The organism is Chryseobacterium sp. GW821-FHT04C04 (genome assembly GCF_059420365.1).
Genome location: NZ_JBWKTO010000003.1, coordinates 562,764 through 620,434, shown reverse-complemented (window position 1 = coordinate 620,434; position 57,671 = coordinate 562,764). Strand labels below are relative to the sequence as shown.

Here is a 57,671-nt window from a genome sequence, read left to right as displayed (position 1 = left end):
AAGCAGGGAAAAAAGATGAGGCTCAGCAATTTTTCAGAAAATCCTTGTTTGAAAAGGTTTCTGATCCTCAGATCCGTGGTCTGGCTTATTATGAAATAGGGAAAAGCTATCTGGAAAAGAATGATTATATCGGAGCTGGAAGCTACTATGATTCTGCCCTGGCTGTAATGACTTATGAACCTTCAAGGATTTTATTAAAAGATCAGTCTGCCTACATTAAAAAGATATCCAAGAACTACTATCTGATCAAAAAGAATGACAGTATTCTTTCCCTGGCAAAGATGGATAACACTCAGAAAACGGACTATTTCACAAAATATATTGAAAAATTAAAGGTTAAAGAAGAAAGAGAAGAACAAGAAAGAAGGCGTGCAGAAAGAAGCAAAGGATTTGATACCGGAGACTATAGTGCCAACTCTATCTTCGCTAACAGTTCTAATGCTTTTGAGGATTTTGGAGTGACAACCAAAGGATTTTATTTCAGTAATACAGGAACCGTAAGCAAAGGAACATCTTCGTTTAAGCAAGTATGGGGAGACCGTGCTCTTGCTGATAACTGGCGTTTTTCCAAAAAAATGGCTTCTATTGAAGATATGAAGAATGAAGCGCTGGGGGTAACTTCAGCTCCTAATCCAAGACGTTTTGAACCTGCTTTTTATATTGAGCAGATTCCTACGGATCAAGGTAAGCTATCTCAGCTAAAAAAGGACAGAGATACCGCTTCTTTAGGTTTGGGAATCATGTATCAGAACTATTTTACCAATACTCCCCTAGCGACCAAAACACTGTATGATCTTGTGGATGTAAAGCCCGAAGAAAAAGTAATGCTGCAGGCATTGTATGAGATTTTTGCCATGAATTATGAGAAAAATCCACAGGCATCCGAAAAAGCAAAACAAATTCTATTAGCGGATTATCCATACACTTCTTATGCTGAATTTGCAAGAAATCCTAAAAACAAATCCTTCGTAAAATCAACGGAAGAAGTTGAGAATGAGTATAAAAAAGCATACGCTCTATTCGAATCGGAAAAATTTGCGGAAAGTAAGGATATCATCGATCAGACTATTCTGAAATTCCCGAAGGATGCACTTATTCCTAAATTATATCTGTTAAATGCATTCAATGCAGGAAAATCCAGCGGGAAAGAAGTAATGATTCTCCAACTGGAACAGATCGCTCTGAATTATTCTAAAACACAGGAAGGAATAAGGGCTAAAGAAATGCTGAATTACCTGAAAAGTGATCTCAGCTTCCAGGCTACGGATAACAAAGGAAATGCTGTACCTCAACAATCGGGAGGACCTCCTGTACAGCCTACTTCCAGTAACCAGGGTACGGGAATCCCACAAATGAATAACGGGAAAGTGCAGAAACTGGATAATATACAAACCCTGAATATGGATACTACTCCACAGGTATCAAATCCAGCCCAGCAAAAACCAAAAAAATCAAACGAAACCAAACCAGCGTCAAAGTCACCACCGAGACCTCAATAAAAATAAAAAAGCGAAGAGTATATCTTCGCTTTTTTTATGGGTTGACTTTTTTCTGATTATACAGAGTTTTAAGAATTCTTTTTCTTTACTCCATGGAAATCTTTGAGATAAAAAGGCTCAAAATAAGCCATATCTTCAAACGCTTTGCTTTCTATCTTTTCCAGGGTCTTCTTGATAAGATATTGGGAAGAAGGATACACATCCTCTTTAAAAACAGCATCAGGAAGATTCAGGATCTCTTTTGCTTTTTTAGCCCCATCCCCTACAAACAGAACTTTTTTATCTTTGAATTCTTCAAAAGAAGTCTCGTCTAAAATTTTAGCTTCTGTCTGAGATAATTCCCTTCCTGTATTGCCGTCATAAACGGCCGTATACACCTCCATTCTCCTCGCATCAATCAATGGCACCACAAAGTCATAGTTATCCCCTAAAAAAGGCTCTATCATGCTTTCAAGAGAATTGATAGCAATCAGAGGAACTTTGAGTCCGTAACAGAAACCTTTTGCAGATGCAGCACCAATCCTCAAACCGGTATAAGATCCGGGACCTTTTCCCAAAGAAACGGCTTCAATATCTTTAATTGAAATTCCTGCCCCTTCCAATGCCCATTCTACGTAGGTATGAAGACTTTCAGACTGTTTGTAGTTTTCAGAAACTTCTTCACACAGACATAGCAGCTTTTCGTTGTCTGATACGGCTACTGAACAGTTCTTGGAAGATGTTTCCAGATATAGAATTTTCATTTTTTTGTTTTAAGCTAAATGCAAAATTGCGAGAGCAAAATCGCTTTCAATTTTCTGCAAATTTAATCCATTATTTTGGACTATTTTCTATAAATCGTTCTCGGTTCTGCCTGAGCACTCGGGTAGATGGTCATATCTGAAACAGTAACGTGTTTCGGGGCATTCACACAGTAAGCAATGGCATCGGCAATATCTTCAGCTTTCAAAGCATCATACCCTGCATAAACAGTTGAAGCTTTCTCATTATCTCCTTTGAATCTTACCAGAGAGAAATCGGTTTCTACAGCTCCAGGCTGAATATTGGTTACTTTGATGCCAAACTCGGTAAGCTCTAGTCTCATTCCTTCCGAAATAACATCTACTGCTTTCTTCGTTGCACAGTACACTACCCCATTCGCATACGTCTGTCTTGCTGCCACAGAGCTGATGTTTACAATATGACCTAAATTTTTAGTTTTCATGTTTGGAATGATCATTTTAGAAACATAGAGAAGTCCTTTTACATTTCCGTCGATCATAGAATCCCAGTCATCTGTCTTACCAGATGAAAGAGGGTCTAGCCCATGGGCATTCCCAGCATTATTAATCAGAACATCAATATCTTTCCAGTTTTCAGGAAGAGAATTAACAGCGGTCTCCACTTCTTCAAGGTTCCTTACATCAAATAATAAACTAAATATTTCGGTATACTGAGATAACTCTGATTTTACAGCCTCCAACACTTCACTTCTTCTTCCACAAATAATAATTCTGTTTCCTTGTTTTGCAAGAAGTTCTGCAGTGGCTTTTCCTATACCGGAAGTCGCTCCGGTGATTAATATTGTCTTCATAAAATTGTTTTATTAATTCGCATCAAAGGCCTGAAAAGCATCTTTGATATGGTCAATAATTAAGTTCTTATTTTCATCGGGAAGAACGGAGATGATATCAAATCTGACTTCGTTCTCTTTATTAAATTCTTCCATGTAATGATTGGCTGCAGAAACAATTGATTTTATTTTTGTTTTGGTTACCGCTTCATGAGGCATCATAAAAGCATCCGTAGATCTCGCCTTCACCTCAGTAATGATAACCAGGTCATTTTTTTCAGCGATAATATCAATCTCAGCTTTCTGAAAACGAAAATTTCTGATAAGAATTTTATAGCCGTTTTTCTGAAGATAATCGGCAGCCAGGTCTTCCGCTATTTTTCCAAAATCATTATGTTCAGCCATATTGTATGTTTAAGAGTTTGGAGATAGGAGCGTGGTACTATTTTAAAATTCGATCTTTACCTTAGCTCCGACTTTCATTTTAACATTTCCTCCGATTAGAAGTGGTCTGTTGTCTTTAATATGTCCATTTGGAAACGCAAATACCACAGGAAATTTATATTTTGAAATTCTTTCAGAGATCAGTTTATAGGCAAAGTCATCAAAGCTTTCTTCATAGTTTTTATTTTCTTTTTCGTCTCCCATGTTGGTCATCCCGCCAACGATAAGTCCTTTGATCTTATTGAAGACTCCTGCCAGCTCGAGACTCATGATCATACGGTCAAGTGCATAGTAGTTTTCTCCGATATCTTCAATAAATAAGATTTTATCTTTAAAGTCGAAAGAATATTTAGTTCCCAGAAGGGCATAGATAAGGGCTAAATTTCCTCCAACCAATTCACCTTCAATATTCCCTTCTTTATTCAATTGATGAGATCCAAAGGTGTATTTTGGGGTTTTCCCTTTTAGAATATCAAAGATCAGGTTATAACTTTCGTCGGTAACTCCAAAACTTGATGTTTTGATGGTCTGTCCATGGATCGAAACAAAACCTTTTTTCAACAGATAACTTTGTATTACTGTATTATCAGAATAACCAATGTACCATTTTGGATTCTCTATAAAGTTTTTCAGCTTAAGATGCTGAATCAGATGCTGGCATCCATAGCCTCCTCTGGAAGCCCAAACCGCTTTAACTTCATGGTCATTTAAAGCCCAGTTGATATCTTTTATTCTTTCCTTTTCTGTTCCGGCATAATTATATCCGTTTGAAAATTTGGTGTAAAGATGTTCCCCGATAATGGGTTCAAAACCTTTACTTTTAATCATTTCTATTCCCTTTTCCAGTTGAGTGGCATCTACCGCTCCTGCAGGGGAAATAACAGCTATTTTGTCGCCTTTTTTAAGGGACTTTGGAAAGATCATTTTTTTCATTTTGTTTTTTGATATTTTACTTCTTTCTTCTCTGCTTCTTCAAGTTGTCTTTCAAACTGATTGAACTTTTTGAAACTTTGCAGGAAAATAAAGAAACTGAAGACAATAAGAATACAGCCCACAACTCTTCTGATCCTGTTGGCCAGCTTCTGTGTAAGCTTATCATGAAATTGTTTAGCAAGAAATATTTTGGCAAGATCTATAGAAAGGTAGGTTGCCAATACTATGCCTATGTATAAAATAAAACTGCTGGTGTCCGGATATTGATTCCTTACGGAAATTACCGTTACTAGCCAGAAAAGGATAACTCCAACATTTAAAAGATTAAAGAAAAAACCATTGAAAAATGTTTTAATATAATTTTGGCCAATAATCTTTTCTTCACCCGGCATATGCATTTTGGTTTTGGTTACCAGCATCACAATTCCATAAATAAAAATAAGAATAGAAGTGATTCTATAGAACCCGGGATGCTTATCTATTAAAGAGACAATATCTGTACTGGCATAATACGCCGCTACAATGCATAATAAATCTGCAGTAATAACGCCAAGATCCAGTGATAAGGCATGTTTGGGGCCCCTGGAAAAGCTGGTTTCAATTAACAGGAAAAATATAGGTCCTATAAAAACCAGGCTCAGCATAAATCCTAATATGACGGCAGATAGTACAAGTTCTAGCATTAAGTGGTATTTTAAAATGAAAAAAATTCATTCCGTTTTATACAAAGTTATACTTTATGATTTAATTATTCAATAAAGCTGTGATATATCAACTGGATTTTAATAAGAGCTTAATGTAAAGATTTATATAAAAAGACGATAGGATAGGGCGTTCAAAAGTTTTTCAGCCTAAAAAACAAAAGGCTGATTGTTCAGTAACAAATCAGCCTTTTTATAATTTTATCTACAGTCTGTTAAAGACCTGTTTTTATTCCACAATCTTGAAATCAAGCTGCTTTTGAATCAAATTCGCTTTCACTACTTTGATCTGAACCTGATCTCCCAACTGATATTTATTTCCATGTCTTACCCCATAAACAGCGTGAGTTTTGGCATCATACATATAAGAGTCATCTACCAGGTCTCTTAATTTGATCAGACCTTCAGCACCGTTTTCAGGAATTTCTACCCAGAATCCAAATTCAGCAACCCCTGAAATTACTCCCGTGAAAGTTTCTCCAAGATGTTTTTCCATGAATTTCACCTGCATATACTTGATAGAATCTCTTTCTGCATCTGCCGCCAGTCTTTCCATTGCACTGCAATGTTTAGCTTTTTCCTCCAGCTCAGGTTTGGCCGGAGATTTTCCTCCGTCCAGATAATGCTGAAGAAGACGGTGGGCAATTAAATCCGGGTAACGACGGATAGGAGAGGTGAAGTGGCTATAGTATTCAAAACCTAAACCATAGTGGCCAATTGGTTCTGTAGAATACACCGCTTTACTCATACTTCTCATCGCCAGTGTTTCGATCATATTTTCTTCTCCTTTCCCTTTCACGTCATGAAGAAGTTTATTCAAAGATTCTGCAACCTTCTTGGTGTTGGCAAGATCCATTTTATATCCGAAAGTCGCTACAAAGTCTCTTAATGACTCTAATTTTGCCGGATCCGGATCGTCGTGAACCCTATAAATAAATGTATTGTTTGTGATTTCTCTCTTTTTGGTCAGGGATACAAACTCAGATACTTTTTTATTGGCCAGAAGCATAAATTCTTCTATCAGGTGGTTAGAGTCCTTGCTTATTTTAAAATAAACGCCGATCGGCTGATTATTTTCATCCAGATTGAATCTTACTTCACTTCTGTCAAAAGTAATAGCCCCTCTTCTGATACGCTCATTACGCATGATCTTTGCAAGTCTGTCAAGAACATTGATTTCTTCAGCAAGATCTCCCTGTCCGCTTTCTATACGCTCCTGAGCTTCCTCATAGGTAAATCTTCTGTCTGAATGAATAACTGTTCTTCCAAACCATTCTTTCTGAATTTCTGCATTGTCATTTAATTCAAAAACGGCTGAAAAAGTATATTTATCTTCGTGTGGACGAAGGGAACAAACATCATTACTCAAAACTTCCGGAAGCATTGGTACCACTCTGTCTACAAGATATACCGAAGTCGCTCTCTTATAGGCTTCGTCATCAAGGATAGTCCCCGGAACTACATAATGGGATACATCTGCAATATGAACACCGATTTCCCAGTTTCCATTTTCCAGTTTTCTCATGGATAGCGCATCGTCAAAGTCCTTAGCATCCTTAGGGTCAATGGTAAATGTACAGATGTTACGCATATCCCATCGTTTTGCAACTTCTTCGTCAGTAATACTTCTGTCAATTTTATCTGCATCTGCTTCCACTTCCTGTGGAAATTCATAAGGCAAACCATATTCTGCAAGGATAGAGTGGATCTCCGTTTCATGTTCTCCCGGAGCACCCAATACCTGAATGATTTCACCTTCCGGATTTTTATCTCCGGGTCTCCATTCGGTCATTTTTACAATTACCTTATCTCCATCTTCAGCATTGTTGAACTTTGCTTTTGAAATAAAGATATCTGTGTTGATTGATTTTTTATCACAAACAACAAAGCCGAAATCCTTATGAGCCACCTTCTGAAATATCCCTACAAATTCAGTTCTGGTTCTTTCCAAAACTTCCAGAACAGAACCTTCCAGTTTCTTTCCTTTATAATGATAAGTTATAATAAGAACCTTATCTCCCTGCAGAGCATCCTTCACATTTTTAGCATGTACAAAGACATCATCTTCCAATCCTTCCACTTTTACGTAAGCATTTCCGCTTTGGTTGAAGTCAATAATTCCAGTTAGGGTTCCTGCTATTTTCAGGTTCACAATATACTTTCCTTTTTCCACTTCTTTGATCTTTTCAGATCCCTGAAGTTTGTGCAGCGCCTGGATTACAAGTTCCCTTTGTCTGGGATTTTTGTAATCTATACCGTCGGCGATCTGCTTATAATTATAAATTTTAGATGCGTTCGCATTCATAAAACGGAGAATCAATCTTCCGATCTCCATCATTTTTAAATCATTTTTATGACTTATATATTTTCTTTTTTTTGGCATTTTAATTTCCTTTTTAAATGTTTTGGTCTTAGTTCAAATAAAACCTTTTTCTAATCTTCCTTCTCTATTCCTTATAGAGGTTATTCAATTTCATCATTAGATTCTTTGTGCAAATCATCAGAACTTATCTTTCAGTTTATTTACAACGGGAGCTTTAGTTTTGTATAAATTTAATACAATTCTTGAGAAGAAAAGAGAAAAACCTTCTATTAAATATATTTCAAATATAAGAAAGGCTTTGGAGAATAATAGAGTGTAATTTCTATTGGACAGTGCAAATGTACGAATAAAAAATAAATAAGGCTTGTAATACGATTTACAAGCCTTAGTATATTTAGCAAACAGCAATTTTATCAACTCTGTTCTGGTGTCTTCCACCTTCGAAGTCTGTTGAAAGAAATTTATCTACAATTTCAAGAGCCAGTTCCTTTGATATAAATCTTGCCGGCATTGAAATCATGTTGGCATCATTATGCAGTCTTGCCAGTGTTGCGATCTCCGGCATCCAGCACAATGCGCATCTTATTTTCTGATGTTTGTTCGCAGTGATCTGAACCCCATTTCCGCTTCCGCAGATCAAAATTCCGAGCTCATTTTCTCCGTTTTCCACAGAGGTTGCAGCAGGGTGTACAAAGTCCGGATAATCCACACTGTTTGTGGAAAACGTTCCAAAATCCTGTACTTCAAAACGTTCTGAAAGGTAGTTCTTAACAATCTCCTTATATTCATAGCCTGCATGGTCCGCTGCAATCGCAATTTTTCTTTTCATAATACTCTTATTAAGCTTTATTAGATTCTATTTCCTTACAAAGGTAAGAATAATAACAATTCGTGTTAGTAAACCGTGAGTTAATTGTGAAAAGCTATGTTAATAACTGTGGAAAACTTTTATCAACTTTCTATTTTTAAAGATCAATTTATTTCGTAATAGAAAATCTTTCAGCAAATTTTCACCACAACTTTCCAGATGTTTTCTTCAGCTATCCCCAGATTTTTCCATAATAAAATAACTAATAATGGATTCTTTTCAAAGTTATCAACATTTGTTAATAAGTATGTGAAATAGCGGGTTTACAAGGATTTATATTGTGAGTTAAATATGAATTGAATACAAGTTGAGTGTTACCAACTTTTAAGCTAAAACTTATCCCCTAAACTAACAACATACAACAACAACTACAATATTCTTTTTCTATAAAGAGATAAAATTGTTGATTAGTGGGTGATTGGGTTTGGGGAAAGTTTTTGAAAACTTTTATTTTAATGAAAGTGTTGAAAAAGTTTAAAACCTTACATTTGTGAAACAGAAATTCAATAAGATTTATGAAATTATCGTTGCGAGATTTTCCGGAATGAACCCCGGGCTTTGACCACTGCAGTTTCATGAAACTTAGAAAAAAATAAATCTACTTATGAAAACAATCAATGATTTTAATTTTAAAGACAAGAAGGCTCTGGTAAGAGTGGATTTCAATGTTCCTCAGGATGATCAGATGAAGGTGACAGACAACACAAGAATTGTTGCTGTAAAACCAACAGTGGAAAAGATCCTTAATGATGGTGGTTCTGTCATTTTAATTACCCACCTTGGGAGACCTAAAGGGGAGGTTAAAGATGAATTTTCTCTTAAACATATTGTTGGCGAAGTTTCTAATGTTCTAGGACAGGAAGTGAAGTTCGTGGATGAATGTATTGGGGAAAAAGCAGAACAAGCTGCTGCTGAACTAAAGCCAGGGGAGATCTTATTATTAGAAAATGTACGTTTTCACAATGAAGAAGAAAAAGGAGATGCTGCTTTTGCTGAGAAGCTTTCAAAGTTAGGGGATGCTTATGTAAATGATGCATTCGGTACTGCACACAGAGCTCATGCTTCTACAGCAGTGATTGCTCAGTATTTTGAATCAACTAAATATTTCGGTTTACTGATGGCTAATGAGCTTCAGGCAATCGATAAAGTATTAAAGAGTGGAGAAAGACCTGTTACAGCTATCCTGGGAGGTTCTAAAGTTTCAACTAAAATCACCATTATAGAAAATATCCTTCCTGCAGTAGATAATCTGATCATTGGGGGAGGTATGGCATTCACATTTATTAAAGCTCTGGGAGGAAAAATCGGAAATTCTTTAGTAGAAGAGGATAAGCTTCCTTTAGCTCTTGAGATTTTAGGAAAAGCAAAAGAACATAAAGTAAAAGTATATCTTCCATCTGATGCAATCATCGCAGAAAGCTTCAGTAATGATGTGGAAAGAAAAGAGGTTGATATCTATGCAATCCCTGAAGGATGGATGGGACTTGATGCTGGTCATAAATCCAGGGATCAGTTCAATGATGTATTGTTAAATTCAAGAACGATTCTTTGGAATGGCCCGATTGGAGTTTTTGAAATGTCAAATTTTGCCGGCGGAACGATTGCTCTTGGTGAAAGTATTGCTGAAGCAACAAGATTAGGAGCTTTCTCTTTAGTTGGAGGAGGAGACAGTGTAGCATTTGTTAAGCAATTTGGATATGCTGATCAGGTAAGTTATGTTTCTACCGGTGGTGGAGCAATGCTTGAAAGTCTTGAAGGACTTGAGCTGCCAGGGGTAGCAGCAATCAACAATTAAGATAAAAATAAAATATCTATTTTATAAAGTCTGCTAATTATATTAGCAGACTTTTTTATTTCTGAAACAGGAAGGAAATCCTTTATTGATCGGAGTTTTCTAATGATTACAGATATAACCTGAGGTTATATTTAGCGTATACGTCTTTTAAGATAGATTTATTTTCTTCCTGGATTTAATAATAAAATTATTTGTTCGGATTATTTTTTTTACGTCAAGTTTTGACGTTGTCAGCGAATACATTTGCAGTATCAAATTAAAATATTATGATGTATACAAATGAGTTTTTCGCCGTTGGAAATGCTGCTCCCAATGACAATTTAGTGCAGCTGATTGATAGCTTTACAGGGGAAAGTGTTACTTTTCAAAAAGTAAGTACCTGGATTGATGAAACGATTCTCGTTATTAACGATCCCAAAGTTCTGGATGATGAGATTATTTACCGATCCAGGGGGAATGACTACTATGTAAATACCGTAGTTTTTTCTTCTAAAAGAGTCTATGTAACGACTTTTGGTGTAAAGTCTTCATATACTGCAGATCAAAGACCAGCTATTCAAAAAGCTTTTGATATTAGTTCCAAGCTTGGATTAAAATTGGTTTTTCCAAATGGTCATTTTCTTATAAATTCTTACAGTGATAGGCCTGAATTAGTTATTGCACACGCTAATATTTTAGAACTAAGATCTTATCTGGATATTGAATTTGAAGAATATAGCGTCATAAAAGTTGGTGATTTTTTTGATGATAAGCCATTTGTTCTGTTTTCCGGTTTTAATGATACTGATAGTGCAAAGTTTAAACCTTTATATAATATTACGATGAAGGGAAGGGGAGTCATTGATTTTAGTGGTGAATTGTCACAAATGAGAAGCTCATACATGCGTAGAATTGGCTTTGAAGGCGGTAATTGTACTAATGTTGATATCGATGGGATTTATTGGACTAATGGTGATCTAACTAATTGTATAAGTGTTGGTTGGTCTCAAAATGGCAGTAAAGCTACCATTCAAAACTGTATCTTCGAAGATTTGGTTAAGAGTAATGAAATTATTAATAATGACCACTCTACAATCTATGGAAATGTTAATTTTTTATCGGTGCATGATAATGTTTTCTCAGGTAATGAACAAACGAGATTAATTGGATGTGCATGCGAAATTCATGGTAGCAATTCTTCCTTTACCAATAATAAGGTATACAATTATACTAGAATGAATTTTGTGGCAGGAATTTACACTGAAAAGGGTAGTATTACAAATATTTCAATCTCAGATAATATTGCTGAAATTGTTAATTCAGGTGTATACTTGTGGCCGGATAAAAATTGTATAATCTCTAATGTATTTATTACTTCTAATAACATTAAGCATCTTCATGTACAAGGAAAAGGGATGTTGTATAATGGAGGACAGTGTTTATTTATTATTCAAGGTAAAGGCGGTAAATGTGAGAGAGTTACAGTGACGAATAACACCTCACATATTCTTTATACAGAGGGAGAATACTCCAGATATGCTGCAGGTATTTTAGCTTCCACAGAGTCGTTGGAAATCACTGATAATCACTTTGTAGGCCATTCTCTTGGTTTCTTATTTGATAAGGATCATGACGAAATTAATAGTCAATATGCAGAATATTCATTCATAAAGGTTTCCAGAAATCATTTTACAGCCATTTCGAAGCTAATAACAATGGTTGCTAAACGAGTGAATTATTGTTTAATGTCTGATAATGTTTCGGTTATAGCAGTATCTACGATGGAAGACGTAATCAGTATTACAAGTGATTTTATTCAGTCTACTACCATCAGAGATAATGTGTATATCTCTAATCAGCCTAAAGTGGAATTTACTCCTTCAGCTGTATTTCTAGCAGATCCATCGAATAAAGCTAAATATATTTTATCTAAGATAAATACTCCTGTACCTACTATTAATGGAATGACATCAGCTTTGATCAGCCCTCTACTTTCCAATAATCATAGAAGAGTAGGGGCAATGTATACGATTCAACCTACGTACCCTTTTCCTGAACTTTTTTTTAACGCACATACTTTTGGAACGACATCACCTTTAAGTGTAAGATTTAAAGTTGATAATATGACTCCTTTTACCTTTCCAGCAAATTCTGGCTTATTAAGTAACTTGATTGTTGATTTATAAATTAAAAAACCGGATTAATTCCGGTTTTTACTTCTTTTAAGGTGAAAAATTGACTTTCATAAATACTTGTTAAATCAACAAATTATTATTTTCGGACTATTAACACCTTTAAGTATGTTTTAGGGGAAATTAATTATAATTCTGAGAGAATTTGGTTTTTAAAACTCCATTTTTTTTATTGACCCAATTTTTGTAAAAATTTTTAAAAAAAGGAAGCTTTAAGAAATCAAAGAATAGAATTATTGATAATTAATTTTGTTGTTTGTGTATGAAATGGAGTAGGGGAGAAGTTTTAAAAATTAAGAAATACAATTTAAAATTTTCCAATACCCGTTGAAAGATTTTTAGAAAACTTAAAATGGATACAAACTAATTTCGATGAAATAAAAAAACTCAGGATTATTTCCTGAGTTTTTTAAATTTTATAGTGAAATTGCTGAAAACTGACCTTCATAAATGGGTCAAAAATCGATTTTCTATCTTTTTTCGATAATGTATATCAAACTTGAAAATTCGTTTGAAAAAAGCGCCTTTACGTTTGAAATTGTTCCGTGAATGACCGCTTTTGCCCAAAATAGGGATGATTTTTTGTATTTTTCGCTTAACATTGAGATGTAATACGAATCAAGTACAAGAGGTTTTATTTTTCTTAATTTCCAGTCTGGTTTTTTGGAAATTAAATTTTCCATTCCATTTTTAGAAAAATGGTAGATGTGTCTTGGGACATCATAAGCTGCCCAATATTCTTTATAATGTTTAGCATCATAAGAAGTAGGGTTGGGAACTGCAATAATAAGAATTCCTTTTTCCTTTAGTTTATTATGAAAAATGTTTAGCATTTCAGTCTGGTTTTCGATATGCTCAAAAACATGCCAGAGTGTAATTGCATCTAAACTTTTATCTTCAATTGTACTAATGTCGTCTAGTATTGCTGCTTTTGTTATTTTACTTTTTGCAGCTTTTCTTGCGTCGGCATCAGGTTCAAAACCGAAGGTTTCAAAATCATTTTCTATATACTTTACAAATTCTCCGGCTCCGCATCCGTAGTCCAAAACTTTTGATCCTTTTTTAATTCTATCTATAAGAATATTTTTTTTGTACTGCAGATTAAAAGACTGTAGAAATTTGTAAAGCTTTTCTTTCAGACTTCCGGAATCCTGATGGTGAGAAATATAATCTTCGCTTTCGTAATATCTGGAAATATTAGATGGAGTAGGGGTGGTTTTAAATACACCTTTTGTTTCTGTTTCTTGTATTTCAAATATTTCCTGTGAAAGAAAATGATCTTTTATTTTCATTGAAATCGGTATCTTTTTTATCTATTCAAAAAAATTAAGATATTCAGAGGTTATTATACACTCAAAATACCTTAATTCTTGTTTTATTTTTTAATGTTTCACGTGAAACATTTCTTTTTAACGTCCTAAATATACTAATAAAACGTTGATATCGGCTGGAGAAACCCCGCTTATCCTTCCTGCCTGGGCAATTGTCTTTGGACGTACATTAGACATCTTCTGTTTTGCTTCTGTAGAAAGGCTGGAAAGGTTAGTATAATCAAAATCTTCTGGGATTTTTATATTTTCCAGACGGTTTAACTTTGCTACATTTTCTTTTTCTTTCTCAATATAGCCTTTATACTTGATGTTGATCTCTGCCTGTTCTCTTACTTCATCATTATATTGGGAAGAAACTTCTTTAATGAAATCTATTTCATCCAATTTTTTCAATGTGATATTAGGTCTGGTCAATATTTGAGCAGCTCTATATGCCTGATCTACTGGATTGCTCTCAATAGATTCAAGGATAGGGTTGATAACACCTGGTTTTAAAGAAGTTTCTCGAAGAAAATCTTCAAGTAGTTGACTTTCAGATATTTTAGCTTCTACTTTTCTTAATCTGTCTTCTTTTGCCAATCCAAGTTGGTAAGCTTTTTCAGTTAACCTGATATCAGCATTATCTTGTCTCAATAGAAGTCTGTATTCGGCACGTGAAGTAAACATTCTGTAAGGTTCTTCAGTTCCTTTAGTGATCAGGTCGTCAATTAATACTCCGATATAAGCTTCATCTCTGTTTAGAATAAAGTCACCTTTTTCATGAACTTTGTTATGGGCATTGATACCGGCAATCAAACCTTGACCTGCTGCTTCTTCATATCCTGTTGTTCCATTGATCTGGCCTGCGAAATATAAATTATCAATTAATTTTGTTTCAAGAGTGTGCTTCAATTGGGTTGGAGGGAAGTAATCGTATTCAATTGCATAACCGGGACGGAATACTTTTACGTTTTCAAATCCTGGAATATGTTTCATCGCTTTGATCTGTACATCTTCCGGAAGTGAAGAGCTGAATCCGTTAACATAGATTTCTACAGTTTTCCATCCTTCCGGTTCTACGAAAAGTTGGTGTCTGTTTCTTTCTGCAAAACGATTAATCTTATCTTCAATACTTGGACAGTATCTTGGACCTAAACTTTGAATCGTACCATTAAACATTGGGCTTCTATCAAAACCTTCTCTTAAAATATCGTGTACCGTTTCATTGGTATATACAATATGACAGCTTAATTGTTTTGTCAATTTTGGAGTGTCAAGATAGCTGAACTTTTGTGGATTTTCATCTCCTTTCTGTTCTTCCATTTTTGAATAATCCAAACTTCTTCCATCTACTCTTGGTGGAGTACCGGTTTTCATTCTTCCTGCTTCGAAACCTAAAGTGACCAATTGTTCTGTAATTCCAAATGCTCTTGGTTCACCCATTCTTCCTCCGCCTAATTGTTTATCTCCAACGTGAATTAATCCATTCAGAAAAGTTCCGTTAGTAAGAACAACAGATTTTCCTTTGATCTCAATTCCTAAAGAAGTAACAACTCCGGTTACTTTATTATTTTCAACAATCAGTTGTTTCACCATATCCTGAAAGAAATCAAGATTGGGAGTATTCTCTAATGCTAAGCGCCATTCTTCGGCAAAAAGCATTCTATCATTTTGGGTTCTCGGAGACCACATCGCGGGACCTTTTGAAAGATTTAGCATTTTGAATTGAATAGCAGATTTGTCAGCTATAATTCCGGAATATCCTCCCATTGCATCAATCTCTCTTACGATCTGTCCTTTTGCGATTCCGCCCATTGCCGGGTTGCAACTCATCTGTCCGATGGTCTGCATATTCATTGTAACGAGTAGTGTTTTTGAACCAAGGTTGGCTGCTGCGGCAGCGGCTTCACAACCTGCGTGTCCGGCACCTACTACGATCACATCATATATTTCTGAAATCATTTTTATCTCGCTTGTTTTAAGCTTTTAATCTTATCTTTATAACCAATGTTTCACGTGAAACATTTTTGAAGAATGCACTCTAGGTAAGTTTATATTACTGCTAGAATTGAGTACTTTAGATAACGGACTTTAAGTGATTGTTTAATTTTAAATCTTTAAATCCCGATACTTGGCCAAGTACAAATCTTCCATTCTCCGCATCTCTTTTTCTTCCTCTTCTGTCTTATCTTTATAGCCTGTAAGGTGTAAAATACCGTGGGCTAAAACCCTTCTTAATTCTTCTTCATAATCTCGGGAAAGGGTAGAGGCGTTATCAGAAATGCGCTGCAAAGATACAAAAATCTCAGCGCTTATTGTCTTGCCTTTTACATAATCAAAAGTGATGATATCCGTATAATAATCATGCTGTAAATAGTCCTGATTGATCTTAAGAAGATATTCATCATCACAGAAAATATAATTGATTTCTCCTAGTTTTTTTCCTTCTGAAAGAATAAGATCTTCCAGCCATTTTTTGTAATCTGTACTTACCGACTCTGGTAAGTTTTCGTAAAAGAACTGTATCATTTTTTTAAAACCAGTGTCCTAAAATAACACTGAATATACCTTTTTGGTTGTTTTTTAGTGAGTGGCTGAAGTTTACTTTAATCTGCCCGAAAGGAGATTTGTAACCAGCTGTTAATCCCAGTGAGCTGTAATTTACTTTAACTGCATCTTCAAATTTGATATCGTTTGATAAGTTAGCAAAGCTGAAGTTTCCACTGATGAAATAGTTTTTATTGAATTTAAATTGAATATCGTTAGATGCTAATATCACATTATTTGTATAAAGCTGGGCAAAATAAAATCCTCCGAAGCTCTTGAAATTAATAAGATTTTGTTCAAAAATTCCCCCTAATCTGTATTGATAATAAGCAGGAAGATATTCACCAAGTGTAATTCCTCCAAATAGATTAAGACGGTAAGAGAATTGTTTGCCAAGAGGAATATTGATTCTGAGATCTGCCTTGATTTGAATAATCCTTTTGTCAACTTCAGATTTTAAAAGGTCTATAACTTTTCCTTCAGCGGCAAAATAAACCCCTTTGGTAGGGAATTCTTTGTCATCCTGTGTATCTGTTTTTATGAAGATATAAGGGTTCAGAAAACGACTGTAGCGTCTATTATCTCCATTGCTATTTTCTGCTTTAAAGTAATCATGGCTCATACCTCCTCCAATAGCAAATTTATCCTTCCAAATAGACTGGATATAAACCTCATTTCTGGTCCATTCCCATCTGTCTATAACATAATTGTCGACATTTTTCAGATCAAAGCTCATTCCTGAAGAATAAATACCGAATCCAGGAATATATCCGTTATCTATAAAATAGTTTAGGTAATACCGTAATCGGTCTCCTACAACGAAATCAAAAGAAAGATTAGAGTTTTTGAATAAAAGCCTTTTTGCAGAATAATTCAAAAGAAGCCCGGTTTTAAAAACTTCGTCATAATGTAATCCGAATTTTAAAAAATGACGGGTATCATCTTCGGTTACATAAAGCTTTAAATAGTTGGCATCATTTTCCTGAACGATATCATAATTGATAAAACTATAGTTGTTTGTAGCAACCAATTTATCAACCATTTTATTGATGCTACCGTAAGTCTGTAAAGAGGGGAGACGCAGTCCCATTTTTCCCAGCGTATAGTTTTTTCCGTATATCTTGCTTCCTTCAATAGAAATACTGTCGATCTTATATACATTGGAATAGATAGGGTTTATACGCTGTCTGAGGCGGTCAAATGGCCTCTTGGGTAATTGATCCAGTATCTGAGAATATTTCAGTCCTTCTACATATCCGCTGTCCAGAATTTTCTTCTTATCATCATAGCTTGTAGCAGACATCCCTTTCAGGTTGGGTTTGATATTGATATCTGTATATTTATACTGTTTTCGGGTATCTTTTTTTATTCCAAAATCGATTACCTGATTCAGGATGGATATAATGTTGTTTAAATCCTCTCTTTTTGACAGGTCCTGATTCAGGTCCACACCGATGACAATATCGATTCCTTTGTCTTTTAAAGGCTTTGAGGGGTAATTTACCGTCATTGCTCCATCAATATATATGCTGTCACCAATTTTAATAGGATCCATTAAAGAAGGAAAAGCAGAACTCGCCATAATAGACTGTACCAGATCTCCTTTTTCAAAAATCTGCATATTTCCACTCTCCAGATTGGTGGCAACGCAAAGGAAAGGAATTGGCATTTTGGAAAAATCTTCGATATTGGAAACGTTTTTAAAAAGTTCTTTCAGAAGATAAACATTTCTCTGGCCGGTACTGATAGAAGAGGGAAGTGTGATTTTTCCATTTTTGAGTGGAATGGATAAAAGGTATTTGTCTACGGATTTGTTGAAAAAGCTGGCTTCCTGTCGTGATTTCGGATCCATAATTAAGGAATAGAAATCTGTATCCATGACTATTTTTTCAATTTCTTTTCCGGAATAGCCTGCGGCATAGAGTCCTCCAACTATGGCTCCCATGCTCGTTCCCGAAATATAATCCACCTTTACTCCCAATGAATCTAATACTTTAAGAACTCCGACATGTGAAAAGCCTTTGGCACCACCACCGGCAAGGGAGAGTCCTATCTTTGGGTTTTTCGGAATCACCAAATCTTTTTTTACCTGAGAATGGATCAATAACAGTGGGAATATGAAAAGCAGAATCAGGAGTTTTTTCATAGTTAATTTTTTATATAAATCCGTTTCACCCGAGGGGAAATGGAGGTTAATACTTCATAGGTTATCGTTTTGCAGTATCCTGCGAATTCTTTTAAACTTGGTTTGGCATTGAAAACAGTTACCGTATCACCTTCTTTTACATTCGGAATATTGTCTACATTGATCATCATCATGTCCATACAGATATTTCCAACAATAGGAGCAAGCGTTTTGTTGACCCCTAAATTTCCTACCTGATTTCCGATCAGTCTTGGAATGCCGTCTGCATATCCTACAGGGATTGTTGCAATTCTTGTAGGGTGATCCGCTTTATATTTCCTGCTGTAACCAACAGATTCTCCGTTTTCAACCGTTGATATCTGTGAAATTACGGTTTTAAAACTTACCACAGATTGTAATTGTTTCTGTATTTCGTCATCGGGAGATTCTCCCAACATACCGATACCTATTCTTACCATATCATGCTGATGATCCGTATAACTCGTTATCCCGGATGAATTCAGGATGTGGCGGATAGGAGTATAGCCTATTTTTTCAGTTAGGTAGCTTGAATTTTTTTCAAAAACGGCAAGCTGTTTCAAAGTAAATTCTTTCTCTTCAGGCATATCAGAAGATGATAAATGGCTGAACATACTTTGTACTTTTAGATTTTTTTGACTTAAAGTCTCGCTTAACTGATCCAGCTCAAAATCTTTGAAACCAAGACGGTGCATTCCCGTTTCCAGTTTGATATGGATCGGGTATTTTTTATCATGTCCTGACTTTTGTACAGCTTCATAGAACAATTCCAACACTCTGAAACTATAAATTTCAGGTTCAAGATTGTATTCTATAATAGTATGATAGCTGTGCTGCTCAGGATTCATAACAATGATAGGGGTCGTGATTCCTTTTTTACGAAGTTCTACACCTTCATCAACGTAAGCTACTCCAAGGTAATCTATATGATGATGCTGAAGAAATTCTGAAATCTCATAACTTCCAAGTCCATAAGCATTGGCTTTTACCATTGCCATCATTTTGGTTCCTGGTTTCAGCAGAGATTTATGATAGTTGATATTATGAAGAATTGCATTAAGGTTTACTTCCAGTACCGTATCGTGTTTTCTAAGTTCAAGAATATCCTTAAGCCTTTCGATCTCAAATTTTCTGGCGCCTTTCAGCAAAATAATCTGATTTTCTAATTCAGTAAGATATTTACTTTCAATTAACTCTTTAGTGTCAATGAAAGTATATGTTTTGGCTTTAAATAATTCACTAAATAATGATATTTCATCGCCGATTAAAAATACGGAATCAAAATTTTGTTCATTCACCAATTCGGAGACTTCTTCATACAATTCCTGAGAATTGCTGTTTACTCCTACAATATCTGTTAAGACCAGAGATTTTTTAGGTTTATTATATTCATTCAAAAACTGTAGGGCAGTTTTCAGAGAATCGAGGTCAAGATTAAAAGAATCGTTGATGACAATATTGCTCTTATTTCCTTCAATCGCTTCAAGCCTCATTTCAACGGCTTTTAAAAGGTTGATTTTTTCAACGATCTTTTTATTTTCGATATGAAGTTCCTTAAGGACTGTAATAAGCGCCATAGCATTGGTTAATGTAGCTTCGTCTCTTTGGTGGGCAGGAAAACTGATTTCTTCCCCAAAATATTCGACAATGATGTTTTCATCCTTTGAAATATTGTTTTTGATGAAAACCTGATTCTCTTTTTTAAAACCGTAAGAAATTAGTTTTTTATCAGAATAGGAATTTTTAATCTTTTGATCCACCAAAGAATGGTCACCATTATAGATGATGACTTCAGAATCTTTAAAAAGTTTGATCTTTTCATCAATCAGTTCATCTTCGGAAGAAAAATTGGCAGCATGAGCCGTTCCTATATGGGTAAGCAATCCGATCTGAGGATGGAAAATATTTTCAAGTTTTTCCATTTCATGAGGTTTTGAAATTCCCACTTCAAAAATTCCAAGCTGATAAGAGCTGTTGATTTGAAGAAGAGAGAGGGGAAGACCAATCTGGGAATTGAAACTTTTAGGACTTTTTACAGTAGGGAATTCATTCCACAAACATTGATATAACCATTCTTTTAAAATAGTTTTACCATTACTACCGGTGATTCCGATAGATTGTATGTGAGAATTCTCGAAATGGTACTTTGCTAATTTTTGAAGAAAGTCTACAGAATTTTCAACAATGATCCAGGTTATATTTTCGAAACCGGGATAATGATGTTCAGAAATAATAATATTGATTCCTCTGTCTATTGCGGATTCTATAAACTTTTCACCAGAATTTTTGGAGGTATTGATAGCGATAAATGCAGTATTCTTGGTAGAATAAATAATCCTGCTGTCGTACGCTATATTTTTGATCAATAAATTTCCGTCTCCAATGATTTGTGCATTGGTGATCTCTGCAATGTGTTGTACTGTATAATTCATTGGTACCCTTTCTGCTTTATTTTTAAGGCGAAATGACAAAAAGGTAAAATAATAAAGAGGAAGAAAAAGTTTTTATAAGCCAACTTCTCCTTTTTGAAATTTCACAATGCTGCTTTTTCGCTTTTCATTTATATTAGTGAATATAATGTATGTTTTGGTGCATTCAGCCTTTGCTGTTTTGCAATTTATTTTCTTTTTAAAAGTACTTCGTCAATAAAAACGCGGCGGCTTACTGCTTCATAGCTTTCAGTTTCTCCCAGCTCAACCAGATTATCTCCCTGGGAAGTTCTCATAGAATAGTTGGCAAGATTACCTGTTCTCTTACAAATAGCATGCACTTTTGTAACATACTCGGCAGTGGCCATCAAATTGGGCATAGGCCCGAACGGACGGCCCAAAAAGTCCATATCCAATCCTGCAATGACCACTCTTACACCACTATTGGCAAGTTGGTTGGCAATATCAACAATACTTTCATCGAAAAACTGAGCTTCATCAATTCCTACTACATCACAATTGGAAGCTAACAGAAGAATTTCATTAGGGTTTTCTACTGCTGTACTACGGATTTTATTCTGATTATGAGAAACTACATCCTCTTCAGAATATCGTACATCCAATTTGGGTTTAAAAATTTCCACGTTCTGTCCTGCCATCTCTGCCCTTCGCAATCTGCGGATCAGTTCTTCGGTTTTACCGGAAAACATAGAGCCACAAATTACTTCCATCCAACCACTTTGTTTGGAATGATTAATTGTATTTTCTAAAAACATTTGTTAAATTAGCCGTATATTTTTAACATCAAAAGTAAGCAATTTTAATAAGAATCTTATTATGCAGAATATCCAAGATTTAAGGGGAAAAATTTTTTTTGAATCCATGAATATCATTGATAATCTGGACAAAATAAGTAATATAGATGAATTACTTTCCAAGCAAGATCTTGTAGATGAGCTTGCTAACAGAATTTCTTTTTTGAAATTGCTCGAAAAAAATATTGAATATTTCGTAGCAGATGATCCGGCTCATCAACACCCCTCTTTTGTATCAGGAGAAACAGAATATCATGATTCAGGGAATGAAGTGACGGAAGAGGAAGCTATTTTTAATAATGAGCTGAATGAAATTGATGAAAATGAAATTTTTTCAGACGGATCTGAAGAAGAGGAAGCCGTTTTCAATAACCAATTGAATGAAATTGTTGAAAATAAATTCCATGAAAATATGGTAAGCTTTGTAGAAGAAAATCACGAAGAAAAAGCACCTGGAAATGCTCAGGAACAGGCTTCTAATCATGATATTCTTGAGGAAGAAGCCGTATTCAATAATCAATTGAATGAAATTGACGAAAATGAGATTTCTGAAGAGCAGAGAGCTGTTCTGAAATTTGTAGACGAAGATAAAATTCTTGCGGATGCTACACCGGATTCTGATGAAGATCTCAATGAAGATTTGTTTTATGATGAAGTGACTGAGGAAGAAGTTATTTTCAATAATCAGCTGAATGAAATAGACGATACAGAAGAGGAAATCTCCGAATCAGATGCCAAAAAAGAAACAGATTCTGCTGTTGTAAATGATGCTAAAGTACCAGTAACAGAAATTATTCCTAGTATTTTTGATACTGAAACTTTAGAAGATGAAATGCTGATCGAGGAAAATGAAGAACAATTTGTTGCCTCAAACATTTCAATACAAGAAGGAGAGATGATTACAGAAACTTCCAATGTGGAAAATATTCTGAGTGAGATCAAAAATGATCATTCTGAAGAAAATACAAAGGAAGAAAGCATTCTTGCTGAAGTCTATGACAGAAGAAAAATTGTAGAAATTGACAAACCTGTTCCTGAAGAAACAGATAAACATCCTTCCGATGAAAGCTTCGAAAATTTAGAAGAATATCATCGGGAGAAAAAAATAAAATTAGCCAATATCAAAGGAATGAAGGCTGTTCAGTCACTTTTTGATGATGATCACCTGGAAAGAGAATTTCCTAAGGAAGAAGCTCCGGTTTCGGTTGTAAAAGAAGATACAGGAAGCATTCTGAAATCTAATATTCCTACGAACTTTATGGAAGCAGACAAGCAGAAACCTGAGTTTAAGCTTGATCTGAATGACAGAATTGCTTTCTCCAAAATGTTGTTTGAAGGAAGCCAGATCGATCTTAATGATGCCGTATTCCAGCTAAACCAATTCAAAACGATGGAAGAAGCCAAAGAATATTTGAGTGATCTGTACTACGAAAGAAAATGGAATAAAGTGGATGAATATGCCCAGAGACTTTGGATATTGGTGGAAAATAAATTCTTATAATTTTGAGCGGAATCCTATATTTTGTTCCCACACCCGTTGGGAACCTTGAAGATATGACATTCAGGGCAGTAAAAGTCCTGAAAGAAGTTGATTATATTTTATGTGAAGACACCAGAACTTCTGGAATACTTTTAAAACATTTTGAAATCTCCAAGCCTTTAAAATCTTATCATTTACACAATGAGCATCAGGCAACAGAGAAAGTAATCGGAGACCTTAAAAGCGGTCAGAATATCGCTATTATTACCGATGCCGGAACACCGGGTATTTCGGATCCGGGATACTTATTAGCAAAAGCAGGCGCAGATAATCAGATTGATATGATATGCCTTCCTGGAGCGACAGCCTTGATTCCGGCACTTGTGGTTTCAGGACTTCCCAATAATGAATTTTTATTCGCTGGATTTTTACCACAAAAAAAAGGAAGACAGACAAAGCTAAAACAGCTTGCTGAAGAGAAAAAGACGATAGTTCTTTACGAAAGCCCACACAAAATCAATACGACTCTGGAGCAGATCAAAGAATTCTTTGGAGAAGAAACCAAGGCAAGTTTGAGCCGTGAAATCTCCAAAAAATTTGAAGAAACTAAGCGAGGAACAATCAACGAGTTAATTGAATTTTCCAAAAGTAAAACCTTAAAGGGAGAAATCGTTCTTATAGTCAATAATTCTATTTAATTTTCCTTGAAGAAATTAGTTTTTGTACTGTGTTCTGTAGTTTGTACAGCACAGACTAACCAATATATGAAGGTTATCCTGTCAAAAAAGACAGGGAAGGGAGTCAATTCCTATTCGGACGGATATGGAATAATATATGACTCCGGGACCAATAAACAGGGAATTGTAGATTCTCTGGGGGCCATTACCTTTAAATCTCCTTATAAAGGGGGAATTCTGCATGTTTTTAAAAACAGATTTATCCTTTATTCTGAAGAAGGGAACAATAGAAAATCAGCTATTATTGATGAGAATGGAAAAGAACTGATCTCTTTGGATAATCAGGAGTTTAATACACCATGGTGGAGTAAGGAACGTATTATTTCTTCAAAACAAGACAAAGAAGCCGTTTATGATTACAATGGAAAGGAAATCATTCCTTATTCAGAAAAGATCCGTTTTTCAGGGAAGAACAGATTTTTTGTCTTAAAAGATAAAAAGTGGTTTTTATATGATCTTAACGGAAAGCAGGTCAGCAGCCGGGAATTTAAAGAATATTATAGTTTTGAAGAGGGTAGAGCATTGATTATCAATGATAATAATGAAAGTGAAATCATTGGAGATAATGGACAGACTTTACATCAATTTTCGAAACAGGTTGTGAACATCAATGCTTATCCCTATCTGATTACCAGGAATAAAAGTACAGGTAAGTATGGCTTAATCGATGTTGAGGAAAATACACTTGCAGAAGAAATCTTTAGTGATTTCACCCCGGAGTATTTTGGTGGAAAAGCATATATCTACCTCGAAAAGAAAGGAAAAACAACTGTTTTCAGTAAGAAAGACAGAAATTTGTATCCCCAGGCTTTTAAATATTTAAATCCTTTATTGAATAACTTCTTCAGTGTTTACAATGATAAAGTAAAAAAATCCGGTATTATTGATCTCCAGGGAAACATCATTTTCCCGCAGGAATATGATTTCATCAGATGTTTTACCATTTCCGGAAAAGATTTCATCTATATTAAAAAAGGCAATGAAGAACAATTTCTGGATAAAGACCTTAAGAATATTGTAGGAGATGGAGTACAAATTTTCGGTTTCTATCCTGAGAGTCTTATTCTTGGGAAACAAGATAAGTATTATACGTTTTCAGTGGTAGATCACTCGATGAAGGAGCTGAAAAACATCAGTCAGATAAAAAATGAGGATGTTGAGTATTTTAACCCTCTTAATCAATATTCAAAACCGTTGGTATGTAAAAATACAGCCGGCTTTTATGGCATTCTGGATGGTAAAGGAACGGAAACTGTACCCTTTGTTTACGAAGACATCATCACATTCGGGAATGCTGAAAACGAAATTGTGGTAAGAAAAGGAGGAAAATTCGGAGTTTCAAATTTCCAGAATGAGCTCCTAAAGGAAATTATTTATGATAAATATTTTTGGCAGAAAGAAGTTCTGAAACTGGATAAAGGTAAAAAAACAGACTTCATTTATTTCACCAGATTTAGAAATAATTCCGTTCAGTTTTAATAAAAGCTAAATAAACATTAAAAAAATCAGTATTTTAACAATTTAAATGGGTTGAATAACATTTTATAATATCTTTGCAAACCGTTTAATTCCGGAAAGGAATGTATAAGAACTAAAAGAGTCAGCTATCACTAGCTGAATGAGTTATAAAAGAAAATAATTATCAATAGATATGAAAATATTAGAAGGAAAAGTAGCAATAATTACCGGAGCTACAAGAGGAATCGGGAAAGGGATTGCTGAAATGTTTGCTCAACAAGGGGCAAAAGTAGCATTTACCTATGCCGGTTCTGTAGACAAAGCAAAAGAATTAGAAGCAGCTTTAAGTTCTGTAACCCAAATTAAGGGATATCAGTCCGACGCATCAGATTATGATGCTGCTCAGAAATTGGTAGAGGATGTAATGGCAGAGTTCGGGCAGATTGATATTTTGGTAAACAATGCAGGAATTACAAAAGATAACCTGTTATTGAGAATGTCCAAAGAAGATTGGGATAAAGTGATTAAGGTAAATTTAGATTCAGTTTTTAACCTTACAAAAGCGGTAATCAAGCCGATGATGAAGGCCAGATCAGGATCTATCATCAATATGACTTCTGTAGTAGGGGTGAAAGGAAATGCCGGACAAGCCAACTATGCAGCTTCTAAAGCTGGAGTTATTGGATTTACAAAATCTGTAGCATTGGAATTAGGTTCAAGAAATATCAGATGTAATGCAATTGCGCCTGGATTTATTGAAACAGAAATGACCGCTGTTCTGGATGAAAAAACAGTTCAGGGATGGAGAGAAGAGATTCCGATGAAAAGAGGAGGGCAGCCTGAAGATATCGCAAATGCATGTGTATTCTTTGGAAGCGAAATGTCAGGATATATCACCGGACAAACATTAAACGTTGACGGTGGAATGTTAACCTAGAAAATGAAAAAAGTACAGAATATAGTAGTATTCTTGTCGATTTTAATAGGCGTCGGTCTGGCATACATTAGTTGGTTTAATGTATATCAGACCGATGATTATTTCTGGTCCTATACAACCAGAAAAATAGGGTTGTTACAAAGTTTTATTCAGACTTATACAAGCTGGGGTGGTAGGTATTTCGGATATTCTATCAATATGTTTAACCCTGTTTTTTATGACAATAATAATCTTCTTCCCAAGATCTATCCTGTTTTCTTACTACTTTCCTTCATTGGAATTTCAGCATTAAACTTTAAAGAATATTTCAATTACTCCCCGAAAGAATCCATCAAAAAAGGACTTCTTCTGTTTTTCTTTTATACAATCCTTCTGGTAAGCCTTCCTGAGCATTACTTCTGGATTACAGGCTCCAATGTCTATTTCGTTCCTGTTGTTTTAGCAGGCATTTTACTCTATTTTTTAAAAAAAAGCGAGGATACACAGGAGAAAATATGGTTTTACCTTTCGGTTTTGCTTACTATCATTCTGATGGGGTCCAATGAAATTCTGGCATTGATTGTTGAAGGACTTTTGTTATTATCTTATTATCAGAAATGCAATAAGAAAAATCTGACTTTGGCACTGATAGGAAGTGTCTTTTTACTGATAAGCTTTTTGGCGCCTGGAAACTTCAACAGAATGGGAGAGACAGAAGGGGGAATTATAAAATGGCTGAAGAGAATTGCTCTTTTTGGGGCGAATACAATGTATGTTGCCGTTAAAGTTTTATTAGTGTTTCCTTTATTTATTAAAGTTTTTGAGAAAGAACTTAAAAATATCAGCACGAAAATAACATTTAAAAAGGCTGTACTATTTTGGTCAGTTTCTTTACTCCCGTTATTATTTACAAGCTATATTCTCAATTCTGTTGCAAGACAGTTTGAAAGTATCATCTTTTATTTTTTAATCAGTTTTGCAGTGTTGATGTTTTTTAAATTTGAAAAAATTAAAAAATTTTGGTGGGTTTCGCTCCTCATTATTTTTCTTCCTGAGTTAAAAATTTTCCCTGAAAAATATTCATATTTCAACGTTGATTTTAATGGAGAAAATATAGTGATGGAGATTATGACGACAGATCTTAAAGAATATGAAAAAGAGATGAATGAACGAGTAGATATCATCAGGAATTCTTCTAAAGACTCTGTTGTCGTTGATAAGATCAAAGAAGTTCCGAGGATTTTGTATATAGATGAAATGGCTTCAGAGCATGAACAGGAAACCTATGTGAATGATCAGCTTCAAAAGTATTTTAATAAAAAATATATAAGGACAAAAGAATAAAGGCTTTAGAATTATCTAAAGCCTTTATTTATTTTTATTCCTAGTCTTTAAAAATCTGATTTTCCTGTTCCTGAACCCTGATAAAAGTAGTTCTCTTAGAAAGTTCCTTCAGTTTGGATGCGCCTACATAAGTACAGGTAGAGCGTACTCCTCCCAAAATATCTTTTACGGTTTCCGAAACCGGACCTTTATAAGCTGCTTTTACTGTTTTTCCTTCGGAAGAACGATATTCTGCTACCCCTCCGGAATGTTTATCCATAGCTGTTTTGGAACTCATTCCATAGAAGAGACGATATTTTTTACCGTTTTCTTCAATCATTTCTCCACCACTTTCGTCGTGTCCGGCAAACATACCGCCAAGCATTACGAAATCTGCACCCCCACCGAAGGCTTTGGCAACATCTCCCGGGACTTTACAGCCACCGTCTGCGATGATATGTCCTCCTAAACCATGTGCAGCATCGGCACATTCAATAATGGCAGAAAGCTGAGGATAGCCAACCCCCGTTTTTACTCTGGTCGTACAAACTGATCCGGGGCCAATACCTACTTTTATAATATCTGCACCTACCAGAAGAAGTTCTTCTACCATTTCTCCCGTAACAACATTTCCGGCGATGATAATTTTATCGGGAAAATTGGCTCTTGCCTTCTTCACAAATCCAACGAAATGCTCAGAATAGCCATTGGCTACATCTATACAGAGAAACTCAATTTTTGGATGCTTTTCGAGGATCTGTCTTATTTTTTCTTCATCAGCCTTCCCTGTTCCTGTGCTTAAAGCGATATACTGATAAATAGTTTCAGGCTGGCTTTCCAGAAACTGGCTCCATTCTTCGGGAGTATAGTGTTTGTGAACCGCTGTAATAATTTTTTCCTTTGCCAGTTCTACAGCCATTTCAAAAGTTCCTACCGTATCCATATTGGCGGCAATTATTGGAACCCCTGTCCATTTTTTCTTAGTATGTTTAAAGGTAAATTCTCTTTGTAAATCAACTTCTGACCGGGATTTTAAAGTAGAACGTTTAGGGCGGAACATTACATCCTTGAACCCTAATTTTATGTCATATTCTATACGCATTTTGTAATTATTTGTCAGAATAAAGATAGTGAATAATCCAAAGCGGATACTTTTTGAATGGATGTATTTTGTCACGGATGAGATAAAAATACGGCATGAAAAATAGTATTTCATGCCGTGTTATTGTTAAAACTTCAACTTCTGATCTCTGCTGAAGTGAAGTTTTTTATACTGTTTAATAAGCAAATGACAAATAAGATTATTTCACCTCATTTACCTTTTCAAAAGTCATGACCTCTTCCAGTGTTTTCATATATTCATAGGCAGTCATGTCAAACTTTACAGGGACGATGGAAATATATCCGTTCGCCAATGCTGTTTCGTCAGCATCTTCAGAATCATCCATATTGTTGAAATAACCCGTCAGCCAGTAATATTTTTTACCATGCGGATTGATTCTTTCGTCGAAGCTTTCTTCCCATTTTGCGTTAGCTTGTTTGCATACTTTTATTCCTTTTATTTCTGCAGCAGGAAGTTTAGGAATATTGACATTCAGAACAACTCCTTTTGGCATTGGGTGTTCCAGTGTTCTTCTTACAATATTCTGAATAAATTCTTTTGCCTGGGTAAAATCTGCTTCCCAGCTGAAATCCAACAATGAGAATCCGATAGCAGGAATTCCCTCTACACCAGCTTCTACTGCTGCAGACATAGTTCCTGAATAGATCACATTGATTGAAGAATTTGCTCCGTGATTGATTCCTGAAACCACAATATCAGGTCTTCTTGTCAGAATCTTATCAAGAGCCATTTTTACGCAGTCTACAGGAGTTCCACTGCATGAAAAATCAGTCTGTGGACCATCAAGGGTAACTTCTTCGTAGCTTAGGGTAGAATTGATGGTAATAGCGTGGCCTTTTCCACTTTGGGGAGAGTTAGGGGCTACAACAACAACTTCTCCGATTTCATTCATAAAACTGATAAGATTTCTGATACCAGGAGCTGTAATTCCATCATCATTAGTAACCAGAATAAGCGGTCTTTCCATAAATTATCTTTAATATTTTTTTTATTCAAATAGAGTGAATTTGTTCATTTTCAGAATCGAACAAATAGAATTTCAACACATCAAATGTAGTCAAAAATAAGATGCGATAAAACAGCAGGGCTATTATTAGGTATTGGTAATTCAGATTTGAAATAGACCTATTTTAGCCAAAAAATGAGTCTGGAAAAAGAGAAGATGAAGAATCTAAGGTTCAGAAAGTGAACTGAAAATGAAGAAAAGTTAACAGGTTAATTTAATCCGCATTTTCAAAATCCACCTCAGTCCTTCACAGATGCTTTTTCAATTAATATATGACTCAACTGAAGAGAATCTGTGAAAGCCTATGGTGTTTTAATTAAAGTGGTTTTACAAAATAATAAACTAATCGAGAGGTTTTCTGCCTGTAATAATGTTATAAAGAATAACAACAATGGCAATGACCAATAAAATGTGAATTAAATAGCCTGTGCTGATACCCGGAACAATTCCCAGTATTCCCAAAAGCCAAACAACGATGCAGATGACTGCAACTAACCATAGTAGACTTCTCATGACTTTATATTTTAATGTTATTTGCTTAGTTTCCTGCATATTTTATGCCCTTATGTCTTAAAAGTGAATTTTGTGGTACGTGTTTTTAACTTTCAACGAAAAAACAAACTGTAAGAATATTTATGAAAAAAAAACAGATCGGGAGTTCGTTTGGGAATCAAAGAGCCTGATAATAGGAAATACCTGAGATTGCTTTTATTATTTGTGAACCTCTTTTAATAAAAATAATTAAAACTGGTCGATATTTGTAAATAAGGTATTAAATTTGATCGTTTGTAACAGTATCAAACTTGTTGCTACTAATTATTATACTTATTTTAAAAATTAATAAATTAAAGACAGTTTATGTGGAAAAATTTCAAACTGAATAAATTTTTACTTCTTATTCCATTAACCAGTCTAATGTTTTGTTTCAACTCGCCAAAGAATGACGATGAAAAGATGCAAACAATAATGGTGAGCGTAAAAAATACACTTTCTTATCTGCATTATAGCCCAAAATCTATCAATGATGCCTATTCTAAGGACGTTTATAAGCATTATTTCGAATTGGTAGACCCTGCAAAAAGATATTTTGTACAATCTGATATGGATGAATTCAGCAAGCATGAAACAAAGCTTGATGATTATATTGGACAAGGAGACCTGACATTCTACAAACTTACAATCGATAGACTGTATCAGAGAGTGGATGAGATCGATAAGATCACTCAGGACATCTTCAGCAAACCGATCAACCTTCAGGAAGATGAAGCGCTTACCCTTGAGCCAAAATTGAAGAAAGTACCTGCCAACAAGCAGGAACAGTATAATGAGTGGAAAAAATTCATCAAATACAATATCCTTCAGGAAGTTGAATCGATGAACAGCAAAGAAGAGGCTCAGAAAGAAAAGAAAGACTCTGTTCAGAAGTACAAGCTTAAAGACACGATCAAGTTTAAGGCCCTTACTCAGGATGAAAAGATCAAAAAAGCGACTGATGAAGTAAAAGATCTTGTAAAAGATACCTTTACCCGATTCAAAAAGAGAAAGAAAATGGATTGGTTTACAGTCTATATGAATGCTTATACAGAAGTATTCGATCCGCATACCAACTATTATTCTCCAAAAGATAAAGAAGACTTTGATACTCAGTTTACCGGAAAAGTAATCGGTATCGGAGCATTGATCCAGGAGAAAAAAGGAAACCTTTATCTCGGGGCTCTTACCATTGGTGCACCGGCATGGAAGTCTAAACAACTTTCCGAAGGAGATAAAATCTTAAAAGTAAGATCCAAACCGAAAGAAGATGCTGTAAATGTTGTAGGAATGCTTTCTGATGAAGCAGTAAGATTGATCAGAGGAGAGAAAGGAACACCGGTAACGCTTACTGTTCAGAAAAAAGATGGTACTACCAAGGATGTAACAATGATTCGTGAAGAAGTAGCTATTGAAGACACTTTTGCAAGAAGTATTGTTGTAAATAAGGCCAACGGTAAGAAATATGGTTTCATCAATCTTCCAAGTTTCAATGCTGATTTTGAAAATGCCAAAGGAAGAAATGCTTCTGATGACATCAAAAATGAAATCATTAAACTGAAAGAACAGAATATTGAAGGAATCATTCTTGACCTTAGAAATAACGGAGGTGGTTCTTTAACTGAAGTAGGGGATATTATGGGTCTTTTCATGGAAGCAGGACCTTATGTTCAGGTGAAAGACGGAAACGGGAAAATACAGACCCTTAAGAACAAAAATGAAACGCCTATCTGGACAGGACCTCTTGTCATCATGCAAAATGAACTTTCAGCTTCAGCTTCGGAAATCCTTGCAGGAGTAATGCAGGATTACGGAAGAGCAATGATTATAGGATCTCCGCAATCTTTCGGAAAAGGTACCGTTCAGACTTTTGTAGATCTAAACAGATTCCTGAATACGGAAGATGATTTCGGATCTTTAAAACTAACGATCCAGAAGTTCTACAGAATCACCGGAGAATCTACTCAGAGAAAAGGAATTGTTTCTGATATTCAGATGAAAGATTTCTTTACTTATGCTGAAGTAGGAGAGCGATATGACGATTATGCTTTAGCATGGGATAAAATTCCTTCTACAAAATTCCAGAAGCTGAACTACTTCAATATTCAGGCGCTGGAAAAAGCAAGTGCAGACAGAATGGCTAAAAACAGCAATTATCAATTGCTATTAGAGTCTGCTCAATGGAGAGAAAGATTGGATAAAGAAGAAAATATCACCTTGAATATAAACAAGTTCAATGAGCTGATGAAGAACAGAAAATCTCAGATTGAAAAGTTCAAGGCTTTGACTAAATTTGAGAACGGACTTCAATTTATGATGTATCCAAGTGAGATTGAAAGAGAGAAAAAAGACGAAGCTTTCAAGAAAAAATCTGAAATGTGGATCAAGAATCTGAAAAAAGATCTTTACCTGCAGGAAGCAATGAATATTGTATCAGATATGGGAGCTAAATCCTAAACATAAAAAAACCGCTAATGAAAATTAGCGGTTTTTTATTGAGTAAAAAGATTACTTAATTTCTACGCATCCCACTCTTCCTCCTGCATTTCCGGTAGGCTGAGTATGGAAGTCATCTGCTGCTGCGTGTACAATAAGACCTTTTCCGATGATATTTTTAGACTCATCTGTACAGCCCAGACACCATTTGTCTGTCTTGAAAGTCAATGTGGCAGTTCCGCTCTGATCGGCAACCAGGTTTCCTATATCTCCCATGTGGAAATGTTCAGCACCCCATTTACCATGATCATTCTTGGAAGGATTCCAGTGGCCTCCGGTAGAAGTTCCGTCTGCTGCAGAGCAGTCTCCTTTTTCATGAATGTGTACTGCGTGGATTCCAGGAGTAAGGTTGGTGATATCCAGTTTCATCGTTACCTCATTTCCGTTTTGGGTAAATTTCGCCGTTCCTCCTGTCTGGGTTCCGCTTTTGGCATTTACGGAGTACATTTTTGTTGTTCCGCATGAAACTGCTAAAAATGCAAATCCCGCCAATAGTGTTAATGTTTGTACTTTCATTTTTTAAATGATTTATAGTGATTTTACGATAAATTTATAAAAGATTTTCCAAAGCGCTTTATGATCCGGGTCTTTTTTAAAAAGATAGTGTAAATCATAACCTCAATCCGGGCGCTTTTAACCATAAATTTTTAAACTTAGACAGAATGGTTATCTTCTTTAAAAAGAGAGGAAAAAAAGCTTATTTTAGTCGTCAGAAAGCAATTTGTAAATCCGGTATCTCTGGCAGGAAAAAAGAAAATGATTATTCTGTATACATTCATCCGTGAAGAAAAACATGAGTCTCTTTTAGACCAGTATCTGCCTGCATTTTCTCAGGAAGCTAAACAGGATATTCTGAGATACAGCAGATGGCAGGATGCACAGCTTTCTTTACTGGGAAAGGTTCTTTTACAATATGGATTGAGGACTTATTATAATATCCCTGAAGCAGAAACGGGCATACTCCCCAACAAAAAACCGTACTTAAAAGACCAAAACCTTCATTTTAATATTTCGCATTCTAAAGATCTTGTGGCTTGTGCTATTGCAGAATATCCCTTGGGAATAGATGTAGAATTCAATAATCCCAGGACCAGCTATCTGGATTTTAGATTTCAAATGACAGCTAATGAGTTTCATGAAATAGATACTTCTGAAGATAAAACAGAAAGCTTCTTTACCTATTGGACCAGAAAAGAGGCTGTATTAAAAGCGCATGGAGCAGGGATGATACTTCCCCTGGATTCTTTTGAAATAGTTAATAACGAATGCGTCATTGAAGGTGAAAAATTCTTTACCAAAGAGATTTTTATTCATGAAGACTACCATAGTTATATTGCCTCTTCAGATCCGAATATTAAAAACGTAATTCCTTTTTTTAAACATTTTGAAGAGGATATTGTACACTAAAAAAAATGAAAAGTTTTCTTGACAATAGCAATAAAAGACAACAGAATTCCGGGGCAGAAAAATATCTTTGTTAACTAACAGTTTTGAATTGGAAGAGTATAAAAAACGAATTGTAAAGACAATTCAATATATTGATAATCATATTGATGCAGATTTGTCCCTGGAAAAGGTTTCAGAGATAAGTGCCTATTCACCGTTTCATTTCCACAGAATATTTAAGCAGATTACAGGAGAAACCCTCCAAAGTTACATTATCAGGAAGAAAATAGAGAAAAGCGCTCTTCATCTGGCGCTGTATAAACATATGGAGATCAAAGAGATCTATTGGAATCTTGGATTTTCAAACCACTCAGCCTTTTGCAAAACATTCAAAAAACATTACGGTCTGCCTCCTACAGAATTCCGTAAATCAGCTCCCAAAATATTTCACAAGATTTTACAAACACAAAGCAAGAACGGACAAATTGATACAGTTTTCAGCCAATACATTTGCAATATCGAAAACCTATTAAATTGGACGAACATGAATTTAAAAATCGAAATAAAAGAAATGCCGGAAATGAATCTGGCAGCAGTGATGAGCCTGGGAATTGCAAATGTGGAGCCTTCCTTCAATATTTTAATAGACTGGGCAAGCAAGAAAGCTCTTTTTCCAAGGGAAAATGTCAAGATGATTTCAGTGTATCATGACAGCTGCAAAATAACACCTCTGGATAAAGTAAGAATTCACGCTTGTATGCTTTTGGATGAAAAACTGACACAACAGGAGGGTGAAGTATTTGCCGAAACCATAGATGCCGGGCGATTTATTGTAGGAAGTGGCGAAGTTACCCTCGACGATTTTGAACAATGCTGGGTTTCTTTATTTTTATGGATGAATGAAAATAAATACAGCGTAAGAAGAACCCTTCCTTTTGAAATCTATCATTCCAACTTTAAAGAACATCCGGAAGGAAAAATGATCGTGGATTTTTGCATTCCAATCCATTAATTACCATTCGGTAACAAAAGTATGCCTTTCGGTCATAATTTTTTTCCAGAAAGGCATTTCTCATCCTATTTTTGACTCAGAAAATAATAACAATGAAAACAAAAGGACAAAATCTACTGCTTCTGATTTTCCTTATCATTTCCATAATGGGATATTCACAAGTGAAAATCTCAGGAAAAGTAGTCTTTAAAAATAAAGGAGTAAGTGAAGTAAATGTAACCCTGAAGGATACTTATGATGGTACTACCACCGATACTCAGGGAAACTTTTCTTTCGAGACCTCAGAAAAAGGATCTCACATATTAACCTTTACCCATCCGAAATATGAGAACGTAGAAAGAACAATCTCTATTGAGAACCAGGATATTTCTTTGAATGTAGATCTTAAAGAACAGATCAGTGAGATTGATGCGGTAGTCGTTTCTGCAGGTTCTATTGAAGCCAGTGATAAGAAAAGAGCGACTGCACTGCTTTCCCCAATTGATATTTATACCACCGCGGGTGCAGACGGACAGATTTCTTCAGCATTGACCTATCTTCCTGGGGTACAGAAAGTAGGAGGGACTGAAGGGTTGTTTATTCGTGGAGGTACAGGCACAGAATCTAAGATTTTTATGGATGGAAGCCTTATCAACAATTATTTTTCTAATTCTGTTCCGGGAATTGCAGGAAGGGATCAGTTCAATACTTCTCTTTTCAAAGGGAATATATTTTCAAGTGGCGGTTATTCCGCGTTGTACGGGCAGGCGCTTTCAGGTGCTTTGATGCTGGAAAGTGTTGATCTTCCGGATGAAAGTTCGTATAGCCTTGGAATATCACCTATTTTCCTGAGTGCCGGATTTCAGAAACTGGGAGACAATAAAAACTATTCCTACGGAGCTACAGCAGGCTATTCTCTTTTAAGCCTGATGCAGAAAGTCCTGAATTTTAATACCGATTTTGTGGAAGCACCACAAGGGCTTAATGGGGATATGAATTTTAGATTCAAAACAAAATCAGGAGGCTTTTTCAAATATTATGGGATGTTCAATTCCAATAAAATGGGCGTAAGATCAGAAAGTCTTGAACCCGGATATGATTTCAGCCTGGTAAAGCTTAATGGTAAAAATACGTTTCATAACCTGTCTTTTAAACAGAAATTTGGAAAATACCTTCTGAATATGGGTGGGTCTTATTCTTATAACAAATCAGATCTTCATTTTTCTACAGAAACGAATGAGGTAGAATCCAACAGAAGCCAGCTTCTTACCGATGGAAATTATTTGAATTTCAAAGCGGTCCTGGAAAGAAAGATCAACAAAATAAGTGCTGTGAGGGGAGGTTTTGAACTGAATAATACCGATGAAAACCTAAACTTTGAAACGGTACAGAAAAATTATAAAGATTTGATCTCTTCGGCTTTTGTAGAAACAGACCTTGGCTTTAGTAATGCTTTGTCTGCGAAAATCGGAGTAAGGGCAGAGCATTCATCTTTCTTAGGAAAGAGCAATATTGCCCCCCGTTTTGCTATCGCTTATCGTCTGGCAAAAGACTGGACAACTTCATTAGCTTATGGTCTTTTTTATCAGAATCCTGAAAGTAAATATATCAATGGTCCTGCAGATCTTGGTTTCCAGAAATCTCAGCATTATATTTTTCAGGTTCAAAGAGCATCAGAAGGCAGAACGTTACGTTTGGAAGCATTTTATAAAAAGTATGACCAGTTGATCAAAACATTTAATGTAACTCCGAACAAAGAACAGAATCAGCAGATTCAGACTGCTTTGAATAACAGTGGGTATGGCTATGCAAAAGGTGTGGAATTTTTCTGGAGAGACAACAAAAAAACGTTTGAAAATATCGACTATTGGATCAGCTATTCATTCCTGGATTCCAAAAGAGATTTTCTTAATTATCCGGTGAGCCTTCAGCCAAGTTTTGCTGCTGAACATACACTTTCTGCGGTTGCCAAAAGATTTATTCCGGAATGGAAACTTGGGGTAAATCTATCATATACGTATGCAAAAGGGCGTCCCTATTATGACATTGCTTCTACATTTGAAAATGGAACAGCAGTTAATTATACCCGAAACGAAGGTAGAATGAAAGATTACAATGCTTTGAACTTCAGTATCAATTACCTGCCTAATATTGGTAAGAAAAATGCGAAAGCTTTTCCTGTATTTGTATTGAGTGTAAGTAATATTTTAGGATCAAAGAATATATATGGCTATAACTTTTCTGCGGATGGATCCAGAAGTTCTGCAGTAGTTCCTCCGGTAAATACTTTTGTGTTCATAGGAGCATTTATAAGCTTTGGGGTGGATAAAACTGATGATGCCATCAATAATAATTTATAAAAAACATAACTTAGGACAAACAAACATAACTAACTTTTAAAATTTGATATCATGAAAAAATACCTTTTAAGCTTTGCTTTAGCTTTTATGAGCTTAACTGCTTTTGCACAGGCCGATTACGACAAAATAATGTCTGAGAAAATTGCGAAAATTGAAACCTGCAAAACAGCTGAAGATTTCCAAACACTGGCCAATGATTTCCAGAGAATAGGAAGTAAAGAGAGTTCCAAGTGGCTTCCGGCTTATTATGCAGCATTTTCTTATATTCAGAAAGGAAGAACATTGATGAGAGACGGAAAAATGCAGGAACTGGATGGTATTGCAGATCAGGCTGAGAAACATTTGTCAATGGCTCAGAATCTTGCAGGAGCAGATAATGCAGAAATTCACCTGTTGAGAAAAATGTCTTATTCTCTTAGAATGATGGTAAATCCTCAGCAGCGATATATGACAGACGGTGCAAGAGCAGCTGAAGAACTTAATGTTGCAGAGAAATTAGAGCCTGCGAATCCAAGAATCGCTCTTATCAAAGCAGAAGATATTTATTTTACTCCTGAACAGTACGGAGGAAGTAAAACCAAAGGATTGGAAATGTTCAAAGATGCTCAGGCAAAATTTAAAGCTTATAAAACAAAAACAGCTTTAGATCCCAATTGGGGAAAAGGGGAAGCAGATTATTTCATTAGCCTTCCGGCAGAAAAAGCGAAATAGGAATATTTCTACTTTTGATATACAAAATCAACCTTCATTCGTGGAGGTTTTTTTATACCATTCGGAGAAGAAAATAAGCCTCTCGGTAAGAATTAATTTTTGATACCTTTAATAAAAACTAATTTTGAGTCAAGAAAAAAGATCATGAAACGGAAAAATTTTATCATACTATTCTGGGTATCGCTTGCAGTCTCGATGTTTTTCTTTTTTGTTTTTACAGAAGAAAAGAATTTTGAAAACTTTTTTTATACCATACTTATCTCTTTTATTTATTCTTTTGTTTTGGGAGGAGGAAACGGAATGCTGAATAACTTTCTGAATAAAAGAATTCCATGGTCTGAAGCTACCACTAAAAGAGCGGTTATAAGTATTGTTTCTATTATTGTAGCCAATTTTGTACTCGTCTATTTTTGCAATTACGTCAATTTTGTACTCATTCAAAAAGCAGCGACTACAGAAGAGTTTTTCTGGGGAAAATATAATTTCCTCAACTGGTTTACGATCAATATTGCATTGTTGATATCAGCATTTCTTCATGCCAGAAGTTTCATGGAAGAACTGAAGAAGACTTCCCGGAAAGAAGTGGTAGAGCAGAAGCTTATCGCTAAGTCCGCAAATGCTCAGTTTGAAAGTTTAAAGAATCAGCTGGATCCTCATTTCCTTTTCAATTCTCTGAATGTCTTAAGTTCTCTGATTGATGAAAACCCACTACAGGCTCAGAAGTTTACCGCTTCAATGTCAAAGATTTACCGATATGTACTTGAACAAAAAGATAAAGAGCTGGTCACGGTGGAAGATGAAATAGAATTTGCCAAAACCTACTGCGAACTGTTAAAAACAAGGTTTGAAGACAGCGTAGGTTTTACGTTTGATGTTCCAAAGGAAGACTATCAGAAATATGTTGTTCCGCTGGCTTTGCAGCTGCTGTTGGAGAATTGTATCAAGCATAATTTTGCTACATCATCAAAACCTTTGATCATCAGAATTTTTTCAGACGGAAATATGCTTTGTATTGAGAACAACTTACAGGTAAGAGAACAGATTAAAGAAAGCTCAGGAATTGGTCTTTCTAATATTGTACAGCGTTATTCTCTGCTTACGGACCGGAATGTGTTTATAGAAAAATCTGAAAATTATTTTAAAGTAAAACTTCCAATTCTTTTAGCTAAGCCCCATATTTCCAGTTCAGAACCTGAAGATGAAGTTGCCGCTTACAAAAGGGCACAGAAGAGGGTGAAAGAAATCAAAGGATTTTATAAAAATCTGATTTCATACTGTACAGTCTGCTCGTTTTTAATCTTTATCAATCTTTTTACAAGCAGCAGAACACAATGGTTCTGGTTTCCGGTACTGGGATGGGGGATTGGGGTCGCTTCCCACGCCTTTCAGGTATTTGGAGTAGGAGAATCATGGCAGGAAAAGAAGATTCGTGAAATAATGAATAAACAAAAAAAATAAAACGATGGAAAGATTTGACGAAAATGATATTGAATATCAACGTGCCAGAAGACAGGTAGAACGGTTACGTGGATTTTACGGACATTTATTCGCTTATATCGCAGTGAATGCTATGATCGTTGTATACAACTGTATGAACCTGAAACCCGGTGAAAGTTATTTTCAGTTTAAAAATTTTTTTACAGCCACTTTCTGGGGAATCGGTCTCTTGGCGCATGCCGTTACGGTTTTTGTACCTCAGATTAACTTTATCAGAAAATGGGAAGATAAGAAGATTAAAGAGCTGATAGATAAACAGAAAAATCATTAGAAGCGAAATCGTAAAAGGCAATACTTATAAAGCTGTTTCGCAATTTAACCTTAAAAAAACTGAACATGAACACTTTATCAATACTATTTTACATTTCAATGGCTGCCTGGTTTCTCAGTGAATTTCTCTATAAAAATATACTAAAATCCGGACAAGAAGATCAGAAGAACAAAGATAAATCGACCTTGAATATTCTATGGCTGGCCATTCCTTTTTCTATAATGAGTTCGATATTCATATCTTATAACACTCATTTTACGATTACTACCGGAATCTGGATTCTTTATTTAGGAGAGTTCCTCATTCTTATCGGAATTATTTTCAGATTCATGATTATCAGATCTCTGGGAAAATATTTTACTGTAGATGTTACCATCAGACAGGATCATAAAATCAAAAAGGAAGGGTTTTATAAATACCTGAGACATCCTTCTTATGCCTTTTCCCTGCTAACCTCTATTGGCCTTGGTTTGTATTTGAACAACTGGCTGTCTTTAATCTTTGCTTTTGTACCTCCGTTTTTAGCCTTTGCCTACAGGATTAAGATCGAAGAACAGGCTTTGGTAGAAAAGTTCGGTGATGAATATCTTGAATACAGAAAAAGCACAAAGAAGCTGATCCCGTTTATCTATTAATTTCCAGTTTTTACGATTCGGATAACATAATCTACCATTCGGTAATATAAAATTGATTTGCCCCTTTTCCTGACCTACCTTTGATTCAAGAAAAAAACAAATTAACCTTTTAAAACAAAACATTATGGAAATTTTACCAAATAAAGAGACCATTGCTTACAGAAAAGCATCCAGAAGAGTAAAAGAATTAAAAGAGTTTTATGGAAATCTAACTTCTTATTGTATTGTTATTCCATTTCTGGCAATACTGAATCTTATAACTGCTCCCGGATACCTGTGGTTTTTATGGCCGGCGTTGGGCTGGGGAATAGGAATTGCGTTTCATGCAATAAATGTATTCGGAATTGGAAAAAGCTGGGAAGAAAGAAAGATAAAAGAACTGATGGAGAAAGAAGAAAAAGGGAAAATAAAAACATTATAAACTGAATAACTAAAAACCTATACAATCATGGATTACGAAGCTGCTGTTACAAGAACAAGAAGTATCAAAAGATTCTATAAAAGCCTTTTTATTTTTGCAGTTTTTGCAGTTCTTATCATTCCTGATGATATTTTTGGCGAAAAGATGATTAGTTTCCGATCGTTTGACAGATATACCATCCTTGGGATCTGGGGATTCATCATCCTTATAAAAGCATCAAAACTGTTCCTTTTTGATTCCGAATGGGAAAGGAATATGATCGAAAAAGAGCTTGAAAAAGAGAAAAAGCCGATAAAATATTAAAATCTGCCCACTTTTATCTAACTTTATTTTCTAAAATCTAAAAACCAAAATTAAAGATCGATGATCAAAACTGTCATTATAGAAGACGAGAAACCTGCTTCAAGGAAATTAGAAAGAATGCTGAGTAAGTTTACTGAAATTGAAGTGGTTACCAAAATAGAATCAGTAGAAGAAGGCGTTGCCTGGTTTTCTGAAAATGAACACCCGCAGCTGATCTTTTCTGATATCGTTCTGGGTGATGGATTGTCTTTCGATATCTTTGAGAAAGTTCCTACCAAAGGATTCATTATCTATACGACAGCTTTTGACCAGTACACGCTGAAAGCATTTAAGCTGAACAGCATTGATTATCTTTTAAAACCTATTCTTGATGAAGATCTTGAAGGAGCAGTAGAGAAATTTAAATCATTCATTCCTGCCAATGACACGAATGGCTCTCAGGATATCAAACAGCTGATCAGAAAAGAAAAATCTACCCTTTCCCGGGTTTTGGTTAAAATAGGGTACAACCTTAAAATTATACAGACACCGGAAATAAGCTGCTTTTTCAGTGAGAATAAAATTGTATATCTTCAGACTGAAGACCGTACATATCCGTCAGATTTTACTCTTGATGAATTGGAAGATGTTCTGGATGAAAAGAAATTTTTCCGCGTCAACAGACAGTTTATTATCAGCTCAGATTACATCAAAAACATCCATACTTCACCTTATTATAAAGTGGATATGGAGTTTCAGCCCGAAGAAGAAATTACAGTAAGCAGAGACCGCGTGAAAGATTTCAAAGACTGGTTAGTCAGCTGATAAAGTAGGAAGATCTTGTATTATCCATCCTCATCACTCAAAAAACAAACACCATGGATCTTATATTATTGATTTTTAAACTATTTCTGTCTCTTTTTTATAAATAGTAACTAAGAATTATAAAAATCGCTGGCAGATTTTATAAACTGATGAAAGGCTTCTGTAACCTCTTTTTTGTGCTTATGTGCCAAAGGAAATGGAACCATATGGGAATATTCATACGGAAAATCTTTAATTTCAACATCAACATTAATATTCCGGTAGCCTCCCTGTAAAGTATTTAAAGCTTCCATCGGAGGAGCAACACTATCTTTTTCTAAGACATATGCTTTTATCTGAGACTGGATTTCATGCATTCTTTCTTCCCTTTCCTTTTGAAAATAATTATAACGGAGCATCTTTTTGAACCAGCTTTCCTGAGGATGTAAACCTTCATTCTGATAATGTTTCAGACGGGTATCTGATTTGAAATCTGAGCTGAGAAGCTCGGTAAAGACTGACTGCATTTTAATCGTGGCCTGTGTGTCCATAATGTATTTGGATATCGGAAACATCCGGTCTATCGTCATTCCTCCACAAAAACAGAAAACTTTGGATTGGGTGAAATAATGACCGGGGTCAGCCATTTTGATGATCAGAGAAAGGAAAGACCCTATAGAATATCCAAATAAATCCAGATCTGCATCAGGAGAAATACTCCCGATTTTATTGTTTTTAATATCTTTTACCACCTCCGTAATATCCGAGTAAGTCTGAAGCCCGGACCAAAAAATTCTCTGAGGATGAGCTTCCAGCCTGGAACTTATCGCGGCATTCACATAAGAGTAATTCGTATTTTCCGGAAATTTTTTCTTTCTAAAACTTACTACCTCCATCATATCATGACGGTTACTCCAGATCGGTTCTGCACGGTCCATGTGAAAGGCTATGGGAAAGAGGATAATGGCTTTATGTGTTTTTTGTGCCAGTTCATAGGCCCAGGGTAAATATTTGTCCCATTTCTTCTCATTCAAACCATGGAAGAAAAAAATACATCCTTTCGCTGTTTCCACATCAGATCTCTTAAGGATATAATATTCAAATCTTTTATTGCATTCAATATCAAAATCGTTGATGTCTACAGCTGGGTGATCATGAAGATGGTGCTCTTTTTCATTGATTTTCAGTTGTTCATTATGTTGGCTGCAACGTTGATGTTCCGAACCATAAAGGAGCTCAGAAGCCTTGGACTCAAAAGAAATTGATTCAATGCTAACATTCAATTCCTTTATTTCAATCATCGCTTTTCCGGAATCAAAATGACTTTTCAAAACTTCATACAATTCATAATATTCCATAGCAAGATAATTGAGGATTCATAATTAGAACTTTCAATTTAGAGAAATATTGCTGTAATGTGTTGATTTTTAAAGGTTAAATATATTCAAGGCATAGAAGAAATAGCGTAATCCCCGGAGCAGTTTTGCTCCGGGGTGGTGTATATATGAATTGATCATGATGTTTCTTATTGTTATTTGTCCAGTGATACGACAGTTTGAAATCCGGTACAGCAATTTTCAAAATGCTATGGCCCTTTTTTAATTATTAATTATCTGTAATCTATCCTGTTAGATTCAGTGTCTTCAAGCTGTTTAATGATAGATTCAGGAATTTCGTCACTGTCGATCGGGAAGCTTATAGAATCAGAAATAAAGTTTTTTCTGTCTGCTTTTCGGAAGATTTCAAACAGGGCAATCGGCTCCTGATTGAAACTTATACAGGTGCTTATGAAGTGGATTTCGTGGAGTTTATAGTCTGGGTTCTTAAGTTTTTCTTTAATGTCTTTTATTCTTGAAATAAAATGTCTCTGACGGATAAAAGTATTGCTGTTCATGATGATAAAAACATAATCGGAATATGCCGTTACCTTCCCAAAATACTTATGCTGGTCGCCACCGCTTCTTTCAATAAAATATTCTCCGGTTGTTTCAGACTTATAAATTTCCATAGCAGAACGCCATATCCGGTCTTCTTTTGCCAGCAAAGGGTTGTCGGGCAGGTTTCTGTTGTAAGAATACCAGCAGCCCACTAAACGGTCTAAAAGAGCGGTATTCTGGTTTATATTATTCATATCAATTCTGAGATCATTGAAATTGAATGATTCCGTATTAGAATTAATGAAATCTATATAATTGGAATACCCCAAAACTTTGACAATCTGGCTTAGTTTGGCAAGATTGGGCCTGCTCAGAACCGCGTTTTCATTCTGCCTGAATTTTTTCAGTTTATTAATGATCAGGTGTTCATAAAGGTAATTGGTTCCCAGAAGATCAGGATCTTTTTTTATTCCTTTTTCTGAAAGATCATTGATAATGAGGTCATTCAGTTCGGAACAGACATAAGACCATTCAGTTTTCGTAACATCTTCCCAATGGTTTTTCTTTAAAAATTGCCGGCTTAAGAAATTCATGAGTTTCTCAAGATGCAGAATATCATCCTTTTTCATGGGCTTTATTTTATAAGACTAATTTAAGGTTTTTATCAGACTAAAAAATACTACTGCAAGACTTTTATATTTTAAAATCCAATGATATTTGAATACAAACAAAATAAACATCATGGAAATAGAAAACATTTTACAATCGGCTTGGTTGATACCAGCAGTTGTTATTATTGGAAGCTTCTTATTTTATAAATTCATTTTACGAGTATTCTTCGGCTTGGTCATTATTCCCGAAGATAAGATAGGACTGGTCACTAAGAAATTTGTATTAATTGGAAAACAGGAATTACCGGAGGGCAGAATTATAGCTACAAACGGGGAAGCTGGATTTCAGGCCCAGACCCTAGCTCCGGGGATCTACTTTTGGAAATGGATATGGCAGTATTCTATCCACTTTCAGCCTTTTACAATTATTCCAACGGGAAAAATCGGTTTAATTTTAGCGAGAGACGGAAAAGAGTTGGAAACAGGAAGAATTCTGGCAAGAAAAGTAGAATGCGATTCCTTTCAAGACGCAGAAGCTTTTCTGAAAACCGGAGGAAGAAAGGGAAGGCAGACCGCAGTCATTGCACCAGGATCATACCGGATAAATACGTTATTATTTGAAGTTTCATTAACGGATATGACGCAGATTCCAGATAACGCAGTCGGAGTTATTACTACTTTAGAAGGAAGACCTTTGGAAGAAGGCAAAATCGCTGGGAAAATAGTGGAAGAACATAATAAGTTTCAGGATGTAGATTCTTTTTTGAATAATGGAGGCTACAAAGGATTGCAGGAGCAGGTTATTTTAGCCGGCTCTTATTTTTTAAACCCTTGGTTTGTTATCCTGGAAATGGTAAAAATGACTGAAATTCCAATAGGTTCCGTAGGAGTTGTTATAAGTTATGTAGGAAGTGAAGGGAAAGATCTAAGCGGAATAGAATTTAAGCATGGAAATATTGTCGAAAAAGGCTGCAAGGGAGTCTGGGGGGAAGCACTAGGGCCGGGTAAATATCCTGTCAACCCATACATTATGAAGACAGAGCTGGTTCCTACGACAAACCTTGTATTGAACTGGGCCTCAGCAAGAAGTGAATCCCATCAGCTGGATAAAAATCTTTCAACAATCACGGTACGAAGTAAAGACGGCTTCCCGTTCAATCTTGATGTTTCCCAGATCATTCACATTCCATCCAATGAAGCTCCAAAAGTCATTGCCCGCTTCGGGAATATGATGAATCTGGTAGGGCAGGTTTTAGAACCTACCATTGGAAATTACTTCAGAAATTCTGCTCAGGACAGCGATGTCATTGCTTTCCTTGGAAGCCGAAAAGAACGCCAGCAATCGGCAAGAGAGCATATCAGCAATGTATTGGAGCAGTATAACGTTTCTGCAGTAGATACGCTGATTGGAGATATTGTTCCTCCTGAAACACTAATGAAAACTCTCACAGACAGAAAGATCGCTGAAGAACAAAAGACAACATTCGAGGTCCAGAAACTGGCACAGGAAACCCGCCAAAGCCTTGAAAAGGAAACCGCAGTTGCAGATATCCAAAAAGAAATAGTAACAGCGGATCAGGGAGTATTGATTGCAGAGCGTGTTGCCGCAGCAGCTGTGAAAAAAGCCAATGGGGAAGCAGAAAAAACAAGATTGCTTGCCAAAGCCAATGCCGAACAGATCTCTTTAATAGGGAATGCGGAAGCTGAAAAAATCCTAGCCATCGGTAAATCCAATGCGGAAGCCTATAAGCTGTCGGTAGACGCAATGGGAGAAGACAACTTTACCCAACTCAAAGTAATGGAATCTGTTGCCAATCAAAATGTTAAGATAATGCCAGATATTCTCATCGGAGGAGGAGACTCTGCAAACGGGGGAATTAGCGGCTTGCTGGGTCTAAAGCTTTTAGAGCAGATAGATGCCAAAAAGCCGGTGAAAAAAGTGGAAAAGAGAAACTTTGATGATACGACTCAGGATTAAGCATTAGATTCTCCTCAGTAATAAGTTTAATGATTTAAAACCCAACATAATCAAGCCTAAAAAAGAGATTTAAATATTTTAAAGACACCAATTAAATTATAAAGAGCAATACGTATATGGAGACATAAAGATTAAAAACGATCAATAAAAAAAACAATTAAATAATCACAAAATGAATACGAATAAATTAGTAACAGATCATGATTTATGGCAAAGAATCTCAGACTTTTCCATTGATAAAGCAGATGCTGCATTTCCGTTTTCAAAAAAACTGGCAAAAGAAGAACGCTGGAGTCTGGATTTCGCGAAGAAAGCGATAGAAGAATATAAAAAGTTTGTCTATCTCTGCTGTATCCTTCCTAATGGAGCTTCACCAAGCGAAACGGTGGATAAGGTATGGCATATGCACCTTATTTATACCCAGAATTATTGGGAAGAATTTTGTCCCCATATTTTAAAGAGATCACTTCACCATCATCCTTCTAAAGGAGGGACTGCGGAGAAAACAAAACATCAGAACTGGTTTGAAGATACGTTGGTACAGTATCGGAAGGTATTTCAACAGGAAGCACCTGAAGAGATCTGGAAAGAACTGAAGAAAAAATCCAAATTGCAGTCCTGGATAAAAAGAATGGCTTTTTTTGCTCCGATCTTTATTTTACTTCTGCTGTATTCCTGTACAGAAGGAACCGGGTTTACAGGATTGCTGATCACAGCTGTAGTATTTGCGATTATTTTTATCCTGGGAGCTATGACATCAATAATGGGAGATCAGGAGACTTCTGATCTTGGTAAAAAGGATAAGCAAAACCCTGATGGAGGAGGAAGTTGTAGCGGCAGCTCGGGTTGCAGTGGAGGTGGCAGCTGTGGAGGAGGTTGTGGTGGTGGATGTGGAGGCTGCGGGGGATAAAAAACGAATAATTATGAAAAAAATAATCATTCATTTAGTTCCGGTTGTGATAAGCTTTATATGGCTTTTTGCAACATGCCAGACCTTTAATCCTTTTACTCTTAAAGGACCAGATTTCCTGAAGTTTTATATCATCCTGCTTCTTGGATTTTATGCTTCTGTTTTTATGATAAATTCTCTGACAGAAACAATTCCGAAAACAACATTTTATTTTGCAGGTCTTATTTTTTTATTGGGAATTATAAAACTGATAAGAGGAATGCTATTAGGAAAGCCTGTCGGATTTCTGGTCATGATTTTAATAGGAGAATGTATTGTCACCGTGTTTTTTATGTTGACTCATGTCAATAAAAAGATCAAGTAAATAGGAATAAAAAATAAACCCGAAACAAAAATGTCCCGGGTTTTATAATGAGTTTTTGATATTAAATATCTTTCTTTTTTTCCTGTGTCGGTTGGTAACCATACTTACGAACCATAATTGAGATTAGAACTATCAAAATAAGGCTTATACCAATATTTGAATTTTCCGGATGTACAATGGCCTGATAAAGGTTATATCCAAAAACAGCGGATACGATTGAGATCAGGATATTGTTTGCATAGGCATACTGGTTTTTTGTTGTTGTTTTCATAGTACTTTTTTTATTGTTATTTACTCAGTAAGTATGACAACTTAAAAAACGTTACAGAAAATTTCAAAAAAATTATTTTCTTTTAAAAAGACAACCTTAGGCCGTGTAATCCCGCAAATTGAATTCCCAACCTTTTTATGCAATCACCCCGCTTCCGATCAGCTCATCATCGATATACCATGAAGCAAATTGTCCTTCAGCAATGGCAGACTGCAACTCATCAAATTCAATATAAAAAGCATTTTCAAACTGATAAATGGTTGCTTTCTGCAAAGATTGTCTGTATCTGAACCTGGCCAGTACCTCCATAGACTCTCCGTTTTGAAGCTTCATGTCTTCACGTACCCAATGCAGCTCAGAATTATCAATTTTCAGGGCTTTTTTGTGAAGTCCAGGGAAATGGCTTCCCTCTCCTACAAAAATGATGTTGTTTTCCATTTCTCTTGAGATGATAAAGCAGCTTTCTTTATGGCCGCCTATTCCAAGACCTCTACTTTGTCCGATCGTGAAAAATTGGGCTCCCTGATGTTTCCCGATTACTTTTCCGTCAGCTTTTTTATAATTGATTTTTCTAGATAAAAATTCAAGCTCCTCCTCTTTAGATGAAAATTCAGGTTTTTCTTCGGAAAACAGAGGTGAATCTTTGAAAATTTCTACAATTTCACCTTCATTGGGTTTCAGTTGCTGTTGAAGAAATTGAGGAAGGCTTACTTTTCCGATAAAGCATAGTCCTTGAGAATCTTTTTTATCAGCAGTTACCAATCCAATTTCTTTAGCGATTTCTCTTACCTGAGGTTTTGTCAATTCTCCAATTGGGAATAAAGCTTTTGAAAGCTGATCCTGGCTTAGCTGGCATAGAAAATAAGACTGATCTTTATTGTTGTCTTTCCCTGCCAGAAGGTGGAAAATTTCTTTCCCATTTTCATCAAAAGTAGAATTTACTCTTGCATAATGTCCTGTTGCCACCTTATCCGCGCCCAATGACATTGCGGTTTTCATAAAAACATCAAATTTTACTTCTCTGTTACACAATACATCCGGGTTTGGCGTTCTTCCCTTTTGATATTCAGCAAACATATAGTCAACGATACGTTCCTTGTACAGTTCACTCATGTCTATTACCTGAAACGGGATGCCCAGTTTTTGAGCGACCATAAGGGCATCATTACTGTCTTCGATCCACGGACATTCATCTTCTAATGTTACCGAAGCATCATTCCAGTTTCTCATAAACAAAGCCACTACTTCATGACCTTGTTGTTGTAGCAAATATGCTGTAACACTGGAATCTACACCTCCAGAGAGGCCTACTACTATTTTCATTGTATTTCAATTTTACGAAACTCTTAACGGGAGTTCTTAGTTTGATGCGGCAAAAATACAATTAAAAACATTCGTAAAAAAACCATAATTTTAAACATTGATAAAAACGATGTTAATCGTAACCACCACTATCATCCACCAGAATAAGTGGAGAAAGCAAAGAATATTACAAAAACAAAATATCTATATATGAAAAAGCTTATTATTTCTCTAATGCTGATGGGCTCAGGGTCCGTCTTTTCCCAGGTTTCTGTGGGTACACCAACACAGGAAGGCAGCAAATGGACTTTCGGTGGGGGAATTGGAGTGGGGTTCGGAAGCAATAGCGCTTTTAATTTGTCGGCTTCACCCAGAGTAGGATACAGGCTTACCAATGATCTTGAAGGTGGAGTAATAGGAACTGTTTCGTGGCAGACATCAGATTATTATAAATCTACCATGTTTGGAGTGGGACCATTTATGAATTACTATTTCGCCAGATCATTTTATGTGGGAGCAAACTATCAGCACTATTTTGTTGATTATAAGGATAAATATTTCGATTATAAATACAATACAGAAGAAAATGCCCTGTTTCTTGGAGGAGGGTATATGCAGAGGATCGGGAATAATTCTTTTATGCAGCTGGGGTTGATGTATAATGTACTTTGGAAACAAAATTCCAGTGTGTTTTCAAGCGGTCTGGTTCCTAATATCGGTTTTGTAGTGGGACTTTAATCTTATAATTTAATTAATAGGAGTGGGTTTTGATCTGTTCAGTACAATGTTCAAAATGCCATTGGCTTCAGCAAAAAATGTATAAAAACAAAAAGCCCAGGGAAATTTCCCTGGGCTTTTCTATGAAAATTAAATTATTTATTTAATTAAGATTGAGAAGACTTCTCTGCCGCTGATTTTTTCGTTTTCTGCGCTTTTCCAATCAGTCCGTCTTTTGCTTCATTCAGGTCAAGAACTACGGTTTCTCCTTCATTCAATTGCTTGTTTACCAGCATTTCTGCCAATAAGTCTTCAATATATTTCTGGATCGCACGTTTCAATGGTCTTGCCCCAAAATCTTTATCCCATCCTTTTTCAGAAATAAAGTCTTTAGCCTCTTCAGTAAGATCAACTTTATATCCTAATTTTTCAAGTCTGCCATAAAGCTTGTTCAGTTCAATATCAATGATTTTCTTGATATCATCCTGTACAAGAGAGTTGAAGATTACAATATCATCAATTCTGTTCAAGAATTCAGGAGCAAATGCTTTCTTAAGGGCACTTTCAATGGTGCTTCTCGCTCTGGTATCTGAACTGGTCTTTTTAGCTGAGGTTCCAAATCCTACACCATCTCCAAAATCTTTAAGATCTCTTGTTCCGATGTTTGAAGTTAGAATAATGATCGTATTTCTAAAATCAATTTTTCTTCCTAAGCTGTCTGTAACGTGTCCTTCATCAAGGATCTGCAACAGAATATTGAAGACGTCAGGGTGGGCTTTTTCAATCTCATCCAGAAGAACTACAGCATAAGGCTTTCTTCTTACCGCTTCTGTCAACTGGCCACCTTCTTCGTATCCTACATATCCCGGAGGCGCACCAACTAATCTTGAAACAGCAAATTTCTCCATGTATTCACTCATGTCAATTCTGATCAGAGATTCATCGGATTCAAAAAGCTCTCTCGCCATTACTTTAGCCAATTCTGTCTTACCAACCCCGGTTGTTCCAAGGAAAATAAATGTACCAATCGGGCGGTTCGGATCTTTAAGACCTGCTCTGTTTCTTTGAATAGCCTTAACGACTTTTTTCACAGCATCTTCCTGACCAATCACTTTTCCATTCAGCTTTTCGTCCATCTGGGCAAGTTTGTCAAGCTCGTTCTTACCAACTTTCGTTACCGGAACACCACTCATCATAGAAACCACTTCCGCTACATTTTCTTCCGTTACGGTTTCTTTTTTCTCTTTTACATCCTTATCCCATTTTTCCTGAGCAGAATTCAGTTCCATCTGAAGACGTTCCTCTTCATCTTTAAGCTTTCTGGCTTCAAGATAATCCTGGGCTTTTACAGCTTTCTGCTTCATTTCTTTGATATCCTCGATTTTCTTTTCAAAATCAATGATCTCTGTAGGAACTTTCATATTCTTAATATAAACACGAGATCCTGCTTCGTCCATCGCATCAATTGCTTTGTCCGGTAAGAAACGATCTGTAATATATCTTGATGTCAAATTGACACACGCCAAAATTGCTTCAGGAGTATAAATTACATTATGATGTTCCTCATATTTATCCTTGATTTGATTCAAAATCTGAATAGTTTCCTCAATATTGGTAGGTTCTACCATTACTTTTTGGAATCTTCTTTCTAAAGCACCATCCTTTTCAATATACTGGCGGTATTCGTCCAGGGTAGTTGCCCCGATGCATTGAATTTCGCCTCTTGCTAAAGCCGGCTTGAACATATTGGAAGCATCTAAACTTCCGGTAGAACTTCCTGCTCCTACAATCGTATGAAGTTCATCAATAAATAAAATGACATCTCTGTTTTTCTCCAGTTCCGTCATGATGGCCTTCATTCTTTCCTCAAACTGACCACGATATTTTGTTCCGGCCACTAAACTTGCCAGATCTAAAGTGATCACACGTTTTCCGTAAAGAACTCTGGATACTTTTTTCTGTTGAATTCTTAATGCTAATCCCTCCGCAATCGCAGATTTACCAACACCCGGCTCCCCGATAAGAAGCGGATTGTTTTTCTTTCTACGGGATAAGATCTGAGAAACTCGCTCAATTTCTTTTTCACGTCCGATTACTGGATCCAGTTTTCCGTCTCTGGCCAAAGAAGTAAGGTCTCTACCAAAGTTATCCAATGTAGGGGTTTTACTTTTTGCAGAACCTAAGTTTCCTGTAGGCTTTCTCATTTGCTCAAATTCTTCTCTTTCATCATCGTCATCATAAGCACTCATCTGTGGTGACTGCCCTGAATTTTTAAGCATCGTCTGGTATTCTCTTGAAACTCCTTCATAATCGATGTCGTAAGCTCCCAGAATATTTGAAGTAGGGTCCTCATATTTATAAAGAATACCTAAAAGCAGGTGAACGGTATTAATTTCATTGCTTTTATATTGTCGGCATTCTAACTCTGCACGTTTGATGGCATGATCCGCCATCTTGGTGAAAGAAATATTGGTAACCTCTTCAGAAATAGGATTAAGACTTGCTGTATTTAAAGTTTCAATTTTTCTTCTGATTTGTGTTAAATCCGCATTAAGGTTTTGAAGGATTTCTTTTGCAGAGTTTTCCGTTTTTATAATACCTAAAAGTAGATGTTCTGTATTAAGAAATTCACTTTTCAGCCGTTTAGCTTCGCTTTTGCTTTGTTTGAACACTTGGCTCAAACCTTGTGAAAACTTATAATCCATAATATATCTCATTAGAATAATGGCAACGTTGCCATTTATTCATTATCTAAATTACAAATATTTTACCAAAAATCAATTAATGACTTTATGGCAGTAAAAAATTTTATTATCTTATTGAAAATGATTAAGTTTGTTATCCTTAAAAATTTCTCATGAGCCCCGAATCTACTACTTATATCGGATATTCTGCCTCAGTTTTTATCGTACTGAGTTTCATACTGAAAGATGTAAGAAAAATTAGAATTGTCAACATGATTGGCTGTTTTTGTTTTGTCATTTATGGCTTTTTTAGTGGGCCGTTATGGCCGGTTATCATTCCAAACGGATTGATCTGCCTAATCCAGATCTATCATTTAATACTAGGCAAGAAAAAGGAATGAGGAAAAAAGTAATCACTTCAGCTTTTAGCAGCCTGTATACCGACCAGCGAATAGAAAAAGTGTGTAAAACCCTTTTTGATAACGGATATCCAATAGAACTTATAGGAAATGACTGGGAGGGAAATGAGAAAATGGAGCGCCCTTATCCTTTTTCCAGAATAAAATTGACATCAAAAAGTCTAAAGACTGCCTATTTTGAATTTAATTGGAAGCTGTATAAGGAGCTAAAGAAAAAAGCTGACAAAGATACGATCCTTCATGCCAATGACATAGATGCACTTCTGCCAAATTATCTCATTGCCAAAAAACTGAATATCCCTTTGGTCTTTGACAGTCATGAAATTTTTACAGAAATGCCATCGGTCCAAAACAGGTTTTCACAGAAATTCTGGAGAGTACTGGAAAGGAAACTGGTTCCTCAAATAGAATTCATGATGACAGAAAGCGAAAGCTACGCCGAATGGTTCCACGAAAAATACAACGTGAATCCTGTTGTAGTAAGAAATATTCCGAGAAAAATTCTTTCTGTGCCTGAGATTCCAAAAAATCAGCCTAAAATAATCCTGTATCAGGGAGCAATCAATCAGTCCCGGGGAATTGAAAAGATGATTGTGGCGATGCATCATATTAAAGATGCTGTTCTGAAAATCGCAGGGGATGGGCCGAAGAAGAAAACATATGAAGAATTGGTTACTCATGAAAAACTGCAAGACAAAGTCTTCTTTCTGGGTAAGCTGAAACCGGAAAATCTCAGAGAAATAACTAAAACTGCAGATGCGGGTTTCAGTCTTGAGGAAAATAATGGGGTAAGCTATTATTATTCTCTTCCTAATAAGGTTTGTGATTATATTCAATCCAGAGTACCGCTTGTAATGATTAATTTTCCTGAGATGCAGCGAATCAAAAATCAGTTTGATGTAGGGGAGATCATTACAGATCATCAGTCTGAAACTATTGTGAAGGCAATTAATTTGGTTCTGGAAAGAGGAAGACTGCATTATCAGAGTGAACTTAATAAAGCTGCAGACGTATTTTGCTGGGAAAATGAGGAATTGAAAATTCTGCAACTTTTTGAAAAAGCATCCCTTAAATAATTTTTACAAAATTGGTTATCTTTGCATAAAGAAATTTGATTTAAAATGACCATTAAAGAAAAACAGCAGGAAATAATCGATGAATTCGCATTTCTTGAGGATTGGGAGCAAAAGTATGAGTACATTATTGATCTTGGAAAAGAACTGAAAGGCTTACCGGAAGACAGGAAAACCGAAGACAATCTGATTAAAGGCTGTCAAAGTAAAGTTTGGATAGATGCTGAATATAAAGAAGGTAAACTTTTCTTTAATGCAGATTCTGATGGTATTTTACCAAAAGGAATCGTGTCTCTTTTAGTCAGTATTTACAGTGGCCATTCCACTCAGGAAATACTGGATTCTGATTTTGAATTTATTGCAGAAATAGGATTGCAGGAATTTCTTTCGCCATCGAGAGCGAATGGATTGATGGCAATGACCAAGCAAATCAAATTTTATGCTGTTGCTTATCAACTGAAATCATAACCGTGACTAGAATTTTAGCATATCGTTTTTCCGCATTCGGAGATGTTGCGATGACTGCGCCTGTTTTCAGAGAATTTCTGGAGCAGAACCCCGGTGTGGAAATTATTATGGTTTCAAGGAAGAACTTTGAAGCCTTATTTGCCGGAATTCCCAATGTTATCTTTAAAGGAATTGATCTGGATGACTACAAAGGTTTCTTCGGATTGCGAAAACTGAGCAATGAACTGATCCGGGAGTTTAATCCCGACTGTGTTGCCAATCTTCATGATGTAATCCGTACCAAAATTTTAGATAGAATATACAGAAGGAAAGGACTTAAAGTTTTCAAAATAGATAAAGGAAAAGAGGAGAAAGAACATCTTACAGATGTGTGGAATCTTGATAAAGTACAGCTGAAAAAAACAGTGGAACGCTATGCTGATGTATTTCGTAAAATGGGATTCAAAGTTGAGCTTTCACATTCATTAAAGCCTATTTCAGAGAATAAATCAGGGATTGGCTTTGCTCCTTTTGCCCAACATAGAGGGAAGATGCTTCCTTTAGACAAATCATATGAGCTGGTCAGGATTCTGGCAAAGAAACATACCATATATTTCTTTGGGGGTGGTAAAAAAGAAACGGAGACCCTTGACCAATGGGAAGCTGAAATTCCTAATACAAAAAACCTTTCCGGAAAGCTAAATCTTACTGAAGAACTCAACCAAATCGCTCAACTAGAGCTGATGATTTCTATGGATTCTGCCAATATGCACCTTGCAAGTCTTGTGGGAACCAGATGTGTTTCTATTTGGGGAGCCACCCATCCTTATGCCGGATTTTTAGGATTCGGGCAGAGTGAAGAAGATGTTGTTCAGGTAAAGGATCTTACCTGCAGACCATGTTCTGTTTTTGGGGACAAAGAATGTTACAGAGGCGACTGGGCCTGCCTGGAAGAGTTTAATATCCAGAAAGTCATAAATAGGGTTAATTTTTAAAAATAATTTTTACCATTTCTTCGGCTTTGGAATGATCTGAATGTCTTTTTTCCAGAACCTCTTTCCTGTTTCTGGCGGTATCATAGTTTTTTTCAGCTGAAGTGATGATTTGTTGGCGAATTTCGGCCATATTAGCACCATAAAGGCACAAACTCATCAGGGTAGGATCATCTGTGATATTTCCATTAATAATAACAAACCGGCTGTTGTAAAGGGTGTTAAAAAGCTTCACTTTGGTTCCGGAATTTTGATAAGAAAACAGAATGTTTGCGTGAGCATTTTCCAGAAGATAATGAAGGTTTTCAGTAGTTTGAATAGGAGTGAGGCTGATGTTCTCAACGGCTGAAATTTTCTTCTTTATATCTTCACTGGCACGGTCGGATGCGACAACCAGCTTATATTGGGGAAGGGTTTTAAATAAATCTATAGTCTCATTCAGTGCCTTTTTATTATCGGCGGTAGTGAGATCTCCATGGAAAAGAAAATAATTTCCTTTTTTGTCCAATTGTTTTACCGATGGATTGCCGTGGAAAATATGAATAAGCTGCGCGTTTTTCGAATAGTTATTGACTTCATTATATTCCTTTTCAGACAGGCAGAATACGGTTTTAAATCTCTTGAGAAGCTTTTTTTGATATCCTGTGTATTTTAAAGATTCAATTTTATACACAATCTTTTTGAATATGTTTTTTTCCGACAAAGAAAGACCTTTATAATATTCTGTTTCGTTGTTGTGATGGCGGAGATAGAGTGGGGTTTTGTTACTTTTCAGAAACCGGATGATCCGGGTTGTCTGCAAGCCTTCGAATAAGATCGGAGCCTTTATCTTTTCAAGATTTTGAAGAAGGGTTTGGGAATCTCTGATGGCAGCGGCAAACGGTGTTCCTGAAAAATAAAGGAAAGGATTCTTTTTCTTTTTATAAAAAAATACATTTTCGGTAATCTCTTTAATTTCCGGATCAATCGTTTCGGGAATCTGGTCTACAAAACAGTGAAGATAAATCTTTACTTTCAGATCATGTAAACTCTTGATCTTATAATAAACATCAATAATTCCACCATAAGAAGGAGGGTAAGGATAGTTGAATGATATGATATGGAGTTCCTTCACGTGAGCGATTCAAATGCAGACAAAGGTAAATAAATATAAAGGAAAAGGTCTTATTGTAGAACTTTGGAATTATTAAAATATAGAATTCCTCAAAAAATCGAGAAAATCTTTAAATTGGAGTGTGTTATTTGTTGAACCACTTATTAAGCCTTCTTTTTGTTCTATCAAAAGCGGTTTGTTCCCAAATTACTTCAAATCCATTCCAGAATACTCTAATTTGATTACCGTTTTCTCTATAGAATACAAATTTTAAATCTTTATGTTGTACAAAAACATTATTTACATTTGATGATTCGGACAAGTACTTAGAGTTACTCTCTCTTACCTTTTCTAACCTCTCTAATACGCTCTTAGCTTCTTCTATAGGTAAATATCTAAATGCATATGCATTCCCAAAGTATCCATTTTCATCCCGATTTTCACCAAAAAATGCAAGTAATAGACCTCTTTCATTGATTTCATCACAATTAAATGCAACAGAAATAAGTCCCCCACTATCATCAGAAGCTAGGCTTTCTGTCTCAAACTTAATTTCTTTATTACCCGCATCACCAATAATACGATTAATAATAAATTCTTTAGATCTAAACTGTGAAATGGTTTTGGCTGTTTCTTTTTTAGCCATATTTGCGGCTATAAAAGTAATGGTTGCTGCGGCAGCAACTCCAGCAGCTAATGCTGTATTGTTTTTTTGAGCATTTGAGGTGACACCATAACAGATTAGTAATGGAAGTAAAATTTTTTTCATGATTATATAGTTTGAAAGTTAAAACTAAAGTTTTAAAAGTAATTATACAAAAATGAACTAGAAGAATTTTAAAACAAAAAAAATCTCCCAGTTTCCTGAGAGATTTTGTGGGCCCTGAGGGATTCGAACCCCCGACCCTCTGGGTGTAAACCAGATGCTCTGAACCAACTGAGCTAAGAGCCCTG

Annotated in this window: 51 protein-coding genes and 1 tRNA gene (1 of these 52 only partly in view); 27 read left to right on the top strand and 25 right to left on the bottom strand. The window is 35.7% G+C overall.

All coding sequences use genetic code 11. The annotated features are described in order from the left end of the window. Positions 1–1,499, top strand: the 3' portion of a protein-coding gene (gene porW / locus AC07UM_RS12690) for a type IX secretion system periplasmic lipoprotein PorW/SprE (protein WP_494683175.1). The gene continues 1,084 nt to the left of window position 1, outside the view; 1,499 of the gene's 2,583 nt are visible here — the last part of the coding sequence; its start codon lies off the left edge, out of view; its stop codon occupies positions 1,497–1,499. A 68-nt stretch (positions 1,500–1,567) separates the two neighbouring features. Here the strand turns inward: porW and tsaB are convergent, their stop codons facing one another. The 7 genes from tsaB to rpiB all read right to left on the bottom strand — a co-directional run bounded on the left by tsaB (position 1,568) and on the right by rpiB (position 8,281). Continuing rightward, a complete protein-coding gene (gene tsaB / locus AC07UM_RS12685) occupies positions 1,568–2,242 on the bottom strand; it encodes a tRNA (adenosine(37)-N6)-threonylcarbamoyltransferase complex dimerization subunit type 1 TsaB (RefSeq protein ID WP_494683176.1) in 675 nt (224 codons plus the stop codon). Positions 2,243–2,322: 80 nt separating this feature from the next. Next, positions 2,323–3,072, bottom strand: coding sequence for an SDR family NAD(P)-dependent oxidoreductase (locus AC07UM_RS12680; RefSeq protein WP_494683177.1), 750 nt, complete (start codon positions 3,070–3,072; stop codon positions 2,323–2,325). Positions 3,073–3,084: 12 nt separating this feature from the next. Further along, positions 3,085–3,456, bottom strand: coding sequence for a YraN family protein (locus tag AC07UM_RS12675; protein WP_494683178.1), 372 nt, complete (start codon positions 3,454–3,456; stop codon positions 3,085–3,087). A gap of 42 nt (positions 3,457–3,498) precedes the next feature. Then, entirely contained in the window at positions 3,499–4,428 is a 930-nt protein-coding gene (locus AC07UM_RS12670) for a S66 peptidase family protein (RefSeq protein WP_494683179.1), read from the bottom strand. Further along, a complete protein-coding gene (locus AC07UM_RS12665; protein WP_103233417.1) occupies positions 4,425–5,111 on the bottom strand; it encodes a LysE family translocator in 687 nt (228 codons plus the stop codon). Before AC07UM_RS12665 ends, AC07UM_RS12670 begins: the two co-directional genes overlap by 4 nt. Positions 5,112–5,358: 247 nt before the next feature. Then, positions 5,359–7,512 (bottom strand): ribonuclease R, encoded by a 2,154-nt coding sequence (rnr, locus tag AC07UM_RS12660; RefSeq protein WP_494683180.1) that lies wholly within the window; start codon positions 7,510–7,512, stop codon positions 5,359–5,361. A gap of 334 nt (positions 7,513–7,846) precedes the next feature. Beyond that, complete coding sequence (rpiB, locus tag AC07UM_RS12655; RefSeq protein ID WP_103234702.1) at positions 7,847–8,281, bottom strand: ribose 5-phosphate isomerase B; 435 nt, start codon at positions 8,279–8,281, stop codon at positions 7,847–7,849. A gap of 643 nt (positions 8,282–8,924) precedes the next feature. On the opposite strand from rpiB, the gene AC07UM_RS12650 reads away from it, so the two are divergent. Beyond that, positions 8,925–10,115, top strand: a complete 1,191-nt coding sequence (locus AC07UM_RS12650) for a phosphoglycerate kinase (protein WP_494683181.1) — start codon at positions 8,925–8,927, stop codon at positions 10,113–10,115. Between the two features lie 266 nt (positions 10,116–10,381). Further along, positions 10,382–12,280 carry a glycoside hydrolase family protein gene (locus AC07UM_RS12645; RefSeq protein ID WP_494683182.1) on the top strand — a complete coding sequence of 633 codons (1,899 nt, stop codon included), beginning with the start codon at positions 10,382–10,384 and terminating at the stop codon, positions 12,278–12,280. Positions 12,281–12,756: 476 nt separating this feature from the next. Here the strand turns inward: AC07UM_RS12645 and AC07UM_RS12640 are convergent, their stop codons facing one another. The 6 genes from AC07UM_RS12640 to AC07UM_RS12615 all read right to left on the bottom strand — a co-directional run bounded on the left by AC07UM_RS12640 (position 12,757) and on the right by AC07UM_RS12615 (position 21,512). Further along, positions 12,757–13,578, bottom strand: coding sequence for a class I SAM-dependent methyltransferase (locus tag AC07UM_RS12640; protein WP_494683183.1), 822 nt, complete (start codon positions 13,576–13,578; stop codon positions 12,757–12,759). A 117-nt stretch (positions 13,579–13,695) separates the two neighbouring features. After that, positions 13,696–15,558 (bottom strand): tRNA uridine-5-carboxymethylaminomethyl(34) synthesis enzyme MnmG, encoded by a 1,863-nt coding sequence (mnmG, locus tag AC07UM_RS12635; protein WP_494683184.1) that lies wholly within the window; start codon positions 15,556–15,558, stop codon positions 13,696–13,698. 147 nt (positions 15,559–15,705) lie between these two features. Beyond that, positions 15,706–16,125: an rRNA maturation RNase YbeY gene (gene ybeY / locus AC07UM_RS12630; protein ID WP_494683185.1), complete on the bottom strand. Its 420-nt coding sequence runs from the start codon at positions 16,123–16,125 to the stop codon at positions 15,706–15,708. A gap of 4 nt (positions 16,126–16,129) precedes the next feature. Then, positions 16,130–18,289, bottom strand: coding sequence for a patatin-like phospholipase family protein (locus tag AC07UM_RS12625; protein ID WP_494683186.1), 2,160 nt, complete (start codon positions 18,287–18,289; stop codon positions 16,130–16,132). Positions 18,290–18,291: 2 nt separating this feature from the next. After that, on the bottom strand, positions 18,292–20,739 hold the full coding sequence (locus AC07UM_RS12620; RefSeq protein ID WP_494683187.1) for a bifunctional UDP-N-acetylmuramoyl-tripeptide:D-alanyl-D-alanine ligase/alanine racemase: 2,448 nt from the start codon (positions 20,737–20,739) through the stop codon (positions 18,292–18,294). 185 nt (positions 20,740–20,924) lie between these two features. Next, the gene (locus tag AC07UM_RS12615; RefSeq protein WP_124532942.1) at positions 20,925–21,512 is read right to left on the bottom strand and encodes a thymidine kinase; all 588 of its coding nucleotides are present in this window, start codon (positions 21,510–21,512) and stop codon (positions 20,925–20,927) included. Between the two features lie 106 nt (positions 21,513–21,618). On the opposite strand from AC07UM_RS12615, the gene AC07UM_RS12610 reads away from it, so the two are divergent. From AC07UM_RS12610 to AC07UM_RS12590, 5 genes are all read left to right on the top strand, one after another. Then, positions 21,619–23,052 carry a DUF8457 domain-containing protein gene (locus tag AC07UM_RS12610; RefSeq protein WP_494683188.1) on the top strand — a complete coding sequence of 478 codons (1,434 nt, stop codon included), beginning with the start codon at positions 21,619–21,621 and terminating at the stop codon, positions 23,050–23,052. Between the two features lie 2 nt (positions 23,053–23,054). Beyond that, complete coding sequence (rsmI, locus tag AC07UM_RS12605) at positions 23,055–23,729, top strand: 16S rRNA (cytidine(1402)-2'-O)-methyltransferase (protein WP_103233754.1); 675 nt, start codon at positions 23,055–23,057, stop codon at positions 23,727–23,729. A gap of 6 nt (positions 23,730–23,735) precedes the next feature. Continuing rightward, a complete protein-coding gene (locus AC07UM_RS12600) occupies positions 23,736–25,247 on the top strand; it encodes a WG repeat-containing protein (RefSeq protein WP_494683189.1) in 1,512 nt (503 codons plus the stop codon). Between the two features lie 172 nt (positions 25,248–25,419). Beyond that, on the top strand, positions 25,420–26,163 hold the full coding sequence (fabG, locus tag AC07UM_RS12595) for a 3-oxoacyl-[acyl-carrier-protein] reductase (RefSeq protein ID WP_494683190.1): 744 nt from the start codon (positions 25,420–25,422) through the stop codon (positions 26,161–26,163). A 3-nt stretch (positions 26,164–26,166) separates the two neighbouring features. Then, complete coding sequence (locus tag AC07UM_RS12590; RefSeq protein ID WP_494683191.1) at positions 26,167–27,486, top strand: DUF6056 family protein; 1,320 nt, start codon at positions 26,167–26,169, stop codon at positions 27,484–27,486. Between the two features lie 40 nt (positions 27,487–27,526). Here AC07UM_RS12590 and AC07UM_RS12585 read toward each other — a convergent pair whose 3' ends face one another. From AC07UM_RS12585 to AC07UM_RS12575, 3 genes are all read right to left on the bottom strand, one after another. After that, a complete protein-coding gene (locus AC07UM_RS12585) occupies positions 27,527–28,567 on the bottom strand; it encodes a GMP reductase (RefSeq protein ID WP_494683192.1) in 1,041 nt (346 codons plus the stop codon). 199 nt (positions 28,568–28,766) lie between these two features. After that, positions 28,767–29,555, bottom strand: coding sequence for a 5'/3'-nucleotidase SurE (gene surE / locus AC07UM_RS12580; RefSeq protein WP_494683193.1), 789 nt, complete (start codon positions 29,553–29,555; stop codon positions 28,767–28,769). A 381-nt stretch (positions 29,556–29,936) separates the two neighbouring features. Then, a complete protein-coding gene (locus AC07UM_RS12575; RefSeq protein ID WP_494683194.1) occupies positions 29,937–30,107 on the bottom strand; it encodes a lmo0937 family membrane protein in 171 nt (56 codons plus the stop codon). Between the two features lie 345 nt (positions 30,108–30,452). On the opposite strand from AC07UM_RS12575, the gene AC07UM_RS12570 reads away from it, so the two are divergent. After that, positions 30,453–32,582, top strand: coding sequence for a carboxy terminal-processing peptidase (locus AC07UM_RS12570; protein ID WP_103231827.1), 2,130 nt, complete (start codon positions 30,453–30,455; stop codon positions 32,580–32,582). A 51-nt stretch (positions 32,583–32,633) separates the two neighbouring features. Here AC07UM_RS12570 and AC07UM_RS12565 read toward each other — a convergent pair whose 3' ends face one another. Then, on the bottom strand, positions 32,634–33,137 hold the full coding sequence (locus AC07UM_RS12565; protein ID WP_494683195.1) for a superoxide dismutase family protein: 504 nt from the start codon (positions 33,135–33,137) through the stop codon (positions 32,634–32,636). A 240-nt stretch (positions 33,138–33,377) separates the two neighbouring features. Here AC07UM_RS12565 and AC07UM_RS12560 point away from each other — a divergent pair, with 240 nt between their 5' ends. The 10 genes from AC07UM_RS12560 (at position 33,378) to AC07UM_RS12515 (ending at position 42,000) form a co-directional block, all read left to right on the top strand. Further along, a complete protein-coding gene (locus tag AC07UM_RS12560) occupies positions 33,378–34,028 on the top strand; it encodes a 4'-phosphopantetheinyl transferase family protein (RefSeq protein WP_494683196.1) in 651 nt (216 codons plus the stop codon). Positions 34,029–34,116: 88 nt separating this feature from the next. Further along, complete coding sequence (locus tag AC07UM_RS12555; RefSeq protein WP_494683197.1) at positions 34,117–35,019, top strand: AraC family transcriptional regulator; 903 nt, start codon at positions 34,117–34,119, stop codon at positions 35,017–35,019. A gap of 92 nt (positions 35,020–35,111) precedes the next feature. Continuing rightward, positions 35,112–37,358 carry a TonB-dependent receptor gene (locus tag AC07UM_RS12550; RefSeq protein WP_494683198.1) on the top strand — a complete coding sequence of 749 codons (2,247 nt, stop codon included), beginning with the start codon at positions 35,112–35,114 and terminating at the stop codon, positions 37,356–37,358. Between the two features lie 51 nt (positions 37,359–37,409). Further along, complete coding sequence (locus AC07UM_RS12545; protein ID WP_494683199.1) at positions 37,410–38,069, top strand: hypothetical protein; 660 nt, start codon at positions 37,410–37,412, stop codon at positions 38,067–38,069. 144 nt (positions 38,070–38,213) lie between these two features. Then, complete coding sequence (locus AC07UM_RS12540; RefSeq protein ID WP_494683200.1) at positions 38,214–39,527, top strand: 2TM domain-containing protein; 1,314 nt, start codon at positions 38,214–38,216, stop codon at positions 39,525–39,527. A gap of 4 nt (positions 39,528–39,531) precedes the next feature. After that, complete coding sequence (locus AC07UM_RS12535) at positions 39,532–39,837, top strand: 2TM domain-containing protein (RefSeq protein WP_494683201.1); 306 nt, start codon at positions 39,532–39,534, stop codon at positions 39,835–39,837. Between the two features lie 65 nt (positions 39,838–39,902). After that, positions 39,903–40,472 (top strand): methyltransferase family protein, encoded by a 570-nt coding sequence (locus AC07UM_RS12530; RefSeq protein ID WP_494683202.1) that lies wholly within the window; start codon positions 39,903–39,905, stop codon positions 40,470–40,472. Positions 40,473–40,596: 124 nt separating this feature from the next. Then, positions 40,597–40,893: a 2TM domain-containing protein gene (locus AC07UM_RS12525; RefSeq protein WP_494683203.1), complete on the top strand. Its 297-nt coding sequence runs from the start codon at positions 40,597–40,599 to the stop codon at positions 40,891–40,893. A 27-nt stretch (positions 40,894–40,920) separates the two neighbouring features. Continuing rightward, positions 40,921–41,196: a 2TM domain-containing protein gene (locus tag AC07UM_RS12520; RefSeq protein WP_494683204.1), complete on the top strand. Its 276-nt coding sequence runs from the start codon at positions 40,921–40,923 to the stop codon at positions 41,194–41,196. A 60-nt stretch (positions 41,197–41,256) separates the two neighbouring features. Beyond that, positions 41,257–42,000: a LytR/AlgR family response regulator transcription factor gene (locus AC07UM_RS12515; protein WP_494683205.1), complete on the top strand. Its 744-nt coding sequence runs from the start codon at positions 41,257–41,259 to the stop codon at positions 41,998–42,000. 110 nt (positions 42,001–42,110) lie between these two features. On the opposite strand, the gene AC07UM_RS12510 is transcribed toward AC07UM_RS12515, so the two are convergent. Both AC07UM_RS12510 and AC07UM_RS12505 read right to left on the bottom strand, forming a co-directional pair. After that, a complete protein-coding gene (locus AC07UM_RS12510; RefSeq protein ID WP_494683206.1) occupies positions 42,111–43,337 on the bottom strand; it encodes a DUF6051 family protein in 1,227 nt (408 codons plus the stop codon). A 251-nt stretch (positions 43,338–43,588) separates the two neighbouring features. Further along, entirely contained in the window at positions 43,589–44,485 is an 897-nt protein-coding gene (locus tag AC07UM_RS12505; RefSeq protein WP_494683207.1) for a hypothetical protein, read from the bottom strand. 112 nt (positions 44,486–44,597) lie between these two features. Between AC07UM_RS12505 and AC07UM_RS12500 the strand changes: the two genes are divergently transcribed. The 3 genes from AC07UM_RS12500 to AC07UM_RS12490 all read left to right on the top strand — a co-directional run bounded on the left by AC07UM_RS12500 (position 44,598) and on the right by AC07UM_RS12490 (position 47,719). Then, positions 44,598–46,445, top strand: a complete 1,848-nt coding sequence (locus AC07UM_RS12500) for an SPFH domain-containing protein (protein ID WP_494683208.1) — start codon at positions 44,598–44,600, stop codon at positions 46,443–46,445. 172 nt (positions 46,446–46,617) lie between these two features. Next, a complete protein-coding gene (locus AC07UM_RS12495; RefSeq protein ID WP_494683209.1) occupies positions 46,618–47,355 on the top strand; it encodes a glycine-rich domain-containing protein in 738 nt (245 codons plus the stop codon). Between the two features lie 13 nt (positions 47,356–47,368). Continuing rightward, on the top strand, positions 47,369–47,719 hold the full coding sequence (locus AC07UM_RS12490) for a hypothetical protein (protein WP_494683210.1): 351 nt from the start codon (positions 47,369–47,371) through the stop codon (positions 47,717–47,719). Positions 47,720–47,780: 61 nt separating this feature from the next. On the opposite strand, the gene AC07UM_RS12485 is transcribed toward AC07UM_RS12490, so the two are convergent. Then, positions 47,781–47,990, bottom strand: coding sequence for a hypothetical protein (locus AC07UM_RS12485; RefSeq protein WP_494683211.1), 210 nt, complete (start codon positions 47,988–47,990; stop codon positions 47,781–47,783). 135 nt (positions 47,991–48,125) lie between these two features. Next, on the bottom strand, positions 48,126–49,313 hold the full coding sequence (gene mnmA, locus AC07UM_RS12480) for a tRNA 2-thiouridine(34) synthase MnmA (RefSeq protein ID WP_494683212.1): 1,188 nt from the start codon (positions 49,311–49,313) through the stop codon (positions 48,126–48,128). Between the two features lie 189 nt (positions 49,314–49,502). Between mnmA and AC07UM_RS12475 the strand changes: the two genes are divergently transcribed. Further along, the gene (locus AC07UM_RS12475; RefSeq protein WP_494683213.1) at positions 49,503–50,030 is read left to right on the top strand and encodes a hypothetical protein; all 528 of its coding nucleotides are present in this window, start codon (positions 49,503–49,505) and stop codon (positions 50,028–50,030) included. 146 nt (positions 50,031–50,176) lie between these two features. Here AC07UM_RS12475 and AC07UM_RS12470 read toward each other — a convergent pair whose 3' ends face one another. Continuing rightward, positions 50,177–52,714: an ATP-dependent Clp protease ATP-binding subunit gene (locus AC07UM_RS12470; RefSeq protein ID WP_124532892.1), complete on the bottom strand. Its 2,538-nt coding sequence runs from the start codon at positions 52,712–52,714 to the stop codon at positions 50,177–50,179. Between the two features lie 152 nt (positions 52,715–52,866). On the opposite strand from AC07UM_RS12470, the gene AC07UM_RS12465 reads away from it, so the two are divergent. Genes AC07UM_RS12465 through AC07UM_RS12450 form a run of 4 tightly spaced genes read left to right on the top strand, consistent with a single transcriptional unit; the run spans position 52,867 to position 55,627 of the window. Further along, the gene (locus tag AC07UM_RS12465) at positions 52,867–53,094 is read left to right on the top strand and encodes a uroporphyrinogen decarboxylase (RefSeq protein ID WP_109737861.1); all 228 of its coding nucleotides are present in this window, start codon (positions 52,867–52,869) and stop codon (positions 53,092–53,094) included. Beyond that, positions 53,091–54,188, top strand: a complete 1,098-nt coding sequence (locus AC07UM_RS12460) for a glycosyltransferase (RefSeq protein ID WP_494683214.1) — start codon at positions 53,091–53,093, stop codon at positions 54,186–54,188. The genes AC07UM_RS12465 and AC07UM_RS12460 overlap by 4 nt, the downstream gene beginning before the upstream one ends. A 45-nt stretch (positions 54,189–54,233) precedes the next feature. Continuing rightward, positions 54,234–54,653, top strand: coding sequence for a SufE family protein (locus AC07UM_RS12455; RefSeq protein ID WP_103231849.1), 420 nt, complete (start codon positions 54,234–54,236; stop codon positions 54,651–54,653). Between the two features lie 50 nt (positions 54,654–54,703). Then, a complete protein-coding gene (locus AC07UM_RS12450; protein WP_494683628.1) occupies positions 54,704–55,627 on the top strand; it encodes a glycosyltransferase family 9 protein in 924 nt (307 codons plus the stop codon). On the opposite strand, the gene AC07UM_RS12445 is transcribed toward AC07UM_RS12450, so the two are convergent. From AC07UM_RS12445 to AC07UM_RS12435, 3 genes are all read right to left on the bottom strand, one after another. Continuing rightward, on the bottom strand, positions 55,617–56,738 hold the full coding sequence (locus tag AC07UM_RS12445; RefSeq protein WP_494683215.1) for a hypothetical protein: 1,122 nt from the start codon (positions 56,736–56,738) through the stop codon (positions 55,617–55,619). The two genes, AC07UM_RS12450 and AC07UM_RS12445, sit on opposite strands and share 11 nt — an antisense overlap. A gap of 124 nt (positions 56,739–56,862) precedes the next feature. Next, positions 56,863–57,486 carry a hypothetical protein gene (locus AC07UM_RS12440; RefSeq protein WP_494683216.1) on the bottom strand — a complete coding sequence of 208 codons (624 nt, stop codon included), beginning with the start codon at positions 57,484–57,486 and terminating at the stop codon, positions 56,863–56,865. 108 nt (positions 57,487–57,594) lie between these two features. Next, positions 57,595–57,669: transfer RNA gene (locus AC07UM_RS12435), tRNA-Val, on the bottom strand. Positions 57,670–57,671 lie beyond the last annotated feature (2 nt).

Coding starts and splice junctions, on each gene's coding strand:
- AC07UM_RS12515 (WP_494683205.1), top strand. CDS start 41,257: ATGATCAAAACTGTCATTATAGAAGACGAGAAACCTGCTTCAAGGAAA.
- rnr (WP_494683180.1), bottom strand. CDS start 7,512: ATGCCAAAAAAAAGAAAATATATAAGTCATAAAAATGATTTAAAAATG.
- AC07UM_RS12525 (WP_494683203.1), top strand. CDS start 40,597: ATGGAAATTTTACCAAATAAAGAGACCATTGCTTACAGAAAAGCATCC.
- AC07UM_RS12615 (WP_124532942.1), bottom strand. CDS start 21,512: ATGTTTTTAGAAAATACAATTAATCATTCCAAACAAAGTGGTTGGATG.
- AC07UM_RS12680 (WP_494683177.1), bottom strand. CDS start 3,072: ATGAAGACAATATTAATCACCGGAGCGACTTCCGGTATAGGAAAAGCC.
- mnmG (WP_494683184.1), bottom strand. CDS start 15,558: ATGATTTCAGAAATATATGATGTGATCGTAGTAGGTGCCGGACACGCA.
- AC07UM_RS12575 (WP_494683194.1), bottom strand. CDS start 30,107: ATGAGAAGTCTACTATGGTTAGTTGCAGTCATCTGCATCGTTGTTTGG.
- AC07UM_RS12440 (WP_494683216.1), bottom strand. CDS start 57,486: ATGAAAAAAATTTTACTTCCATTACTAATCTGTTATGGTGTCACCTCA.
- AC07UM_RS12455 (WP_103231849.1), top strand. CDS start 54,234: ATGACCATTAAAGAAAAACAGCAGGAAATAATCGATGAATTCGCATTT.
- mnmA (WP_494683212.1), bottom strand. CDS start 49,313: ATGAAAATAGTAGTAGGCCTCTCTGGAGGTGTAGATTCCAGTGTTACA.
- AC07UM_RS12460 (WP_494683214.1), top strand. CDS start 53,091: ATGAGGAAAAAAGTAATCACTTCAGCTTTTAGCAGCCTGTATACCGAC.
- AC07UM_RS12510 (WP_494683206.1), bottom strand. CDS start 43,337: ATGGAATATTATGAATTGTATGAAGTTTTGAAAAGTCATTTTGATTCC.
- AC07UM_RS12540 (WP_494683200.1), top strand. CDS start 38,214: ATGAAACGGAAAAATTTTATCATACTATTCTGGGTATCGCTTGCAGTC.
- surE (WP_494683193.1), bottom strand. CDS start 29,555: ATGGAAAGACCGCTTATTCTGGTTACTAATGATGATGGAATTACAGCT.
- AC07UM_RS12490 (WP_494683210.1), top strand. CDS start 47,369: ATGAAAAAAATAATCATTCATTTAGTTCCGGTTGTGATAAGCTTTATA.
- AC07UM_RS12585 (WP_494683192.1), bottom strand. CDS start 28,567: ATGCGTATAGAATATGACATAAAATTAGGGTTCAAGGATGTAATGTTC.
- AC07UM_RS12495 (WP_494683209.1), top strand. CDS start 46,618: ATGAATACGAATAAATTAGTAACAGATCATGATTTATGGCAAAGAATC.
- AC07UM_RS12650 (WP_494683181.1), top strand. CDS start 8,925: ATGAAAACAATCAATGATTTTAATTTTAAAGACAAGAAGGCTCTGGTA.
- AC07UM_RS12620 (WP_494683187.1), bottom strand. CDS start 20,739: ATGAATTATACAGTACAACACATTGCAGAGATCACCAATGCACAAATC.
- AC07UM_RS12545 (WP_494683199.1), top strand. CDS start 37,410: ATGAAAAAATACCTTTTAAGCTTTGCTTTAGCTTTTATGAGCTTAACT.
- AC07UM_RS12505 (WP_494683207.1), bottom strand. CDS start 44,485: ATGAAAAAGGATGATATTCTGCATCTTGAGAAACTCATGAATTTCTTA.
- ybeY (WP_494683185.1), bottom strand. CDS start 16,125: ATGATACAGTTCTTTTACGAAAACTTACCAGAGTCGGTAAGTACAGAT.
- AC07UM_RS12470 (WP_124532892.1), bottom strand. CDS start 52,714: ATGGATTATAAGTTTTCACAAGGTTTGAGCCAAGTGTTCAAACAAAGC.
- AC07UM_RS12610 (WP_494683188.1), top strand. CDS start 21,619: ATGAATATCATTGATAATCTGGACAAAATAAGTAATATAGATGAATTA.
- AC07UM_RS12565 (WP_494683195.1), bottom strand. CDS start 33,137: ATGAAAGTACAAACATTAACACTATTGGCGGGATTTGCATTTTTAGCA.
- AC07UM_RS12520 (WP_494683204.1), top strand. CDS start 40,921: ATGGATTACGAAGCTGCTGTTACAAGAACAAGAAGTATCAAAAGATTC.
- AC07UM_RS12665 (WP_103233417.1), bottom strand. CDS start 5,111: ATGCTAGAACTTGTACTATCTGCCGTCATATTAGGATTTATGCTGAGC.
- AC07UM_RS12570 (WP_103231827.1), top strand. CDS start 30,453: ATGTGGAAAAATTTCAAACTGAATAAATTTTTACTTCTTATTCCATTA.
- fabG (WP_494683190.1), top strand. CDS start 25,420: ATGAAAATATTAGAAGGAAAAGTAGCAATAATTACCGGAGCTACAAGA.
- AC07UM_RS12645 (WP_494683182.1), top strand. CDS start 10,382: ATGATGTATACAAATGAGTTTTTCGCCGTTGGAAATGCTGCTCCCAAT.
- AC07UM_RS12500 (WP_494683208.1), top strand. CDS start 44,598: ATGGAAATAGAAAACATTTTACAATCGGCTTGGTTGATACCAGCAGTT.
- AC07UM_RS12450 (WP_494683628.1), top strand. CDS start 54,704: ATGACTGCGCCTGTTTTCAGAGAATTTCTGGAGCAGAACCCCGGTGTG.
- AC07UM_RS12670 (WP_494683179.1), bottom strand. CDS start 4,428: ATGAAAAAAATGATCTTTCCAAAGTCCCTTAAAAAAGGCGACAAAATA.
- AC07UM_RS12530 (WP_494683202.1), top strand. CDS start 39,903: ATGAACACTTTATCAATACTATTTTACATTTCAATGGCTGCCTGGTTT.
- AC07UM_RS12550 (WP_494683198.1), top strand. CDS start 35,112: ATGAAAACAAAAGGACAAAATCTACTGCTTCTGATTTTCCTTATCATT.
- AC07UM_RS12675 (WP_494683178.1), bottom strand. CDS start 3,456: ATGGCTGAACATAATGATTTTGGAAAAATAGCGGAAGACCTGGCTGCC.
- tsaB (WP_494683176.1), bottom strand. CDS start 2,242: ATGAAAATTCTATATCTGGAAACATCTTCCAAGAACTGTTCAGTAGCC.
- AC07UM_RS12485 (WP_494683211.1), bottom strand. CDS start 47,990: ATGAAAACAACAACAAAAAACCAGTATGCCTATGCAAACAATATCCTG.
- AC07UM_RS12640 (WP_494683183.1), bottom strand. CDS start 13,578: ATGAAAATAAAAGATCATTTTCTTTCACAGGAAATATTTGAAATACAA.
- AC07UM_RS12465 (WP_109737861.1), top strand. CDS start 52,867: ATGAGCCCCGAATCTACTACTTATATCGGATATTCTGCCTCAGTTTTT.
- AC07UM_RS12625 (WP_494683186.1), bottom strand. CDS start 18,289: ATGAAAAAACTCCTGATTCTGCTTTTCATATTCCCACTGTTATTGATC.
- AC07UM_RS12590 (WP_494683191.1), top strand. CDS start 26,167: ATGAAAAAAGTACAGAATATAGTAGTATTCTTGTCGATTTTAATAGGC.
- AC07UM_RS12560 (WP_494683196.1), top strand. CDS start 33,378: ATGATTATTCTGTATACATTCATCCGTGAAGAAAAACATGAGTCTCTT.
- rpiB (WP_103234702.1), bottom strand. CDS start 8,281: ATGAAAAGAAAAATTGCGATTGCAGCGGACCATGCAGGCTATGAATAT.
- AC07UM_RS12535 (WP_494683201.1), top strand. CDS start 39,532: ATGGAAAGATTTGACGAAAATGATATTGAATATCAACGTGCCAGAAGA.
- AC07UM_RS12475 (WP_494683213.1), top strand. CDS start 49,503: ATGAAAAAGCTTATTATTTCTCTAATGCTGATGGGCTCAGGGTCCGTC.